Here is a 56,416-nt window from a genome sequence, read left to right as displayed (position 1 = left end):
GCGGTGGTTCGGGCCCAACGCCCGGATCAGGGCACGGGTCGCGGTTGCGGCTTCGTCCTGCGAAATATCGGGGGTGAAAACCGGGCCCCGCGACAGCAGCGCGAACTGTCCCACCAGAGGCCACCGGCGGCGCAATACCTGCGCGCTGGCGAAAAGTCGCCGGCCCATGCGCCACTCAAGCCACATCGCCTCCGAGCCGAGCTCGCCCGCCGCCGCGCCATAGCAGGAATGCTGTTGCATCGGCACGGGCGCGCCGTCGGGCGTGCGGGGATCGTCGGCCAGGGTCCAGCGGTCGGGCATGCCGCTTGTTAACCATGTGAAAAGCTAATTCCCGGTAAATGCGCCCATGATCAGACGCGACAACCGAAACGTTTCCAAGGTGCGTGGGGTGCATGCCCCGTCGCCCAAGCCGACCATTGCCGGTGGGTTGTGGTTGGCCCTGCTGGTCACCCTGCCGCTGGCCGGGATCTATGGCGCGGTCGCTCTTGCACTTTGGTTGCTGGGATGAACGGTGCGGCTCAGCTGTCCAGCCGCACCAATGCGTGTCGCTTCTTGCCGGCCGACAGTTTGATCGGCTCGGCCAGCATGCCGGCATCGATCATCAGCCCCGCGTCCGACAACGGCGCATCGTTCAGCCGTGCGCCGCCCTCGGCGATCAGCCGCTTGGCATCCTTGCCCGATTTCGCCAGGCCGGACCGTGTAATGAGTTGCACCACCGAGATGCCGTCGCCCAATTCCGCGGCCGTAACCGCAAGCGTTGGCAGGTCGTCGCCCATCCCGCCTTTCTCGAACACCTCGCGCGCGGTCGCTTCGGCCGCCGTGGCCGCCTCGGCGCCATGGCACAGCGTTGTGACCGCGTTCGCCAGAACGATCTTGGCCTCGTTGATCTCGGCCCCTTCCAGCGCGCCGAACCGCTCGCACTCCTCGATCTCGATCTCGGTGTAGAGCTTGAGGAACCGGCCCACGTCGGCATCCGCGGTGTTGCGCCAGAATTGCCAGAACTCGTAAGGGCTGCGCATGTCGGCATTCAGCCAGACCGCGCCACTTGCCGTCTTGCCCATCTTGGTACCATCCGCCGTCGTCAGCAGCGGCGAGGTCAACCCGAACACCTCGTGGTCCAGGATGCGCCGCGTCAGGTCGATCCCGTTGACGATGTTGCCCCACTGGTCCGACCCGCCCATCTGCAAACGGCAGCCATAGCGGCGGTTCAGTTCCAGGAAGTCGTAGGCCTGCAGGATCATGTAGTTGAATTCGAGGAAGGACAGCGACTGTTCGCGGTCGAGCCGCGACTTGACGCTTTCGAAGGACAGCATCCGGTTGACGCTGAAATGTCGGCCCACGTCGCGCAGGAAGTCCAGGTAGTTCAGCCTGTCCAGCCATTCGGCGTTGTTCAACATCAGCGCGTCCGAGGGGCCGTCGCCAAAGTCGAGATACTTCGCGAACACCGCCTTGATTCCGGCGATGTTGTCGTCGATCTGCGTGGGCGTCAGCAGCGGCCGTTCCTCGGCGCGAAAGCTGGGATCGCCCACCTTGGTGGTGCCCCCGCCCATCAGCACCAGCGGCTTGTGCCCGGTCTTTTGCAGCCAGCGCAGCATCATGATCTGGATCAGGCTGCCGACATGCAATGATTTCGCCGTCGCGTCAAAGCCGATATAGGCAGGCACCACGCCCCCGGCCAAAGCCTCGTCCAGGGCCTGATAATCGGTGCAGTCGGCCAGAAAGCCGCGTTCGATCATCACGCGCAGGAAGTCCGATCGGGGGTGGTAGGTCATCGCCTCTTGTCCCTGGGGTTGGATTTGGCCAGTGATATATCGGGCAGGGCGCAGGAGGGGAAGCCAATGTTGAAACCGGGGCCGGTCCGGGCGCTGGGGACGATGTCGGGCACCTCGCTCGACGGGGTCGATGCCGCCGTCATTCTGACGGACGGCGTGACGATCGCCGGGTTCGGCGAAACCGCCTATCGTGCCTATTCCCAAGAGGAACGCGCGGTACTCGCCGGGGCGCTGGGCCGCTGGCCGGGTGAACGGGATGTCGAAGAGGCCGCCGAGGTTGTCGAGGTGGCCCATGCGGCTGTCATGGCGCGGTTCCAGGGGATCGACATCGCAGGTTTTCACGGCCAGACGCTGGCCCATGACCCGCGTGGGCGTGGCACCCACCAAGCCGGGGCCGGCTGGGTGCTGGCCGAGGTTCTGGGCATGCCCGTCGTTTGGGATTTCCGGAGCAATGATATCAGGTTGGGCGGGCAGGGGGCGCCGCTTGCGCCGTTCTTCCACTTCGCCTGTGCGAAATGGATCGGCGCACGGGCACCGCTGGCCTTTGTGAATCTCGGCGGGGTCGGCAACCTGACATGGGTTGATCCCACTCGCGACCGCCCCGAGTCCCAAGGCGCGCTGGTCGCGTTCGATACCGGCCCGGCCAATGCCCCACTTGACGACCTGATGCGTGCGCGCAGGGGCCTTGCGTACGATCGCGACGGGGCGCTGGCCGCTTCGGGACGGGTGGATGTGGGCGTGATAACGGCGCTGATGGACCACGGCTATTTCATGCGGATGCCGCCCAAGTCGCTGGACCGAAACGATTTTGCCATGCTGGGGGAGAGTGTTGCGCACTTGTCCGATGCTGATGCCGCGGCGACCCTGACGGCGGCGGTGGCGGCGTCGGTCGCGCGCGGGCTCGATCATTGCCCGATGCCGCCCGAACGGTTGTTGGTAACCGGGGGCGGTCGGCTGAACCCTGTTATGATGCATATGCTGGTCGAACGGACGGGCCTGCCCGTCGCGCCAGTTGAGGCGGTGGGCCTGAACGGCGACATGCTCGAGGCGCAGGCTTTCGGCTATCTCGCGGTGCGCGTGGCGCGGGGACTCCCGACTTCGTGCCCTTCGACCACGGGGGTTGCCGCCGCGGTGGGCGGGGGCGAGGTCAGTTACCCGCAAACCTGATCTCCGGGCGGTCGCCCGGTGACCGGAGGGATGCGGTATCCTTTTTCGTGATGTATCCTGAGCGGGTTCGGGCAGGCCGGGAACACCTGGCCGAATGCTGGGCCTCGGCCTCAGGCCCCGGTTCCAGGAATGTCGAAGCCCGCGGGTGCCATTTCGAATCGCTCGAACAGGAATCCGGGGCTGACGGTGCAACTGACCAATGTCCAGTCGCCCAATGGCTGAGCGGCTTGCCAATGGTGGGCCGGAACCACGATCTGCGGTCGCTCTCCATTGGCAAGGTGAGGTCCCAGACGGTGCACGGCGGAGGGCCCGACCGAGGTCTCGGCGATACGCAACTCGAGCGGAACACCGGCGTGGAAATGCCAGATCTCGTCGGCATCGACCCTGTGCCAATGGCTGCGCTGCCCCGCGGTCAGCAGGTAATAGATCGCGGTGCCTGTGGGGCGCGTCCCGTCCGCGGCATCTGCACGCCACGTTTCGCGATACCAGCCGCCTTCGGGATGCGGGGTCAGGGCGAGCATTCTGATGATGTCATCGGGGGTCATGAGCGCAGTCTACCGATCCGGCTGCGCGTCGGACAAGGCGCAGATCTTGCCAGAAAAAACATCCAAGCCGACACGGTTCTGTCATCAAAAGAGACATTTTTGATACTACTAATGCTGCGACGCAGAGATTTCGCGCGCTAACATTGCTGCGTCGCAGCATATGGGGCAAAAATCCCCCATAACAGGTACCCGGCATCGGCATTGCGGGCTGTTGGGGGCGCAGAGGACTAGGAAATGAAAATGGAACGGTTTGCGCCGATTGAGCGGTCGGTCGGAACGATCGAACCTGTGGACGAGGCGCCCATGCTCAGCAATGAGGATATCGCCTCTCGCATCCTTGGGTTCACCCGGGTCTGCGTGGCGCTTGCGGGCGAACGGCTGGAACAGGCGGCGCTGAGCCGCGGCTGGCTGGACGCGGAGGGGCGCCCGACGGCGGATGGCCACGCCCTGATCCTGGCGCTGACTAGCCGCGACTCGGCCTACGGTGTTTACCGGATGCCGGTCTGACCGCACCTCGCGCAGCTGTGAAGGGTTGCGACAAATCCGCGCGGGCATTCGGCGCGTAATGCGGGCATCCAACAACAGAGGTGCCCCCATGTCTCATTGCGAAACATCCAGCCGCATCGTGGCTTTCGCCAGCCAGTGCGGCGCCGCCCAGAACCCCATCGCGGCCGCCCGCAGCCGCGGTTGGCTCGACGAAAAGGGCCGCCCCACGCGGGACGGCCGAGTACTTGTCGACGCGCTTGGCCGCAACGTCGCCTACGGCGTCTACCGCCTGGTGGGCTAGACTTTACTTCAGGATCGACCGGCCCGCGTATTCGGCGGTTTCGCCCAGCATTTCCTCGATCCGGATCAGCTGGTTGTATTTCGCCAGCCGGTCCGAGCGTGAGAGCGAGCCGGTCTTGATCTGCCCGCAATTGGTGGCAACGGCGAGGTCGGCGATGGTGGCGTCCTCTGTTTCGCCCGAGCGGTGCGACATGACGTTGGTATAGCGCGCGCGATGGGCCATATCGACCGCAGCCAGCGTTTCGGTCAGGCTGCCGATCTGGTTGACCTTCACCAGCATCGAGTTGGCCACGCCTTGCGAGATGCCATCCGCCAACCGCTTGGGGTTGGTCACGAAGAGGTCGTCGCCGACCAGCTGCACCTTGCTGCCCAGGGTTTCGGTCAGCAGTTTCCAGCCGTCCCAGTCATCCTCGGCGCAGCCATCCTCGATCGAGATGATCGGGTAATCGGCGCAGAGCTTGGCAAGGTAGTCGACGTTTTCGGCGGCACTCAGGCTGAGCCCTTCGCCCTTCATCTCGTATTTGCCGCCCTCGAAATACTCGGTCGAGGCGCAGTCGAGGGCGAGGTAGATGTCCTCGCCGGGTTTGTAGCCGGCCTTTTCGATGCTTTTCAGGATGAAATCGAGCGCATCGCGGGTGGAGGACAGGTTGGGGGCGAAGCCGCCCTCGTCGCCGATGGCGGTGTTGTGGCCGGCGGCGGACAGTTCGGATTTCAGGGTGTGGAACACCTCGGCGCCCATGCGCACCGCGTCGCGGATATTGCCCGCGCTGACCGGCATGATCATGAATTCCTGGATGTCGATCGGGTTGTCGGCATGTTCGCCGCCGTTGATGATGTTCATCATCGGCACCGGCAGCACGCGCGCCGAGGTGCCGCCGACATAGCGGTAGAGCGGCTGCATGGTGAAATCGGCGGCGGCCTTCGCGGCGGCGAGCGACACGCCGAGGATCGCGTTGGCGCCCAGCCGGCCCTTGTTCTCGGTGCCGTCCAGTTCGATCATCGTGCGGTCGAGGGCGACCTGCTCGGTCGCGTCCATGCCGGCGAGTTCCTCGGCGATCTCGCCGTTGACGGCGGCGACCGCGTCCAGCACACCCTTGCCCTTGTAGCGGGCCTTGTCGCCGTCGCGTTTTTCCACCGCTTCGTGGGCGCCCGTGGAGGCGCCCGAGGGCACCGCGGCCCGGCCCATCGTGCCGTCCTCGAGGATGACGTCCACCTCGACGGTGGGGTTGCCCCGGCTGTCGAGGATCTCGCGGCCGACGATGTCGATGATGGTGCTCATGGGGTCCGGTCCCTGCGTTGCTGCACTTGCAAATTCGCGGGTCTTCTAGCGCCCGGCGCGGGCCTTGGAAAGGGCGCGTTCCCGCCAGAGCGTGTAAAGCCCCGAGGCGATGATGATCGCCGCGCCCGTCAGCGTTGCCGCATCGGGGCGTTCGCCGAAGGCGAGCACGCCGATCACCAGGGCGAAGAGCAGCCGGGTGTAGCGGAACGGGGTGACGACGGCGACCTCGCCCATGCGCATCGCCTCGACGATGGCATAGTAGCCCGCGACCCCCATCACCAGCGCGGCCCCCAGCCGAAGCGCCACGGCGCCGTCCACGGGGGCCGGGCCGGTGCCGAAAATCAGCAGAAGCACACCCAGGGGCACCAGCATCCCGAAACCGTAGGCAGACAATTGCAGAGAACCGACCGTGCGCGGTGTCGCCCGCGTTGCCAGGTCCCGCAGCGCCAACCCGAAAACGCCCATGACCGCGAACAGCGAGGCGGGCTGGAACCCCGAAAGGCCCGGCCGGATGATCAGAAGCACCCCGCAAAGGCCGACGCCGATGGCCGTCCACCGGCGCCAGCCGACCTCGGCCCCCATGAAGAGCGCGGCGCCCAGTGTCACCACGAGGGGCGTGGCCTGAAGGATGGCGGAGGCCGACGAAAGCGGCGTCAGCGCGATGGCATAGACGAAGCCGAGGGTGCCCACGACTTCACCCAGGTTACGCAGCAGCACGGGCCGGGTCAGCAGCGCCCGTGACCACAGCCTTTGGCCACGGGCCAGCGCCATCAGCGCAAAGGCGGATGCGCCGCCCGCACCGAGCGTCAGGAGGATTTGACCCACGGGCAGGCTTTGCGCCACGGTCTTGACGAACATGTCTTCCAACGCGAAGGCGGCCATCGCGGCCACCATCAGCGCAATGCCGCGAAGGTTGTCCATCGTGTTTGTCCGGTTGGGGGTAGCTGCCCTGCCTTACCCCGACGGCGTGCGGGGTTAAAGGGGCGTCATCCCTTGAGGCGCGGCACGCCGTAAAGCTCCAGCCGGTGGCCCTTGAGGCGATAGCCCAGCTTTTCCGCGATCTTTTCCTGAAGCGCTTCGATTTCGGGGTCGCAGAACTCGATCACCTCGCCGGAATTCATATCGATGAGGTGGTCGTGATGGTCGCGCTCGGCATCTTCGTAGCGGGCGCGCCCGTCGCCGAACTCGTGCTTTTCAAGGATGCCGGCTTCTTCGAACAGCTTGACTGTGCGATAGACGGTGGCGATCGAAATGCGCGGGTCCACGGCGCTGGCCCGGCCATACAACGCCTCGACATCGGGGTGATCGCGGCTGTCCTCGAGAACCTGCGCGATCACCCGGCGCTGGTCGGTCATGCGCAGGCCCTTGGCCTCGCAGCGGGAGATGATGGTGTCCGCCATGGCGCCCTCTCGGTTCGAAACGACGGTGTAGCCCTTGGTCGACGCGGTTTCCAGCCCCGGTGCGCCCCGCCGATGAGGTGTGAATTTAATACCTTGAATGATAAAGTAAAAGTTCTTGTCAACGAAACTTCAGCGAGGACTTTTAGCGGTGCTCATAGCCACCTCAGCGCCCGGAACAATGCCAGAAGCCCCAGCCCGAGAAGGACATTCACCGCCACCAGCACAGCGAAGGCCCAGGGCCACTCCAGCCCGGGCACGCCCGCGACGTTCACTCCGAACAGCCCGGTCAGGAATCCAAGCGGCAGAAAGATCGCTGCGACGATGGACAGCACGTAGCCGTTCTGGGCCATCCGCATTCCCCGCTGTGCCTCGAGATGGTCGTGCAGTGCCGTCAGCCGTGCGGAAATCGCGTCCAGTTCCTCGACCGCGCGCGTTGTCCGGTTCGCGCTTTCGCCCAGAAGAACCCGCGCCCCGGGGCCGATCAGGGCGTGGTGGCCTTCCGAAAGCTTCACCAGCGCATCGCGCTGCGGTCCGGTGAAACGTCGCAGCCGGATCGCCCGGCGGCGCAAAGGTGCAAGGTCATCGGCCGCGCCCGGGTCCTCTCGCTCCAGGATCGCTTCTTCGATTTCGTCGGTCGCATCGTCGAGTGCCAGCGAGACCGACTCGATCCGGTCGGTCAGCGCCTCGGCCAGCGCAGCCAGGAAATCGCCCGTCGTGTATGCTGCGTGGCCCGCTTCGGCCGCCCTGCGCAATTCGTCGATGGCGATGATCGGGCGCATCCGCACGCTGACCACCAGCTGTTCCTCGGCCCAGAGCCGCAGCGAGACCATGTCTTCGGCCTCGGCGCCCGGGTTGAGGTTGATGCCGCGCAGGTTGACGATCAACCCGGTGTCCAGTGGCGTACAGCGCGGTCGCGTTTCCGATTGCAGAAGTGCGCTGGCGGCCACCGGCGGCAGATGCGTCTCGGCCCACTCGGCGAGTGCCGGATCGGACAGGTCCAGATGCAACCAGCGCCAAGCCGCCCCGGGTGCGGGACGTGGGGCGGGCCAGGGCTCGGCCAGCGGGCGTGCCCGGCCCTCGGCGCCGATGTCGAAGCCCGCGATCGGAGAGAGTGCCATCTGCGTCATCGTCGTATCACACCGGGTCCCGTTCGCGGCCTGTCCGGGGCGGCCGCCGGGCGATCTTCGGGCAGATCATCTGGCGGCCCTCGGGTTGTGATCCATGGAATAGCACGGCTTGACTGCCGGCACGAGGCGGCAAAGGGTGCCGCGTGCAGCCCGGGAGGAGGGATGGAGCGAAAGGATCGGATCGACACCTTCGGGGCGGTGGCATTGGTCGCCTTTTCGATGCTGCTCGCGTTCAACCAGGTGGTGATCAAGATCGTGAACGAGGGCTTGCAGCCGGTGTTCTGGGCCGGGTTGCGCTCGGCCGGTGCGGTCGTCGTCCTGGTGGCATGGATGACCTTCCGGGGGCGCCCGCCGCGAATCGTGCCCGGCACGCTTTGGGCAGGGCTGCTGATCGGCGTGGTGTTTTCGCTCCAGTTCGTGTGCCTGTTCCTTGCGCTTGACCTGACAACGGTGACTCGGACCTCAGTGATCTTCTACTCGATGCCGGTCTGGCTGGCGCTGGCGGGCCATTTCCTTTTGCCGGGCGAGCGGATCACGCCGCGAACGGCCTTGGGACTTGCTCTGGCCTTTGCCGGTGTGGCTTGGGCGATCCTGGATCGGAGTGGTCCGGGCGGGCAGGCAAGCCTTGCAGGCGATCTTTGCGCGCTGGGCGGCGCATTTGGCTGGGCCGGGATCGCGCTATGTGCCCGCGCCACGCCGCTCCGGCAGGTCGCGCCGGAAATGCAGTTATTCTGGCAGGTTACGGTCTCGGCACCCGTGCTTATCGCGGTCTCGCCGCTGTTCGGCCCATTGGTCCGCGATTTGGCGCCGATCCACCTGTGGGGGCTTGGCTTTCAGATATTGGTGATCGTCAGCTTTGGCTTCGTGTTCTGGCTTTGGCTGCTGACGCGCTATCCCGCGGCAAGCGTGGCCAGTTTCAGCTTTCTCACGCCGGTTTTCGGCGTGGGCCTCGGCTGGGCGCTACTGGGCGAACCGGTGGGTGTCTCGATCCTGGGGGCGCTGGGATTGGTGGCGGGCGGATTGGTGCTGATCAACCGCGCCCCCGGGCCTCAGGTGCCGCAAAAGGTCTGGCGGACCTCTTCTCCGGGCTCGGGCGGGCGACGGTAATCCGCGTTTTCCGGTTGATCGTCGAAGGGCCGCGATGTGATCTGCAAAAACCTTTCGAGCGGCGCGTAATCCCCTGTCACAGCTGCGCTGATGACCTGCTCCACCCGATGGTTGCGGGGAATATGGGCGGGGTTTGCGGCACGCATCCGGTCGATCCGGAGCGCCTCGGGGTCCGGTTCGCGCCCCAGCCGGACACGCCAATCCGCCGTCCAGGAATCGAATGCCGCGCGGTTGCGAAACGCCTCGCGCGCTGTCCCATCGGCAAGCCCTCGAAAGGTGTTGGTGAAATCCGCGCGCTCTGCGGCCATCAGGTCCAGCAATCGGTGGATCAACTCGGCATCGCCGTCCTCGGCGCTGGCCAATCCCAGCTTCGGTCGGAATACCGCCAGCCAGGCGTCGCGGAACAATACCGGAAAGGTGCCGATCGCCTCTGTCGCCCGCGTGATTGCGGTCTCTTCGTCGGTGTTGATCAGCGGCACCAGGGCCGAGGCGAACTGCGCCAGGTTCCACGCTGCCATATCGGCCTGGCGGGCATAGGCATAGCGGCCGTAGACATCTATGGAACTGAACACGGCGTCCGGGTGATAGCCGTCCATGAAGGCACAGGGGCCATAGTCGATGGTCTCGCCCGAGATCGTCGTATTGTCGGTGTTCATCACGCCATGGATGAAGCCCACGCCCATCCATTGCGCAACCAACTGCGCCTGGGCTGCGATCACCCGGTGTAACAGGGCGAGGGGGCCGTCAGCATCGGGATAATGCCGTGCGATGGCGTGATCGGCGAGGGTGCGCAGCGCCTCGGTGTCGCGGCGGGCGGCGAAGAACTGGAAGGTGCCGACGCGGACATGGCTGGCGGCCACCCGCGTCAGCACTGCTCCCGGCAGGATCGCTTCGCGGAACACCTCTTCGCCGGTTGTCACGACGGCCAGCGCACGGGTCGTTGGGATACCCAGCGCATGCATCGCCTCTGAGACGATGTACTCGCGCAGCACCGGACCCAGCCAGGCCCGCCCATCGCCCATCCGCGAGAAGGGCGTGCGCCCCGCACCTTTCAACTGGATGTCGCGGCGTTGGCCGTCGGGGCGAACGATCTCGCCCAACAGAATCGCCCGCCCGTCGCCCAGTTGTGGCACGAAACCGCCGAACTGGTGCCCGGCATAGGCCTGCGCCAGCGGTTCGGCACCCTCGGGCACCCGGTTGCCCGCCAGCATCGCGACGCCCGCCTCTGATGTCAGAGCAATGGGGTCGAGGCCAAGATCGTGTGCAAGCTTTTCGTTCAGAATTACCAGCCGCGGCTGACGGACGGGAACCGGGGACTGGCGGCTGTAGAACCGGTCGGGCAGGCGGGCGTAAGAATTGTCGAAAGGGATATCCAGCGTCATGCTCAACAGATAGGGCTGGCGCCGAAGGTTTTCATGAAATTCTTTGTTAGGGTCATGCAGCCGCTCACAGCCGCGCAAGCCGTTCCGTCAGCAATGCAAAGAACCCGTCCGCATCCACGTCGCCGATGAACGTGGCATTTGCCGGTTTGCCGGTCACCCCCCACCAGTCCGCTACCGTCATTCCGGCGGTGTATCGCCCCTTGGTCTCGATCTCTACGTTGATGTGCCGCCCGGAGAACAACTCCGGGCGCAGCAGATAGGCCGTCACGCAAGGATCGTGAAGCGGCGCGCCCTCGCTGCCATACTTGGCCTTGTCAAAGCGTTCGAAGAAGTCGGTCATCTCGGCCACCGCCACGCCCACGGGCGTGCCCAGCCCCCGGAACGCCTCGTTGCGTGCGCGTGTCACAAGCGCCTTGTGCGTCACATCCAGCGGCATGACCACCAGCGGGACGTCCGATCCAAACACGATTTCAGCGGCTTCCGGGTCGACATGGATGTTGAACTCAGCCGCGGGCGTAATGTTACCCACCTCGAAATAGGCACCCCCCCATCAGCACGATTTCCCCGATCCGCGGCACGATCTCGGGCGCCGCTGTCATTGCCGTTGCAATGTTCGTCAACGGCCCCAGAGGACACAAGGTGACGCTGCCGGCCGGCTCGCGCCGCAGCGTCTCGACGATGAACTCCACCGCGTGGGTGTCCTGCAGGGGCATCGTGGGGGCGGGCAGGGCGGGGCCGTCGAGCCCGGTCTTGCCGTGGACATGTTCGGCCGTGATCAGGGGGCGCTTCAGCGGTCTGTCGCAGCCCGCGAAGACCCGGATATCGGCCTTGCCCGCCAGTTCACAGACGATACGCGCGTTTTTCTGGGTCAACGTCAGCGGCACGTTGCCCGCCACCGCGGTGATCCCAAGCACGTCCAGATCGTCGGGACTCGCCAGCGCCAGAAGGATCGCGACCGCATCGTCCTGGCCGGGATCGGTATCAATTATGATCTTGCGGGGCATGGGGGTCTCCGGCTCAGTGTCGGCGCGGAGACTGGCGCGGGCGCCGAGGGATGTAAAGCGCCCGCGCCTGTGCCGTGGCCCCGACCCGGAAAGGGGCCACGGCGGACGGCCGCGGAGTGTCAGCCGTCGAAATCGACCTCTTCCACCAACCTGAGGGCGGCGCCGCGCAGCGAGGCCAGTTCCATCAGGTTGACGTCATCTGCGGTAAAGCTGCCCCAGCTTGCCACCAGTTCGGACGGCTCTGTCCCCGGCGCGACGGGGTATTCGTAGACCACCGAGGCGTAGACTTCCTGGGCCTGTTCCGAGGCGAGGAATTCCATGAACTTCAACGCGTCGTCCTGGTTCGGCGCGGATTTGGTCATCGCCACGCCCGAGATGTTCACATGGGTGCCGGCGCCCTCGAAGACCGGGAACAGGACGTTGACGCTTTCGGCCCAGGCTTTCTGCTCCTCGTCCTCCAGCATCTGGCCCATGTAATAGGTGTTGCCGAGGCTGATGTCGCATTCGCCCGACCAGATCGCCTTGACCTGCGCCCGGTCGTTGCCCTGCGGTTTGCGGGCGAGGTTGGCCTTCAGGCCCTTGAGCCAGTCGCGCGTTGCTTCCTCGCCGTGATGGTGGATCATCGCGGCCACCAGCGCCAGCGTATAGCTGTGGGTCCCAGAGCGGGTGCAGATGCGGCCCTGCCATTTGGGATCGGCGAGATCCTCGTAAGTGGTGACCTCGCCCGGGTCGACGCGGTCCTTCGAGGCATAGACGATCCGCGCCCGGGTGGTGACGCCGAACCAGTGATTCCCGGAATCGCGCAGGTAATCCGGGATCGCGGTGGCCAGCACGTCACTTTCCACGGGCTGGGTGACGCCCGCGGCCACGGCTTCGGCCAGGCGCGAGATGTCGGTGGTCAGGATGATGTCGGCCGGGCTGCGCGCGCCCTCGGCCTTCAGCCGCTCGACCATGCCCTTGTCCAGGAAGGCGACGTTGGTCTGGATGTCGGTTGCCTCGGTGAAGGCGTCGAGGACCGGCTGGATCAGCTCGGGCTGGCGGTAGGAATAGATATTCACGTCGGCCTGGGCGGCAGGGGCCAGCGTCAGGGTGGCGGCGGTCGCCACAAGGGCGGTGCGGATGGTCATGGAATCTCCTGTCCGTTCCTGTTCGTCTATGGTTACCAGATAAATCCGACAAAAATAGTCAGGTCAAGAAGGGAATGTCGGTCCCGCTCATCTCCATGTGATGCCCCGTGCCTGGATCACGAGGTTGCGGTTCCTGCGTGCGCCCCGTACCCGGCGTGGGGTGGGTGCCAACCCACCACGCGGCGCGCACACGAGGGGTGTTTTTTTGGAAACATACACCCTCCGGCTCATACGGCCTTCTCGGCCGCCTTTACCTTGTCCCATAGCGCGTCCATCTCGGCCAGGTCCGAGTCTTCGGGTCGCTTGCCTTTCGCGCGAAGTTCAGCCTCCACTGCTATGAAACGACGTGTAAATTTGGCGTTGGCGGACCGCAGGGCATCTTCGGGCTCTATGCCGAGGTGCCGTGCGAGGTTGGCCATCACGAACAACATGTCACCGAACTCCTCGAACACCTCGGTCTCGGTCATCTTTTCGCGCGCCTCGGCCAGCTCGTGCGCTTCTTCGACGATCTTCTCGACGACCTGCCCGATCTCGGGCCAGTCGAACCCCACGCGGGCCGCGCGTTTCTGAAGCTTAACGGCGCGGGTCAACGCGGGCAGGGCCAGCGCAACGTCGTCCAGCACGCCATGTGCGGCCTTCCGTGCCCGCTCGGTGGCCTTGATCGCTTCCCAGTCGCGGGTCTGCTGTTCGGCCGACTTGTCACGGCTTTCATCGCCGAAGACATGCGGGTGGCGCGCGACCATCTTGTCGGCGATGGCATTGGCAACCGAATGAAAATCGAACAGTCCCGCCTCGGAACCCATTTGCGAGTGATAGACGGTTTGCAATAGCAGGTCGCCGAGTTCGCCCTCCAGTTCCCCCCAGGCTTCGCGTTCGATCGCGTCGGCGACCTCGTAGGCCTCTTCGATCGTATACGGCGCGATGGATGCGAAATCCTGTTCGATATCCCAGGGGCAACCGGTATCCGGGTCGCGCAGCCGGCGCATGATCTCGATCAGGCGGGGCATTCCGCCTTGCGGATCGTGGACAAGGGCATCGGATTCTTCTGGGGTCATTGGAGGGTCTCCGTCTTGGGGGCGGGGCGAGTTGGGCAAATGCGTACCCGGATGTAAAGCCGGGGCTGGCGCATGGCGCGCGCGGCGCTATCGTGGCCGCGATTGATGGAGGGGCGCATGGCGCTTGAAGATGCGAAGAAACAGGTCGACACGGCGATCACCCGCCGAAGCCACAGGGGCTTGTCCTATGAAAATGCCTTTGGCGGCGTTACCTCGTTCCTGCGACGGACACTGACCAAGGATCTCGCCGGGGTTGATCTTGCGGTCACCGGTATTCCGTTCGATCAGGCGGTGACGAACCGGCCCGGAACGCGGCTTGGCCCCCGGGCGATCCGTGAGGCCAGCACGCTGCAGGCCTGCGACACGCCCTATGGCTGGGGCTACAACCCGCTGGAGGAGTTCGCCATAGTCGATTACGGCGATCTTGCCTTCGATTACGCGCGAGTGGCCGAATTCCCGGCCGCGCTTGAGGCCCATGTCGCGGGGATACTGTCGGCGGGCGCGGGATGCATCGCTCTGGGGGGCGATCATTCGATCTCTCTGCCGATCCTGCGGGCGCATGCCGCCGTGCACGGGCCGCTGGCGCTGGTGCAGTTCGATGCCCATACCGACACCTGGATGGATGACGACCCGACCCGCATCGACCACGGTACGATGTTCCGCAAGGCGGTGGACGAGGGGCTGATCGACCCGGCGCGTTCGGTCCAGGTGGGGATTCGCACCGACAATCCGGATACGATGGGCATCACGGTGCTGGACGCGCCTTTCGTCCACGAAAATGGTCCGGCAGCTGCCGTTGCTCGCATCCACGAGATCGTGGGCGACGTGCCCGCCTATCTCAGCTTCGACATCGACGCCCTGGACCCGGCCTTTGCGCCGGGCACCGGTACGCCGGTCTGGGGCGGGCTGACCAGTGCACAGGCGGTCGCCATGTTGCGCGGGCTCAAGGGGCTGCGCGTGGTCGGCGGCGACGTGGTCGAAGTCTCGCCGCCCTTCGACGCGTCGGGGATCACGGCTGTAGCAGGGGCACATGTCGCGACCGAACTGATTTGCCTCTGGGGGTGGGCCAAACGCGAAGCTCAAGGAGCAGGCCAATGAAATTATTTTCCTATCTCGTCGTAATCCTGCTGATGGCCTCCGCGGCGGGCGCGGTCTATTTCCGCAAGGTCGCGGACGATCCCGAGATCTGGCATGTCGACCCGCTGACCGCCGTAAAGCCCGACACGCCGAATGCGATCCTCGTCCGCCCCGACGGCGGCGACCGCACCATGCCCGGCTATGACGTGTCCCCCGAAGAACTGGCCAAGGCGATCGACGCGGTGGCGCTGGCCGAACCACGCACCGAGCGGATTGGCGGCCGCCCCGAGGCGCTGTGGATGACCTACGTTCAACGCTCGGCGTTGTGGGGATTTCCCGATTACATCTCGGTCAAGGTCTTGCCCAAGGAAGGCGGGTCGACCTGGGCGGCGTTTTCACGCGCGCGCTTTGGTCATTCCGACCTGGGCGTGAACGCTGCGCGGCTGGAACGTTGGCAGGGCGCGTTGCGCGACCGGCTGGGGGGCTGAGCCGGGCGGTTCGGGCGGGGGCCTTGACCGCCGCCTGCCCTTGAGCCACAGAAAGCCATGGTTCCCCTGCAGAAACTCGACCAGATCACCCGCCGCTTCGAATTCCTCGAAGCGAAGCTTGCCGAAGGCGCAGGCGCAGGCGCAGATTTCGCGCAGCTCGGTCGCGAATACGCGGAACTCAAGCCCGTGGTCGATGAGATTGCCGCCTATCGCCAGCTTCTGGCCGATATCGACGAAGCCGAGGCGATGCTGGACGATCCAGAGATGCGCGCGCTGGCCGAAGAGGAACTGCCCGACCTGCGCCATCGGCTGCCGGAAATGGAACAGGCGCTTCGTGTGGCCCTTTTGCCCAAGGACGCGGCCGATGCGCGTCCCGCGATCCTGGAAATCCGGCCCGGTACCGGCGGCGAGGAGGCCGCGCTTTTCGCGGGCGATCTCTTGCGCATGTACCAGCGCTACGCCGAGGAAAAGGGATGGAGATTCTCGATCCTCGAGGAGAGCCAGACCGAGCTTGGCGGTATCAAGGAGGTCGTCGCCAGCGTGCAGGGCGAGGGCGTGTTCGCCCGGCTGAAATACGAATCGGGTGTGCATCGCGTTCAGCGGGTGCCCGCGACGGAATCGGGTGGGCGAATCCACACTTCGGCCGCCACGGTCGCCGTGCTGCCCGAGGCCGAAGAGGTGGATATCGACATTCCCGCCGGCGATATCCGTATCGACACGATGCGCGCCAGCGGGGCAGGTGGCCAGCATGTGAACACCACAGATTCAGCGGTCAGGATCACCCACATTCCCACTGGCATCGTGGTGACAAGCTCGGAAAAATCCCAGCATCAGAACCGTGCCATCGCCATGGCCGTGCTGCGTGCGCGGCTTTACGACATGGAACGCCAGAAGGCCGCTGACGAACGCGCCGCCACACGGAAATCGCAGGTCGGTTCGGGCGACCGGTCCGAGCGCATCCGCACCTACAATTTTCCCCAGGGCCGGATGACAGACCACCGGATCAACCTAACGCTCTACAAGCTCGACCAGGTGATGGCGGGCGACCTGGACGAGGTGATCGACGCGCTGATCGCAGATGACCAGGCCAGCCAGCTGGCCGAGATGGAGGCATGACGGTCAACCGGGCGCTGGCCGAGGCCACTCGCCGTCTGACCGCTGCCGCCATTCCCGACGCCCCGCGCGATGCACGCCGGCTTCTGGCCCATGTGCTGGGGATCGAACCCGGTCGGCTGACACTGGTTCTGCCCGATCCGCTGCCCGCCGACGCCGCCCTGCGTTTCGAGGCGGTGTTGGCGCGCCGTCTGGCCCGCGAACCGGTCTCGCACATTATCGGAATACGCGCGTTCTATGGCCGCGAATTCAGTGTCACGCCGGCCGTGCTCGATCCGCGCCCCGAGACCGAAACACTGGTCGAGGTCGCACTTGCCACGCCGTTCCGCCGCGTTCTCGATCTCGGGACGGGTTCGGGCTGTATACTTTTGACGCTGCTGGCCGAACGGCCCGAAGCGACCGGCGTCGGTACGGATATCTCCGAGGCTGCGCTGGCCGTCGCACGCGAGAATGCCCGCCGTCTGGGGATCGCCACCGCCAAGTTCCACAGAGCGGACTGGTTCGGCGATGTGACAGGACGCTTTGACCTGATCGTGTCGAACCCGCCTTACATCGCGGCAGAGGAAATGCCCGGCCTCGCCCCGGAACTGTCCCATGAACCGCGGGGGGCGCTGACCGATGAGGGGGATGGGCTGTCCGCCTATCGCGCGATCGCGCGGGCCGCCCCCGGATATCTGGAGCCCGGCGGACGGCTGCTCGTCGAGATCGGCCCGACGCAGGGTCCGGCGGTCAGGGAAATCCTGTGCGCCGCGGGTCTTGAAATCGTCGCCCTGCATACCGATCTCGATCAACGTCACCGAGCGGTCGAGGCTCGCGCCGCGGCACCGGGGGCGTAGCGCAAAATGCGTTGCGCGCCGCGCGCACCCCTCGCCAAAACGCCGCAATTGGTGTATTTTCCTCTTGTCAGCGCGTGGTGGCCGTGTTTACTCGGAACCGCGCAGGCCCGGGGACGGGCCGCGGGCACACCGGAACGGCGTTCCCGCGCAGGACAAGCCAGACAAAGGTCGGCAGAGAGGACTCGGTGAAGGCCGGATCGCTTGAGCGGTGCAAGGCCCTGCCGAACACGCCAATATAAAGCTGGATACCAGTAAAAGCATGAGACCATCCAAGTCACGCTCGCGGTCCAAGTCGAACCGTTCACGCTCGGTGGGCAACATTGTCAACCGGGTCTTCGACAGTTCCGGGCCGGAGGGCAAGGTCCGCGGCACGCCGCAGCAGATCATCGAGAAATATAACCAGCTCGCCCGCGATGCCCAGCTTGGAAACGACCGCGTCGCGGCCGAGAATTTCCAGCAGCATGCCGAGCATTACGCCCGCCTTCTGGGCGAGGCCCAACGCGAGCAGGAGGCCCGCCGCGAACAGCAGGAGGCCCAGCAGAACCGCGAACGTGATCGTGGCGGCCGTGACCGGCAGGATGAACGCCAGGATAGCGGCGATCAGCAACCCCGGCGCGAGGCACAGCCCGACGAGTCCGAGGCGCAAGTCGGCGGTAGTGGCAGCAACGGTGGTGCCGATGTGATCGACCTTGCCGAGGACGACAGCGGTAGCACTTTGGTCGAGACACCGGAGGAAAAGCCTGCCGAAAAGCCGGAAAAGCCGCGCCGCGCGCGCAAGCCGCGTGCCGCGAAATCGGCATCTGCCGAGCCGGGTGAGGATCCGGACCAGGCGCAGGCACCTGCTGCCGAGTGAAGGGTGCATATTGACGGCGGCCGATGGCACCGAGGCCCGCCCGCCGTCTTCTCTCGCGGCTTAGTCTGCAAGGGTGCGGGCCAGGGCGCAGAAACCTTCTATCGAAATTTGTTCGGCGCGGTCGGTCGGAGAAAGCCCAGCCATCCGCAGCCGATCCTCGATATCGGGGGCAAGCCCCTTCAGACTTGCCCGCAGCATTTTGCGTCGCTGGTTGAAGGCCGCCGCGACCACGCGCTCCAGCAACTTCGGATCGGCTTCGAAACGGGGTCCGGGCAGGGCCTTCAGGTGAACCACGGCCGAGTCCACCTTGGGCGCCGGCGTGAACGCCTCGGGGGGCAGCCGCATTGCGATCCGCGCATCGCATCGCCACTGCGCAAGGATCGCGAGCCGGCCATAGGCCTTGGATCCGGGCGTGGCGATGATCCGCTCTGCCACTTCGCGCTGGAACATCAATGTCAGGCTGTCCCAGAAGGGGGGCCAGACCTCTGGCGTCAACCAGCGCACCAGAAGTTCGGTACCCACATTATAGGGCAAGTTCGCGACAACCTTGATCGGCGGGGTCAGCCGCGCGGCGGCATCGACGTCCAGCGCATCGGCATTCACCACCTCCAGCCGTCCAGGATAGACGGCGGCGATCTCGGCCAACGGCGCCATACAGCGCGCGTCCTTCTCGACCGCCAGCACATGCCGCGCCCCCTCGGCCAAAAGGCCGCGCGTCAACCCGCCGGGGCCTGGCCCGATCTCCAGCACATCCGCCCCCGCCAGATCGCCCGCCATACGCGCGATCTTGGCCGTCAGGTTAAGGTCCAAAAGAAAATTCTGTCCCAGCGCCTTCTTGGCGCTCAGCCCATGCGTCGCGATGACCTGGCGGAGTGGCGGCAGCCCATCTATGGCGCTCATGCCACGCGTCCCGCAGGCAGCCTCAGGTCAGCAGCCATGCCGACGCGCGCAGCGCCGCGCCCGAAGCCAGCGGCGTCAGCGCCGTGCCGATCAACGTTGCCACAGCCGCCCCGCGCAGGGACAGGCGTTGTTCTTCGACAAGGCCCGCCAGCATCCAGATCGCCACCGGCCCCATCAGCACCACGCCCGAGATCACACCGGGCATCAGACTGAGATTTGCGATCGACATCAGCACATGGGTCACGGCGTTTATCAAGAGTGCCCCCGACAGGCAGGCCAGCGCCCAGGCCCAAAGCCCGGCGAACCGGCGTTGCCCCGACAGGATCACGATGCCCGCCGCGGTCAGTGTCAACAGCATGGCCGCCACACCGTACTGCGCCGGTCCCGGCCAGTCGAACTCCGGTCGCTGCGCCTCCAGCCAACCGGGCAGGAAAAGCGTCTCTTCGGCGTTCTGGAGTGCGAAGGCCACGAACAACAGTGTCGCCCGGGCCGACAGCCCTACGCGTTTCAGCGAAAATGCTTTGCGCCAAATTGGTTTCATCGGGGCAGTACCTCCCCATAATCGTTACGTCCCTCACCCTCCGCTAGCCCCTCGCGTCCGGGCCATCCGCCAGGCCAATTCCAGAGCGGCGACCAGGCTGGAGGGATCCGCCCGGCCCTGGCCCGCGATGTCGAACGCCGTACCATGGTCGGGAGAGGTCCTGATGAACGGCATTCCCAAAGTTACGTTCACCCCACCCGCAAAATCCAGCGTCTTGATCGGGATGAGCGCTTGGTCATGATACATGCAAATGGCCGCATCGTAACCCTGGCGGGCGCGGTCATGAAACATCGTGTCCGCGGGCAGGGGGCCGGTCAGGACAATGCCCTCGGCACGCAGCCGATCCAGCGCCGGTTCGATCATTTCCATTTCTTCGCGCCCCATCGTGCCGCCTTCGCCGGCATGGGGGTTCAGCCCCGCCACGGCAAGACGTGGCGTCTCGATCCCGAAATCACGGATCAGCGCTGCATGTGTGATCCGGATCGTGTCCTCCAGCAGGCGCGCATCCAGTGCTGCGGTCACCTCGGACAGGGGAATATGAATCGTCACCGGTACCACCCGCAACGCCGGGCAGGCCAGCATCATCACCACGCGGTCGACGCCAGCCAGGTGCGCAAGGTACTCGGTATGGCCGGGATAGGCGAAGCCCGCCCCGTCCTTCAGGGCCTTCTTGCTGATCGGCGCGGTGCACAGCGCGGCGGCACGGCCCTCCTGAACCAGTTCCACGCCGCGGGCGATCGCTTCGATCACGGCGGCGGCGTTCTCGGGCGCGGGGCGCCCGGGCACGGCGGGCGAAGGAAAGGGAAGGCGCAGTACGGGTAGCGCAGTGGCCGACACGTGCAGCGCGTCCTCGGGTATGTGGATCTCGGCATGCGGCGTGCCCTCGGGCAGGTGCGCCGGGTCGCCGATCCAGAAGAACGGCAACCGTGCGCCCAGTACCTTCCATGCCTTGGCCGCAATCTCGGGGCCGATCCCTGCCGGCTCGCCGCAGCTCAGTGCGATCGGCCGGTCGCTCATGGTTCGCGGATGATGGCGTCGGCCTTCAGTTCGGCCAGATAGCTGGCGGCATAACCAGCCAGCCGCTGATTCAGCAGTTGGCGGCGCACCGCCTCGCGGTCGACCATGCCACCGCCAAGGTCGGGCGTGCGCCCGCACAGCATCAGCACCACCGCCACCTGCGGGGTCGAAAGGCCATAGGAAATCTCGCCTTCGTCAAGCTTGGCAAGTTCCAGCGCCACGTCGCGCGGCACCTCGGCCACCGGCTTGACCTCGCGGCTCAGGCGATCTTCGGGAAGGCCTTGGGCCACGCCGTAAAGATCGTCGCAGTTGTCCACCTGCGCGCGCACACGCATCGCGTCTGCCAGCGACCCGCCGGGGATCAGGAAACGCGCGTATTCGACCGATACTGCCTCGGGCGAGACTGGCCCGCTTTCGCGCAGTGCACGCAACTGGAACAGCGAGATGGCGTTCTCGAGTTCGACCGGTTCCGAAACCTGGCCGGGACGCAAGGCTAATACCTGGCCTGCGACGTCAGGCGGAAGGTTCGACAGTGGCATCCAGCCCATCCGGCCGCCTTCGCCGCGGCTGCGCGATGCGGAATACTGCCGCGCCGCGGCCGCGAAATCGCTTTCGCTGCGGATTGACCGGCGCAGGTCGCGCGCGATCCGCAGCGCTTCTGCGCGCCGCTCGGGCGTGTCGGCACGCAGCACGATCTCGGACAAAAGCACCTGCGCCACCGCCCCGGCGGTCTGCGGCGAGGTGATCGCAAGGGCGCGGTCGATCTCGGCCTCGGTGATCTGCGCACGTGGCCCGAAACGGCCGCGCACCACGTCGCGCCAGATCAGCCCGGCCTCGACGAAGTCGCGAAAGGTCTCTGCGGCGACCCCGGCTTGTCCGATCGCGGAAAGGAACTGTTCGGCGGTCATGTTGCCGCGCGCCGCGAACTCCTCCATGCCTTCGCGGACCTGCTCGGGCGTGAGCGTGAGGCCAAGCCTGTCGGCCTCGGCCATCCGCAGGCGGTCGTCGATCAGCCCCTCGAGCGCGACCTTCTCGATTTCGGGCGGATTGCCCAGAAGACGCAGAAAACGGACGCGCTGGTCGAGTTCGTAATTCGTGATCGCCTTGTCGTTGACAATCACCCGCGGTGCGAAGGGGCCGCCCTGTTGCGCGGCGGCCATTCCGGCGCCCATAAGCGCCAGCGCGGCCGCGACCGCCAGGCCCATCCGTCGGATCATTCCCTTCCTCCGTTTCTTCCTGCTCTCAGAACCGGGCGCAGCGCCGCGCCCGCCGCGCCCCGTCGCCCTTTGCGCCAAAGCCTGCAAGCGACACCGTGAGGCCGAAATCCGTGCTCGGCTCTACACTAGTCGACGAGGTGAACCGACGCGAGAGGGAAAGATCGACCGTCACGCATTCATTACGATATTCCAGCCCGATACCGGCGCGCGTGGCCTCGTCGGCGACGAAGTCATAACGCCAGTCGGCCTTGCCGATCCAGTTGGGGCGGAATTCATATGCGGCGTCCATCACCCAGTCCGCCTGATCCTCGTTGCGGTCCTCGTCGACATTTGCATCGGCCCACAGCAGGCTGGAACTCAGCTCGACCCGGTCGGTGTCCCAGTCGATCCTCAGATCGTTCCGAGTGACATCGAACCCGTCATCGAACAATGCCCGGTTCGACAGGCTGAAATTGCCCGGCAGGTCCAGTTGCACCGCGGCAAGCCAATCGGAACTCGATCCGTCAAGCCCCGATCCTTCGCTGAACTGGCCAAGGTCTTCTTCCCGCCAGATGCGCCCGACCGTCAGCGCAAGCGACCAGCCCGCCGGATCGTATCGGGTCCAGCCCACGCCCAGGTTGGCGCGCAGCCCTGCCTCGCGCGCGTCCTCGCCGGCGAAACGGGTCAGCGAAAACAGGTTCGCTTCGTCGAACTCGACAAGCACGCTGTCCTCGTTGGGGGTGTCGCTGTCTTCCTCGCGGCTCCAGGCCAGTTGCACGACCGGCTCCAGCACATGTGTGACGCCATCGGCGCCGGACTTGACCAGCGGCCAGCGCAGTTCGACCAGGGCCGCTGGCATCGTGCGGGTAGAGCTGCCCTCGTAAACCGCGTCGTCGGTGACGCGGAAATGGTCGATATCCAGCGCGGCCTCGGTGGCCAGCACCATCCCGTTGTTCAGCACCCAGTCGCGACGCCAATCGAATTCGGCCGAAACGCGGGCCATGTCGAGTCCGTCACCCGATGAATCGTTCAGGCGGCGCTGAAATCCATCCGCGGAAAAAGTCAGATTGGCGATCCCGCCGATCGCGGCGGGTTCGACCCGCCGTGTGTAGCTGACCTCGCCGATCAGGAACGGGATCGTCTGGTTGCTCTCGGAGTCGCGCAGCGTGTGGTAATAGATCAGGTCGCCGGCGAACAGTTGATCCCGTCGCACGCGGGTCAGCGAAAGCTCGCTTTCCAGCCGGTCGGTGTCGTCATAGCCGTAATCCAACAGGTAGGACGTGTCCGAGACACCCTGGATCCCGAAATCCAGGCGAAAATCTTTCGGCAGGTCGAAACCACCCTCGGCGAACAGGTAATAACGGGTTTCTCCCGGTTCCAGATCATCGCGCGAGACGGCCGCGTTCACCTCCATATCGCCGTTCCGGAACGCCCGCCGATAGCGCAGCTCCAACGTTCGGGTCTGCCCGGTCGAAACATAGGGGGTTAGCAGAAGGTCCTGGTGGTCGCCAAGCGTGAAAAAATAAGGGATCTTGACGCCCGTGCCCAACTGGTCGGTTACCCTGATGCTCGGCGTCAGAAAGCCGGTGGCGCGTTTCAGGGCCGGGTCGGGCACCCGCAGCCGCGGCAGGTAGAAGACCGGGACGCCCATGACTTCCAGTCGGGCATGGTCGAAATACAGCTGAAGTTCCTGCTGGTCCTGAATGATCCGGCGCGCCCGGATCTGCCACAGGGGCACTTCACTCTCGGAACAAACCCGACACGCCGATGCCACCGTCCTGTCCAGCCGGTTATAGCGCCCCGCGATGCGTTGGATGTCTGCCGCGGCGATCTGCAGCTGGCGGTTCAGCACCATGCGCGCCGAACGAAGGATGCCCTCGGTCAAGTCGGGCGACAGCTCGGCGCTGTCGGCCACAAGGACGGTCTCGGGGCCGGTTGTAAGGGTGATCGGCCCCTCAATGCTCAGCCGCTCGCCCTGCCGATCATAGACCACCCTCGATGCCGACAACCGGGCCTCGCCATACAAAACCTCGACATTGCCCTCGGCGATGAGCTGGTTCAACTCGCCCACGCTGACCCGGTCCGCGATAAGTGTGGCTGCCGGTGGCTGTTCGGCGGGCGCCTCGGCGCGCAGGCCTTGGCCATACGCGGCCCCCGGCAGGTCTGGCCCCGCTGCCGCGAGTGCCGCGGCCATAATGGCAAAGGGGGCGGACAGACGCCGCATCAACCATCCTCCAGGTGCAACAGAAGCCCCAGCGACAACAGGATTCCCGCAGCCGGCGGACTCCAGGCGGCGAGTGCCACCGGGATCTGCCCGTTCTCTCCCAAGACTTGCGCGAAATTGCGAAGGAAGAAAAGCCCGAGCCCGAGGCCCAGCGCCAGCATTACCATCAGCCCGGTTCGCCCGAACCGGGTGTGGCGCATGGTGAAGCCAGCCCCCATAAGCACCATCGCCGCCAGGATCAACGGCAGGGCCAGCTCCATCTGGAACCACACGCGATGCGCGCGCGCCGAGAAACCGGCGCGTTCCAGCGCCGAGATGAAATCGGGCAGATCCCAGATCGCGATGGCCGAGGGTTGCGCAAAGCTGTCGCGGATTCGCTCGCGCGTCATTTCCGAGGCCAGCATCAGGCGGTCTTGCTCGACGGCGTCAAGCTCGGGGTTCGGGCTCTCCCCGCCGAAATGCCAGCGCTTGGCGTTTTCCACCTCCCAGCCCGTATCGGTCAGTGTCGCTTCCGCCGCCTCGATCCGCCAGTCCGGGCTGCCATCGCGGTCGAATGCGAGAAAAGTGACGTCGAAATACCGCGTCGCCTCGGCATTGGCGCGGGCGGCGCGGATCACGATCTGCCCCTCGGCGCTGCCCTCGCGCAGCCACAATCCTTCGGAACTGACCGACAGCACGCTGACCTCGCCGGTCTTGTAGCGGTCGGTGACGATCCGGTATTGTTTGGACGTGGCCGCCACGATCGGGTTCATAAGGCCGACCGCGATGCCCCCCAGGACCAGTGCCGTTACGACGGGCGCGATCAGCGCGCGCAGCGCCGAGCGGCCCGAAGCCCGCGTCACCACCAGTTCGGATGTGCGCGCAAGCCCCAGGAACAGGGCGACCGTGGCCAGCACCACGACCAGCGGCAGGATCGTGTATAGCTCTCCGGGCACCTTCAGCGCCGAGAGGTGAAGCGCCTCGGTCAGGCCGATCCGGCCGATCTCGAAGCGACGCAGCTGATCGACCATGTCGATCACCACCATGATCGCGGCGAAGAACCCGAAAATTCCCAGCACCAGCAGCGTGAACTTGCGCGCAAAATAGAGGTGGAGCGTCATGGCCGCACCTCGCCCCGGCCTGTTGTGGCGGCGCCCGAGGGCACACTTCGCCGGCGCGCCGAGGCCCAGATCATCGCGGCACCGATGCCCGTGCCGATGAGAGGGGCCAGATAGGTCACTGGCCACAGAGCCGCGTTGCTTTGCGCGATGTCGGCCGCGGCGTTGTTAAGGAGGTTCACTCCGATCAGCAGGATGATCGCCATCAGCACCTGGCGCCCCACGCCGAAGCGGCTGAACCCGCCGACCAGAAGGGCGCCATAGCCGATCAGTGCCCCGGCGACCGCCAGAAGCGGCTGCGCATTGCGCGCGTGCCCCTCGTAGAGGAACACCGCGCGCGGCTCGCCGGTGGCCTCGATCATCTCGTCGGTGGGGTTCAAGAGCGCCGCGGTCGGCATCACCTCCAGCCGCGGCGGTCGAATCCGCGCGGTGTCGATCAGCGCGCCGATGTCATAGGCGAAATCAGCGAAACTGGTGGTCGCAAGACGCCGGTCGGCCCTTTTCAGCGATTGCGCCATGCCGTCGAACATCACCAGCTTCGGCCCGGTTTCGCCATCGACCAGAAGCGCCCGCTTGGCGGTATAGGTCACCCGCGTTTCGGGACTGCGCGCATCCGATAGATAGATGTCGCGTAACTCGCCCCGTTCGGTGATTTCGCGGATATAGAGCGTCACGCCACGGGCAGGGTGAAGGAACTGGCCCTCGCTGAGGAACTGCGCGGCGATATCGCGCGAAATCTCGTCCCGCCGTTCGTCCAGCTGGGCGCGGCTGGCCGGGACCAGAACATGGGTCAGAACCGCGATGGGCGCAGCCACCAGTAGGCCGAAGACCAGCACCGGCCGTGCCAGCCGCCATGGGCTGCAGCCCAGCGCCTGCATTACCACCAACTCGCTCTCCGAGATCATCCGGTTGACGACATAAACAGTCGCCGCGAAGGCCGCGATTGGCAGCACCAGGCGGATCACGTTGGGAAGTGTCAGTGCGGCGAATTCCAGGAAGACCAACGCCGATTGCCCGTCGCCGATCAGTTGCTCGAACAGGGAAACGCCCCGATTCACCCAGTAGATCGACACCAGCACGAGCGCGAAGAAGCCGAACAGGATTGTCAGCTGCGCAAGCAGGTATCGGTCGAATCTCGGCACATGTCCCCCCAAGGACATCACGGGTCGCGGAGGACGTTAGACCAATCGACGGGGGGCGGAAACTGCTATCTGGTCAAGGGCCGGATGGGAGACTAGGTAGGGTCGAAACCGTTCAGGAACTGGGAGCCGGACCATGACCATGCCCGTCGCGATCACCTTCGCCGAAACCGATCTCGAAGTCATTTCGCAAGCATCGGGGCGGATTGCGGTCTTCGTCGGCGGTGATGGCAAGCTGGATCCTGCGGCCCGCAGGGTGAACCGGCTTATGAAGGGAGCCCTCGCGCGCTTCGTCGAAAGCGACGCCTTCGGCAAGCTGAAAACTGGCGAGGCGGCAACGCTGGCCTGGCCCGCCCACCTGAACGCCGAGGCGGTCGACGTGGTCCGCCTGGACAAGCGCGCCAGCCAAGAGGACGCGCGCCGGGCAGGGGCCGCATTGGCCAGGCGGCAGGGGGCCGCCGATGTTCTGGTGCTGGCCGGGTCGAATGCGCGGGCGGCCGACATCGCGTTCGGCTTTGCGCTGCGCGCCTACGAGTTCACCGATCACAAGACGTCCGAGGCGACGCGGCCCGGCGAGGTGCGCGTGATGGTTTCGAAACCCGAGGCTGTTGCCGCCGAGGCGGGCCCCATGGCCGCCCGCGCCGAGGGCGTCTTTTTCACCCGTGACTTGGTGAACGAGCCCGCCAACGTGCTGACCACCGACGATTTCGCCGCGCGGCTTGCGGCGATGCACGAGCTGGGCCTCGATGTCGAGATCCTCGAAGAAGAGGACCTGGCCAAGCTGGGGATGCGCGCGCTGCTGGCCGTCGGGCAGGGATCGGAAAGCCCGTCAAAGGTGGTTGTGATGCAATGGAGTGGCGGCAAGAAGGGCGAGGCGCCTTTGGCCCTGGTCGGCAAGGGTGTCGTGTTCGACACCGGCGGCATTTCCATCAAACCGGCCCAGGGCATGGAAGAGATGACGATGGATATGGGCGGCGCGGGCGTCGTGGCGGGCGTCATGCGCACGCTTGCGCTGCGCAAGGCCAAGGCCAATGTCGTGGGCCTGGTGGGGCTGGTCGAGAACATGCCCGACGGAAAGGCGCAGCGTCCGGGCGATATCGTCAAGACCATGAAGGGCGACACGGTCGAGGTGATCAACACCGACGCCGAGGGGCGGCTCGTGCTGGCCGACGTGCTTTGGTATGCGCAGGACCGGTTCAAGCCCGCGGGCATGGTCGACCTCGCCACCCTGACCGGGGCGATCATCATCGGCCTTGGCCACCACAACGCAGGCGTCTTCGCCAATGACGACGCCTTTTGCGCCGATTTCCTGAAGGCCGCCGCGGCCGAGGGAGAAGGCGCCTGGCGGATGCCGCTGGGCGAGGCCTATGACCGCCAGATCAAGTCGCAGATCGCCGACATCAAGAATACCGGCGGCCGGCAGGCGGGGGCGGTGACCGCGGCACAGTTCCTTCAGCGCTTCGTCAAGGACGACTGCCCCTGGATCCACCTCGACATCGCGGGCGTCGCCCGTACCCCCGAGGAAACCATGCTCGCACCGAAGGGGCCGACCGGCTGGGGCGTTCTGGCACTCGACCGGCTGGTTGCGGACCGCTTCGAGGGCTGACGGCGCGCGGCATGGGCGAGGAGCCGGCACTTGCGTTGCCGCGCTCCCCGCGCTCAACTGTCGCTGACGACCCGCAAGCGAGCCACGCCATGGGCACAGCGCTTTTCTATCACCTGACCCGCCGCCCGCTCGAGGTGACGTTGCCGTCGCTTCTTGAAAAGGCGTTGGCCAAGGGCTGGCGGGTTGCGATACGTGGCACCGACCCAAGAAAGCTCGACTGGCTCGACGAAAAGCTGTGGATGGGCGAGGGTTTCCTGCCACATGGCCGCGTGGGCGGGACGTTCGATGCCGATCAACCGGTCCTGCTGACCACGGAGCGAGCGGCGCCAAACGGCGCCGCCTGCCTGATGGCCGTGGATGGTGCGCCGGTCACCCCGGACGAGGCCGGCGCGATGCAACGGGTCTGCATCCTGTTCGACGGTAACGATCCGGCCGCGCTCGACACTGCACGCGAGCAGTGGCGGCAACTGACGGCGGCCGGCATCGCGGCGCAATACTGGTCCGAAAACTCCGGGCGTTGGGAAATGAAACGGCAAACCGGCGACTGAGCGCGCGCCGCCATGCCGCCCGCGGCCGCCACTCCCCTAAGCGCACGGGGATTCCGTTCCACGCGGCCCCGGTGTAGGCAGGGGCAGGCACAACAACGGACGGGCAGCCTATGAACAGGCGTCACGCAGGGCAGGTGGGCATCGAGGCGCTGGTCGTGGCCCCTGGCTGGGCGATCCTGGCGGCGCTGCTCTTGCGTAACCGCGATTTCCTGCATGACGACGCCTTTATCTCGCTGCGCTATGCACGCCATCTGGCCGAGTACGGTGTCCTGGAATGGAACCTGGGCGAAAGGGTCGAGGGGTATACGAACTTCCTGCATGTTCTGCTGACGGCCGGTCTGATCCGGTTGGACATCCCGCCGATCTGGGCGGCGCAGGGGTTGAACATTGCGGCCCTGGCGGGATTGATCGTTTTGCAGGCAAGGGCGCTGCGGATGGCGTTGCCCGGGCCCGAGCATGCCATGTTGCGGTCGCTGACGGTGCTTGTCACGGCAGCCGTGCCCGGGCTGGCGGTCTGGGCGCTGGGTGGCCTGGAGGCGCCGTTCCTGGCAGCGCTTCTGTTGGGCGGTGTCAGTTCCGTGTTGGCCGCCGAACGGGGTGACGGGCGATGGGGCCCGGCACTGGCTGCGGCGCTGTGGCTTTCGGCGGCGGTGCTGACGCGGATGGATGCCGCGGTGTTCATAGTGGGTCTGGCGTTCGGCGTTGCACTGTTCGGTTCGGGGCGGCCACTGGTGCGGTTCGGCCGTGCGACGCTGGTGGCGGCGCTGCCTGCCGCGGTGGCCTTGGCGCATATGGGGTGGCGGTTCTCCTATTACGGCGAGGCGCTGCCGCTGACCTTTCACGCCAAGATCGGCACCGCGCTCGGTTTGCGCCTGGCCTACCTGCCAGAGTTCTTGGCGCAGTCGCTCCCCTGGCTTGCGGGGCCCGTGCTTTCCGCTACCCTGGCGGTGCTGGTTGCCGCCACGGGGCGTGCGCCGCGGCTGGTCGGGTTGATCGCGCTGCCCGTCGGGTTTCAACTGGGCTATATCGGCTATTCCGGGGGCGACCACATGATCGCGGGGCGGGTGCTGGTGCCTCTGGTCGCGCCGCTTCTTTTGCTGGGTGCGGTTGCATTTTCGGGGCTGGGCAAGTCATTGGCCATCGGCGGGGCGGGGGCGGTCGCCGCCGTTTCGGCTGCGGCCATTGTGCTGGTCCCGCCGCTGCGGATGGACCCGGCCGCCTTCGTGGGGCAGATCGTCGGCCGGCACATCGCTGCGACCTGGCCCGGCGACAGCCTAGTCGCGCTGCACACCGCAGGTTCGACGCCTTTTCACGCCGACACCATGACCTTCATAGACGGCCTTGGCCTGAACGACCCCGTTATCGCGCGGCGCGAAAGCTTTCCGCTGGTCGCGCCGATGCAGCGCCTCCCCGGCCATTCCAAGGGGGACGGCGCCTATGTGCTATCGCGCGCACCCGATTTCGTGATCCTGGGCCCAGCCGAAGGCACGACCCTAGACCGGCCCTGGTTCCTGGGCGATGCCGAGCTTGCCGCCATGCCCGCGTTCGCCCGGTGCTATGTGATCACTCGCGAGGAAATTCCCTATTCCGATGCATTCGCCCGTCGCGGCCCATCACGCCCGCGCCCGCTGATCTTTACCTATTACCGGCGAATCTGCCCCTGATGTATGCGCCTCAGCGGGACAGGATCATCCGGTCGCGGACGACCTCGATCCGCTCGAACCGGTTCAGATACCCCATGCCCAGCAACGATTCCCGCATCTCGCCCGCATTGACAAAGGCGCGCACGCCGCGGTCCTCGATGGGGCCCAGCGCCATCCGCTCCAGCCGCACGGGGGCGGTGCGCACCACCCCGTTCGCGGTGCGTGCCTCGCCGAAATAGTCAAGTGTCTGGGGGTCGAGCCCGGCCCGTTCCGCATCGGCGCGGGTCAGAACCACGTCGGTTGCGCCGGTATCCACGACAAAGCGGACCGGTGCGCCGTTCACGTCGATGGTCAGGTAGTAATGCCCATCGGGCGCGCGCGGTACTTCGATGCGCGACTCCTCGGCAAAGACGGTTTGCCGCGGAATCACGTCCTGTCGAATGTCCGACCATAGGCCGACACCGGCGATCGCGCCGATGAAGATCAATCCCCAGATCGCCGCCTGCTGTGCGACCTGGCCCAGGCGGTGCCTGTTCGCCAAAAGGAAATACCCGGCGATCGCCGCGCCGAGCAGTGCCAGATAGATAAGCCGTGCAATGTCGTCGCCGGGCATGGATGTCCTTTCACCGTTATTGCACTTGGATATAAGGAGGCGGGGGTGGCACGCGAGATGCGTCAGACCGGCGCAAGCCCGAAATCCCGCAAACCGTCGAGGACGAACTGCACCGACAGCGCGGCCAGAAGCATACCCAGAAGCCGCGTGACCACGTTTATTCCCGTCCGTCCCAGGGCGCGCTCGATCAGTCCGGCGGCCAGGAACATCAGCAGCACCAGCGCGATCACCGCGATCATCACGAGGTGGATGAACAGCATCGCCAGCGGTTCGCGCTCGACCGCACCGTTCAGCAGGATCATCGTCGCCATCGCGCCCGGCCCCGCGATCAGGGGCGTGGCCAAGGGAAAAACGGATGGATCGGGCCGGTCGTCATTGGCCTGATCCTCGCGACGCTTCGCACGGCGTTCGAACAGCATGTCGAGTGCCGTCAGGAACAGAAGGATCCCGCCCGCGATCCGAAAGGCTGGCATGGAAATCCCAACGAAACCCAGCACCTGTTCGCCGAAGATTCCGAAAAGCGTGAGCAAACCCACCGAGATGGCGGCGGCGCGGAGCGCGATGGCGCGCCGCTCGCGTGTTCCCTCCCCTTGGGTAAGCGCAACGAACATCGGCGCCAGCCCGATCGGATCGATCACCACGAAAAGCGTCACGAAGGCGCTGATGTAGAAAGTCAGCTCCATCCCTCAGCCACCTGTTTCCTCAAGGGTTTCCAGCGCAGCCATCCACAGCGCCTCGGCCCGTTCCAGCGCCTCCTCGACCTCGGCGAACTTGCGTTGCCAAAGCAGGCGCTCGTCCTGGCGGCTCGCTTCGTAAAGGTCAGGGTCGGCCAGCTTGACCGACAGTTTCTCGCGCATCTCGGTCAGTTTCTCGACCCTTTGTTCGCATTTGCGCACCTCGGCGCGGGCGGCCATCATCGACTCGCGCGACGGCTTCTTTGGTGCGACCTTCGGCGGTTTGGCCCCGGCAGGCGCGTCCGATGCCAGAAGCATCTGCCGATAGGCGTCGAGATCATCCTCATAGGGCCGGACGCGGCCATCCTTCACCAGCCAAAGGCGGTCGGCGACCAACGACAGCAGGTGCATGTCGTGGCTGACCAGAATCACCGCGCCGGAATAGGTGTTCAGCGCCTCGACCAGCGCCTCGCGGCTTTCGATATCCAGATGGTTTGTCGGCTCGTCTAGAATCAGCAGGTGCGGTGCGTCCAGCGTGGCCAACAGCAGCGACAGCCGCGCCTTCTGCCCGCCCGAAAGCCGCGCGACCACGGTTTCGGCCTGGTCGGCCCCAAGGCCAAATCCCGCCAATCGTGTGCGCAACCTTGCAGGCGCTTCTTCGGGGCGTTCGCGCCGGATATGGTCCAGCGGCGTCTCGTCCAGATGCAACTCGTCCACTTGGTGCTGGGCGAAATAGCCTACTTTCAGCTTTGCAGCCCGTGTGATCCGGCCCGACAGCGGGGTCAGCTTGCCCGCCAAAAGCTTGGAAAAGGTCGACTTCCCTTCGCCGTTCCGTCCCAGCAACGCGATCCGGTCGTCCTGGTCGATCCGCAGCGTCAGCCGCGACAGGACCGGTTTGCCGTCGTATCCCACGCTCGCGCTTTCCATCGCGACGATGGGGGGCGACAGGTCTTCGGGCTGGGGAAAGGTGAAGACGGTGCGCGCCGCATCCTCGGGGGCGGTGATCGGCTCCATCTTCTCCAGCATCTTGATCCGCGCCTGGGCCTGCTTGGCCTTCGAGGCCTTGTAGCGGAACCGGTCGACGAAGCTTTGCAGGTGATCGCGCCGCGCCGCCTGTTTGCGGGCTTCGGCAGCCTGCACCGCACGGGTTTCCGCTCGGGCGCGCGCAAAGGCGTCGTAACCGCCCGCGTAAAGCGTAAGCCGACGATTCTCCAGGTGCAGGATGTGGCCAACGGCGCGGTTCAGAAGTCCACGGTCATGCGAGATCAGGATTACCGTGTGTGGATAGCGCGCAAGGTAGGACTCGAGCCAAAGTGCCCCTTCGAGGTCAAGATAGTTGGTGGGTTCGTCCAGCAGCAACAGATCGGGCCGCGCGAACAGCACGCCGGCCAGCGCCACCCGCATCCGCCAGCCGCCCGAAAACGCCGAGCAGGGCATCGCCTGTTCCGCTTCGGTAAAGCCGAGCCCCTTGAGAATCGCAGCCGCACGGCCCTCGGCCGACCAGGCGTCGATATCGGCAAGCCGGGTCTGAATCTCGGCGATGCGGTTCGGGTCGGTCGCGGTCTCGGCCTCGGCCAGCAGGGCGGCGCGCTCGGTATCGGCCGCCAGTACTGTGTCCAGCAGAGACACCTCCGAGCCCGGTACCTCTTGCGCGACCGATCCGATGCGGGCACGCGCGGGCAGGGCGATCTCGCCCGATTCCAGCGCCAGCTCGCCCCGGATCAGACGAAACAGCGTGGTCTTGCCCGCGCCGTTGCGGCCCACAAGGCCGACCTTGTGGCCATCGGGAATCACCGCCGAGGCACGCTCGAACAGCGGGCGGCCTTCGATGGCGAAGGAAATGTCGTCGATCCGCAGCATAGGGGGCATGTGCCCGAGCCCGGGCGTCCCGTCAATCGCGGCTTTTCAAGGCGGGGACCCCATGCTAGCAGGGCCGCGATTTTTCCCGCGCCGGCCCGAAGGGGGTGGCGCCGCAGCAAACGAGGACAGTCCGACATGGCCATCCAGCGCACCTTTTCGATCATCAAACCCGACGCGACCAAGCGCAACCTGACCGGCGCGATCAATGCCAAGCTCGAAGCCGCGGGTCTGCGCATCGTCGCGCAGAAGCGGATTCACCTGACCAAGGCGCAGGCCGGCGTGTTCTACGCCGTGCACAAGGAACGCCCGTTCTACGACGAACTGTGCGAGTTCATGGCCTCGGAACCGATCGTTGTGCAGGTTCTGGAAGGCGAGGACGCGATCGCAAAGAATCGCGAGGTGATGGGCGCGACCAACCCCGCCGAGGCGGCCGAGGGCACCATCCGCAAGGAATTCGCCCTGTCGATCGGCGAAAACTCGGTCCACGGGTCGGACGGTGAGGACACCGCGAAAGAGGAAATCGCCTACTTCTTCTCCGGGCTCGAACTGGTGGGCTGAGCGCCCCGGAGTTTTCCGAAAGAACTTGGCAAGTTTCTTGCCTGGAACCGTGCTCCGCGCGGGTTCGGATCGGATTTTCCGAACCGGCCCGTTGCGGGGCATGGCCTAAATGCTGGCCCAGTTGCTGAAAACCGGGCTGTGACCGGGTTTCGGCGTGGATTGGGCCACTGTGCCTGATGGTGGCTTGGCCGCTGCCACGTTTTGATCGCTACTACTCGGGCCGGGCATTTCGCATTCCTTTCGGCTTGATCCCTCCTGACGCGCCCCCGGCTGAGGACGCTCACCCGACGAGTGGGCGCGGCAATTGTGGCGCGACTCGGGCCAAAGCGTTCCCGAAACAGAGCGTTTCGTTCGGATTTAAGGGAATTCGCGCAACAATGATTGTGCGTGCGTGGATATTGTTCTGCCTGTCCGCCTGCTCACGGCGCCTGGCACGATATCCCGGGCCGAAACGCAAAGCGCCCGCGCGGGCCTGTTGGCCGGCGCGGGCGCCCTGGGGTGTCGTGCGTTATTGCTGATGCGCCGCGACGCCGTAGTATTTGCGGTCGGACAGCAGCTTCCAGCCCATCCGCGAGGACAGCGGATAGGGGTCAACGTCCGTGAGGTCGACATTGCCCTCGCCCGTGCCGCCCAGCAGCGGCCAGCCCATCTGGTTGGACAGCGGCGTCGGGTTGTCGGTCTTCAGCTCGGTGGCGGACTTGCGGTCCGAGAGCGTCGCGAAGCCGAGCATGTCGGAGAAGGGCGTCGTGCTTTTTTCGCGGTCGATGTTCACGTCTGTCATGTGCTGCTTGCTGGCCAGCTTGGGCATGAAGTCGTCCCAGAAATATTTCATCGTGATTCCTCCTGGTTCCTTTGGATCGTTTCGCGGCGTGGCGCCTGGGGCCCGGCACGAAGGACGAATTGCGTTAGGGCGCGCGCCATTACCCCACTGGCGGGCAGCAAGATCAATAGTCCGCGCGGTCGCAGGGCGACTCGCGGGCCGGACCTGCGACAGGCTGTCCGAAGGGCTGCGACAGGCTGTCAGCGCTGTCCAATATGCCGCACGATATTGGGGGGGTGTAAGCCTACGTTGACATTGCCAACGTCAATTCCTTGTGACATCGTTTCTAAGTGACGAGGCCGGACCGGTGGCGTCGCGGACTGAAAAGAAAGCAGCTGACCGGTCAGGCGTTGTCGACGAGAGTGCAGGTTCTGCACGCAACGCAGTCGAAACCATATTGGGGAGACGACAATATGACTGACGATCCTGACAAAGTCTGGCCGACCGGCCTGACCCTCGCCGAAGCCGAAGAAGTGCACAAGCAAGTCATCGACGGCACTCGCGTTTTCGGCGCCATCGCGCTCGTGGCGCACTTCCTGGCGGCCGTCGGCACGCCGTGGCTCGGCTAATCGGAGGTACCAAGGTATGAATAACGCGAAAATGTGGCTCGTCGTTAAGCCGACCGTCGGTATCCCGCTGTTCCTCAGCGCCGTGGCGATCAGCTCGTTCCTCGTGCACCTGATGCTCGTGCTGAACACCGGCTGGATGGCTGACTACTACAAAGGCGCTTTCGAAGAAGCTGCCGTGATCACCGCGTCGGAAACCGACATCGCCTGAGGCCGATCGGCCGATGTGAAGAACATGGCGAAGGCCGGGGATCTGTCCTCGGCCTTCGCATCTCCGGCCCGGGTTGTCGGGTCCTGAGGTGGAAACGCGCCCCCGCGGGCAAACATTCTACGGATGCGCCTGCGCGCGCCGTGTGGAGTGCGACCGCATGAATCGACTGAGCCGGATGGCGGTCAACGGCATCGCAAGCGCGGGAATGCGCTTCATGCCTTTCGCCGAGGCCGCAAGCGACGACCTGCCCCTGAGCCGCCTGTTACGCTTGGCGCTGTTCCAGGTGTCGGTAGGTATGGCAATGGTGCTCCTGGTCGGGACTCTGAACCGGGTGATGATTGTCGAACTTGAGGTGTCCGCCTCTCTGGTCGGCGTAATGATTTCCCTGCCGCTTCTTTTCGCGCCTTTCCGTGCGCTGATCGGCTACAAGTCCGATACGCACAAATCCGCCCTCGGCTGGCGCCGTGTGCCCTATATCTGGAAGGGGACGTTGCTGCAGTGGGGCGGCTTCGCGATCATGCCGCTGGCGCTGATCGTGCTGTCGGGCCAGGAATACGCAGCTGGCGCGCCCGAATGGGTCGGGCTCGTCAGCGCGGCGCTGGCCTTCCTGCTGGTCGGGGCGGGCGTGCATACCGTCCAGACCGTGGGCCTTGCGCTGGCTACCGACCTCGCTCCGCGCGAGGACCAGCCCAATGTCGTCGGGCTGATGTACGTGATGATGCTGGTCGGCATGATCATAAGTGCATTGCTGTTTGGAAAACTTCTCGAGAATTTCTTCCACGCCAAGTTGATCCAGGTGATCCAGGGCGCTGCCGTGATGACACTTGTGTTCAACGTGCTGGCAATCTGGAAGATGGAGGCGCGCGACAGAGATCGCGCCTATCGGCAGCGTGTGAACCCCGAACCCGATCCCAGCTTTTCCGAGGCGTGGGCGCTGTTCATGCGTGGGGCGAACCCGCGGCGGCTGCTCTGGATCATCGGATTGGGCACCATGGGCTTCGGTCTGGCCGAGGTGCTGCTGGAACCCTATGGCGGGCAGGTCTTGGGCATGAGCGTGGCCTCGACCACGCGGCTGACTGCCACGCTGGCCGCGGGCAGCCTGATCGGTTTCGCGCTCGCCTCGCGTGTGCTCAGCCGCGGTGCCGATCCGATGGTGATGGCCGGCGGGGGCGCGCTTGTTGGGCTGCCGGCCTTTGCGCTGATCACTTTTTCGGCCACTTTGCAATCGCCCGGTATCTTCATCGCGGGCACGGCGCTGGCGGGTTTCGGTGCGGGATTGTTCGGCCACGGGACGCTGACCGCCACGATGCGCGCCGCCCCGAAAGAGCAGGTTGGCCTTGCGCTGGGGGCCTGGGGCGCGGTGCAGGCCACTGCGGCGGGCGTGGCGATCGCATTGGGCGGCGTCGCGCGAGACGTGATCCTCGCCTCGCCGCTCTCGTCTCTGTTCGGTGTCGCGACCCCCTATTTCTTTGTTTACGGGGCCGAGTTCCTTCTGCTCGCGATCACCCTTTTCGTGGTCTATCCGCTGGTTGCGCATAAGGTGTTCGGGGTCGAAAGTCGTCCGACCTGAAAGGCGAAAGCCCCAAGTTTCCGCCCGGTCGCTCTTCTATCGTGGCGCCCTATGTCCCACTATGATCGCATAGCTGGGGGTAAGCCTTGACCGAATCGCACCGTTCCGCCTGTTTTGCGGCGCTCACCGTCTTTGCGCTTTCCGCGGGGCCGGGGCTGGGTGCCGAGGCGGAACTGATCGCGCCCGGCGCGCCCGATGGTCTGCGGGCGGCGCTGACGGCCTCTGCCCTCAGCCTTGGGACCGCCCGCGATCCCGAAAGTACCGCACAGGATATTCTCGCGGCGGCGCGTGCAGATTATGCGCGGCTGATCGGTGCGCTTTATGCGCAGGGGTATTACGCGCCCGAGATCGCGATTCGTGTCGACGGGCGCGAGGTGGCAGATATCTCGACACTGTCAACGCCGGACCGGATCGGCCGGGTGCGGATCGAGGTTCGTTCCGGGCCGGTGTTTGCCTTTTCGCAGGCGCGGGTTGCGCCGCTTGCGGCCGACACCACGTTGCCGGCCGGTTTCGCGCCCGGCTCACCGGCGTACAGTACCTTGATCCGAGACGCCGCTCAGGCCGGCGTTTCGGGGTGGCGGGCGGCAGGGCACGCCAAGGCGCGCGTCGCCGGTCAGCACATCACCGCCGATCACCGCACCGCAACGCTGGCGGCCCGGCTCGACTTGGCGCCGGGGCCGCCGGTGACCTTCGGCGATCTGGTCATCCAGGGGCCTTCCGCGGTGCGCCCCGACCGGCTTCGGGCGATAGCGGGGTTGCCGACGGGGGAGCCCTTCGATCCCGAGGCACTGGAGCGCAGCGCAGAGCGGCTGCGTCGCACCGGCGCTTTCCGTTCCGTCAGCCTGTCCGAGGCCGAGGCGCTTGGGCTGGGGAACACGCTGGATGTCGGGCTGGCGGTCGCCGATGAAAAGAAGCGCCGATTCGGGCTTGGGGCCGAACTCTATTCACTGGCAGGCGTGACGCTCTCGGGGTACTGGCTGCACCGCAACCTGTTTGGCGGTGCCGAAAGGCTGCGCTTCGACGCCGAGATCGCCGGGATCGGCGGCACTGAAAGTGGCGGCGTCGATTACACGATCTCAACGCGGATCGACCGGCCGGCGGTCATCGGCCCCGATACGGGCGCTTTCGCGCTGGCCGCGGTCGAACGGTTGGACGAACCCGATTCCCGCGAGGAAACCGGCCGGTTCGGAATTGGCCTGTCGCATTTCTTTTCCGACCGGTTGTCCGGCGAGGTGGCGTTGCTGTTCAGCTATTCCGACGTGTCCGACGATCTTGGCGATCGCGCGATGAGCCATGCCAAGCTGCCTGTGACGCTGACCTGGGATAACCGCGATGACCCCCTGAACCCGCGCGGTGGCACTTATCTCGATCTTGGGCTGACGCCGTTGCTGGCGCTGGGGGGGGATGCCGAAACCGGTGCACAGGCCAAGGCGGACGCCCGCATCTACCATGCCCTGGGCGAACGGTTGGTGCTGGCAGGTCGGTTTCAGATGGGGTCGGTGCTGGGGGCCAGTGCCGATGGCGTGCCGCCGGCGATGCTGTTTTACTCGGGCGGTGGCGGCACGGTGCGCGGCCAGCCCTATGAATCGCTCGCGGTCGACCTGTCGGGCGGCGACCGGATTGGCGGACGATCGTTCCTGGGGCTGTCGGCCGAGGCGCGGTTCGATGTGACGGGCGCGATCGGCCTGGTGGCGTTTGCGGATGCAGGTTTCATCGGCCCCGACTCCTGGGTTGGCGACGGAGAGTGGCATTCCGGTGCCGGGTTGGGGCTGCGCTATGACACTGGGATCGGCCCGATCCGCGTGGATGTCGCCGCACCGGTCAGCGGCGAGACGGGCGACGGGTTGCAGATTTATATCGGCATCGGGCAGGCCTTCTGATGCGTATTCTAATCGCCCTTGTGTTGGTTCTTTGCTCCGCCCTGCCGCTCGCCGCGCAAGACGACGACCGCGGGTTTCTCGAAGGTTTTCTCGAGGACAACCTTTCGCAAGCGGGGCGCGAGGTGTCGATCACCGGTTTCCAGGGGGCGTTATCCTCGCGGGCCTCGCTGGACGAGCTGACCATCGCCGACGCGGACGGGATCTGGTTGACCGTCCGCGGGGCCGAGCTTGACTGGTCGCGCGCTGCCCTGTTGCGTGGTCGGGTCGAGGTCAAGACGCTGCGCGCGAGCGAGATCGTGCTGGTGCGCCTGCCTGCCGGCGGCGGTGCGCCCGAAGTAAGCGATTCCGAGGCGCAGCCCTTCCGACTTCCCGAATTGCCCGTTGCGATCGAGATCGGCGAGGTTGCGACCGACCGGTTGGTACTTGGCGCGGCGGTTCTGGGCCAGGCGGCCGAATTGCAGATCGAGGCCGCGCTTCGACTGGCTGACGGCGCAGGGGCGGCCGAGATCGCGGCCACGCGCCGCGATGCCGAGGGCCTTTTCACGATCAACGCGGCCTATGCCAACGAAACGCGCGAATTGACGCTGGACGTCGCCCTGTCCGAGGGGCCGGGGGGGCTGGTGTCGACCCGTTTGGGCCTGCCGGGTGCGCCGCCCGTTGGCCTTTCTCTGACGGGCGAGGGGCCGTTGTCGGACTTTTCCGCCGAACTTGCGCTGGCCACCGACGGGGTGCAGCGTCTGACCGGACTGTTCAGCCTCGAAGAACCGCAGGACAGTCCCGGTGCGGCGCGGTTTGCGCTGGATGTGTCGGGTGATGTGGCGCCCCTCGTGGCCGAACGCATCCGCCCCTTCTTTGGCGATGCGGCACGCATCCGGGCACAGGGGATGCGCCGGGCGGATGGCGGCACCGAGTTGTCGCAACTCGATCTGTCCACCGGCGCAGTGACGCTGGCGGGCATTATGGCGCTTGCGCCCACGGGCCTGCCCGAGCGGCTGGACCTGGACGGCACGCTGACCGGTCCCGTCGTGCTGCCGCTTTCGGGCCCAGAAACGCGGGTACAGGGCGCGCGCCTGACGGCACGGTTCGACGCAGCCGAGGGCGAGCGCTGGGAGGCGAACGCGACGTTGGACGGGTTCGACCGGGCGGGCCTTTCTTTGGGGCGCGCGCGCATTGCGGGCACCGGCACGATCCGCCCGACCAGCCCGGGCGCGCTGTCGGGCGATCTGACCTTCGCGGCCACCGGGCTTTCGCATGGCGATCCCGATCTGGCGCGGGCCCTGGGCGATGCGATCGACGGAAGCGCCCGGGTGTCCTACCGCGAGGGCGAACCGCTTGCGCTTGAAGATGTCCAGATCGCCGCCGGCGATGTACGCATCGCGCTGCGAGGCACGTTGGGCGACTTGGCCGATGGCCTGCCGATTGACGGAACTGCCCAGCTTGCACTCGACGATCTGGGCCGCTTAGCGTCGCTGGCGGGGCGCCCCCTGAGCGGTGCGGCCGAGGCGCGGGTCGCGGGCCGGTATGGCGTGCTCGACGGCATATTCGACGCGACCCTTTCGGCCGAGACGCGCGACCTCGCGACGGGCACGCCGCGCCTCGATCCGCTTCTGGTCGGGCCGGGCACGTTGGCGCTGGCAGCCGCACGCGGCCCCGAGGGCACGACGCTGCGCCGCCTTTCGATCGAAACCCCGGAACTGACCGTCGACGCCGCGGGCGATCTGTCCAGCGCCGCGGCCGGGTTCCAGCTGACCGGGCAGGTGCGCGACCTGTCGCGGGTCGAGGCGGGCCTTTCGGGGCCTGGCACGGTCGAAGCTCGGCTTGGCTGGGAAGACGGCGGGCAGGTCCGGGTCGATCGTCTCGAGGCCGCCGGCGCTGGTGCCCGGTTGACCGCTTCGGGTGCGTTGACGCCGGATGATCCCGCGCTTCCTGCCGAGGGCAGCGTCACGCTGACGGCGCGGGACCTCGTGGCTTTCTCAGGTCTGGCGGGAAGGCCGCTGCGCGGCGCGCTCGAGGCGACGCTGACGGGCGAGGGGGCCGTGTTCGGCGACGTGACCGCTGCGCTCCAGGCAAAGGGGCAGGGGCTGGCGTTTGGCCTGGGCACTGCTGACCGGCTGATCGGGGGCGCGACGTCGCTGAATATGCGCGGCGCGCGCCGAGGAGGTCTGATCGAACTCGGGGCGCTGGACGTGGCAACCCCGGTGCTGAGGTTGACCGCAAACGAGGCCGGGAACGGGGCGCTCGATCTTTCGGGCCGGTTGGCCGACCTCGCCCTGCTGGCGCCGGGGTTTCCGGGGCCGCTGACGGTATCGGGCCGGGCACAGCCGACGAATGGCGATATCCGTCTGGATCTTGACGTAACGGGGCCTGGGGGCACGACCGCACGCCTTGGAGGTGCGATCGCGCGCGACGGAAGCGGCGCGGATCTTTCGATCGCCGGGGCGGCCCCTCTGGCGCTGGCCAATGGCTTTATTTCGCCGCGCAGCCTTGACGGGCAGGCGCGCTACGATCTTGCGCTGCGCGGGCCGCTGGCGTTGTCCTCGTTGTCGGGCCGGGCGATCACGGCCGGCGCCCGTCTGGCGCTGCCGACACTCGGTCTTGCCGTGACCGACCTCGGAGGGCAGGTGGACATCCTGTCGGGGCGGGCCGGGATCGATCTGGCCGGGCGGTTGGATGGCGGGCGCATCACCGTTGCCGGCCCGGTATCCCTTTACGCTCCCTATGAGGCTGACCTCGAGATCGGACTCGACCGCGCGCGTATCCGCGATGCGGCGCTGTACGAGACACGCGTCGACGGGCGGCTGACGGTGCAGGGGCCACTGACGGGCGGCGCAACCATCGCGGGCCGGATCGACCTTGGCCGGACCGAGATCGCGGTGCCCTCCACCGGCGCAACCGCGGGCGGCCCCATTCCCGAGATTACCCATCTGGGCGAAACGCAGGCCCAGCGGGCCACGCGGGCGCGTGCGGGGCTGCTGGGTGCGTCGGGCGATGGGGATGGCGGCGGCGGGCGGCCCTACCCGCTGAACCTGACGATCTCGGCCCCGGGCCAGGTGTTCATCCGCGGTCGCGGTCTCGACGCCGAGGTCGGCGGACTGTTGCGCGTGCGCGGGACCACGCGGGATGTCGTGCCCGACGGCCGGTTCGAACTGATCCGAGGGCGGCTCGACATCCTGTCGCAGCGCTTCGACCTGACCGAGGGGCGGGTATCGTTGCAAGGATCGCTCGATCCTTACCTGCGGTTCGTGGCCGAAACCCAGTCCGGTGACATAACCGCGCGGATCGTCATCGACGGGCGTGCCACCGCCCCGGACATCACATTCGAATCCGATCCTGACCTGCCGCAGGACGAGGTGGTCGCCCGGCTGCTTTTCGGCCGTGGCATTCAGGATCTCTCACCCTTCCAGGCGGTGCAACTGGCCAGCGGCGTGGCGGAACTTGCCGGTGGCAACGGGGGGGGGCTCTTGGCCCGGGTGCGCGCAGGCACCGGCCTCGACGAAATCGACGTGCGCCAGACCGACGAAGGGGCCACCGCGCTGAGCGTGGGAAAGTATCTGTCTGACAACCTCTATTCCGAGGTGACGGTGGACGGCGCGGGGAATACCAGGGTCGACCTCAATCTGGATCTGACACCCAGTGTCACGGTCAAGGGCGGTGTCGATTCCGAAGGCGATACAGGCATCGGCATCTTCTACGAGCGGGACTACTAGGCGTCGCATAGTGCTGTGCACTCAGATATTGCAGACCCTGGGTAAATCGGCCCGGCCAACTTGCTTCGGATTGTCCCGCGGGTTCTTGATGCCGGAAAAGCAGGGAAGGCCCTCTTTTTCTTGGTATAAATACTCCGGGGGCGCGGGGGCAGAGCCCCCGCATGGGTCGCCCCGGCTTAAGCCGGGGTGAAACGCTCAGGCCCCTGGACGTTTCGGGCCGGGCCTGCAGCCCGGCTCGTGCTGTGCCGCTGGGGGCCAGGGCTCAGCTATTGCCCTTGCGCACGAAGCGGGCGGCCTCGGCTGCCGCAGTTCGCAGCGCGCGTGCCTTGTTGACGGTTTCCTGCCACTCGGCTTCGGGATCGCTGTCATAGACCACGCCACCGCCCGCCTGGATGTAAAGCTTGGCGTCCTTCACCACGGCGGTCCGCAGTGCGATGCACATGTCCATGTCGCCGCCAGCCGAGAAATACCCGACACCACCGCCATAGACGCCGCGCTTTTCGGGTTCCAGTTCGTCGATGATCTCCATCGCACGAACCTTGGGCGCACCGGACACGGTACCCGCGGGCAGGCCCGCAAGCAGTGCCGACAGCGCATCGTGGTCCTCGGAGATTTCGCCGACCACGTTGGACACGATATGCATCACGTGGGAATAGCGTTCGATGATGAATTCTTCGGTGGGCCGAACCGTACCGACTTTGGCCACGCGCCCGACATCGTTCCGGCCCAGGTCGAGCAGCATCAGGTGTTCGGCCCGTTCCTTCTGATCGGCCAGAAGGTCGGCCTCAAGCGCGCGATCCTCTTCCGGCGTGGCGCCGCGGGGCCGCGTGCCGGCGATGGGCCGGATCGTCACCTCGCCGTCCCGAAGACGCACGAGGATCTCGGGACTCGCGCCGATCACCTGGAAACCGCCGAAATTGAAAAAGAACATGAAGGGCGAGGGATTGGTGCGCCGCAGGCTGCGATAGAGCGCGAAGGGCGGAAGCGGGAAATCTTGCGTCCAGCGCTGTGCGGGCACCACCTGAAAGATGTCGCCCGCGCGGATGTACTCCTTGGCCTTCTCCACGGCGGCCATGTAGCCGTCCTTGGTAAAGTTCGAGACCGGCTCGCCCACCTCGCGCGCCTCGCCGAAATCGCGGGTCTCGGCAGGCACTGCCCGGTCGAGGTCGCGCAGCGCATCCATCACCCGCTCGGCGGCCTGTGCATAGGCTGCCCGCGCCGAAAGCCCCGGTTCGGGCCGCGCGGGCGAGACCACCGTCACCTCGCCCTTGACCCCGTCCAGCACGGCGACGACCGACGGGCGCAACATCACCGCGTCGGGCAAACCCAGCGGGTCGGGGTTGACGTTCGGCAGCCGTTCCACCAGCCGGATCATGTCATAGCCAAGATAGCCGAACAGGCCCGCGGCGATGGGCGGCAGCGTGTCGGGCATGTCGATCGCGCTTTCGGCCAGCACCGCGCGCAGCGCGCCGAGCGGACTGCCCGGCATATCCTCCCACGCGTCAGCATCGAACCGGGCCTGGCGATTCACGCGCGAGCGGTCCCCCCGGCATTCCCAGACAAGGTCGGGCTTGAACCCCACGACCGAATAGCGCCCGCGAATTTCGCCGCCAGTGACCGATTCGAGCATGAAACTGTCCGTCCGGGCTCCGGCGAGCTTCAGCATCAGCGAGACCGGCGTGTCCAGGTCGGCTGCCAGGCGGGCGTGAACGACCTGGGCCTTGCCGGCGTCATAGGCGGCCTCGAAGGTCGCGAAGTCGGGAACGATTGTCGCCATGGTCCTACCGGAATTGCGCGTGAACGGCGTTGATTGCCGTCTGGTCAAGCGAGAGTCCGGCGGAATTCACCAGTTCTTGCGCGAAATAGGTGTAGAGATCTTGGGCCATGCTCTGGCCGGCCTGTGCGCCGATCGTGTCCCGCAAGAAGCCCGCGGCCGGGTCGTTGGGGTCCGGCGGCAGGATCGCGTCGAGCCGCAGCAGCCAGGCGGTTTCTCCCGTGGCTACCACCCGGGTCTCGCCGGGCGTGGCAATCGCGAACAGCGCCTCGGAAAGTGCAGGCGGCGTCAGGCCGCCGCGTGACAGGCCCTCCTGCAACTCGACCTGCGGGCCAAGCTGGTCCATCGTCTCGCCGGCCTCAACGCGGGCGGCCAGGGCCTCGGCCTGCGCGCTCAGGCGCGCCCGCACCTGCGTCTCGCGCCAGTCCTCGGCCACTTGGTCGCGCACCGCGCCAAGCGGGCGCAGGGTGGGAGGCACTTCGGCATCAAGGCGCAGCGCGAAGATGCCACCATCCTCAAGTTCCAAGATCTCGGGGAAATCCCCTTCCAAGACCGCCTCGGCGGCTTCGCGGAACGATTGATAATCCGCGACGCCCCCCTCGCTTTCGCCGCTATAGTCGACTTGCCCCAGCACCATCTCGGTTTCGGCGGCCATGTCTTCAAGCGTTGCTCCGGCCGCAAGCAGGTCCTCGAACTCGGTGATCCGGTCCAGGATCATCCGCACGGCGCGGTCTCGGGCAGCTTCTTCGACCAGGCTATCGCGGGCCTCGTTAAAGCTGACCTCTTGGGCGGCGAGGATGCCGTTCACCCGGAACAGCGCGGGGCCCAGATCCGACAGGTGCGGCCCGGTCACGCCGGGGCCGTCCAACGCGAAGACCGCCGCGCCGGCCGCGCCGCCGATGTCGATTTCGGCCACGTCGCCCATGTCGATATCGGCCAGCGCCAGACCGCGTGCGGCCACGGCATCATCAAAGCTCGTCTCGCCCGCGGCGATGGCGTCCGCCACGGCCTGTGCTTCTTCCTGGGAGGGATAGACGAGGCGCTCGACCAACCGCCGCTCGGGCTGGACGAATTCATCGATGCGTTCGTCGTAAAGCTCCCGCAGCATCTGCTCGTCGGGTTCGATCTGGTCCAGGATCATGTCGGGGGTCAGCCAGGCATAGGTGATCTTGCGCGTGCGCGGCGCAGTATAGGCCTCGGGGGTGGCCTCGTACTGCTCGGCGATCTGCGCCTCGGTGGGCGCGGGGATCGGCGTTTCCAGGTCCGCGGCCGTCAGCCGGATCAAGCTGGCACTGCGCCGTTCCGCGATGAAGGCATAAAGCGTGTCGGCATAGGTCTCGGGCTCGCCCAGTCCTGCGACCACGCCCGCCTGCAGCAGCGACCGGGTCGCATCGCGGCGGATCTGCGCTTCGAATTCGGCCTCGGTCAGCCCGTTCTGTTCCAGTACGAAGCGATAGGTTTCACGGTCGAACTGGCCGTCGGGCCCGCGAAAGGCGGTCACGCCCAGAACCTCCTGCGCCACACGCTCGTCGCCGACCGAGACGCCCAGCCGGCGCATCTCGTTGTCGAGGGCGGCGTCGGCGATCACGCGGGCGCGCACCTGTTCCACCAGACCGCCCGCCTGTGCCTCGGCAAAGGTCACGACCTGGCCGGTTGCAGCCTGCTGGGCGTTCAGTTCCTGCCGCAGGGCGCGAGCATAGGCGTCGACGGAAATATCCTGTTCCCCGACCTTGCCGATAGCCTCGACCGAGCCGCCGAAATTCGAGATGCCAAAGCCCCCGAGGCCCAGGATCAACAGCGCCATCAGAACCCAAACGGCGGCTTTCGACGCCTGCTTGCCGACGGATTTGGACATGGGCTGCGCCTCCCCGGGATTACGCGGTGTCCGTTGGTGTTTAGGGGCTCGCGGCCCCGCCCGCAAGCGTCAGGGGCGGAACCCGGCAAGCCGGTCGAACAGCCGCCCGATCCCCTGCCGGTCGATATTGGCGAACGCGATCCTAAGCTGCTGGCGCGCGCTGGTATCGGCCTCGGGCAGGAACATCGTGCCGGGCAACAGCAGCACCCCCGCCTCGGCCACCAGTCGGCGGGCAAGCTCGTCCGAGGGAATCGGCCAGGGGTGGGCGGCATAGGCGAAATAGGCGCCCGCGCCCAAAAGCCGCCAGCCCTCCAGCGCGGGGAATCCCGCTTCGATCGCCGCGCGCCGGTCCAGGATTTCCGCGCGTTCCCCCGCCAGCCATTGCCCGAGGTTGCGCATTCCCCAAAGCGCCGCGCGCTGGCCCAACTGGTTCGCACAGATCGCGACCGTGTCGAGGAACTTCTCGACCTCGGCCAGCCGGTCTTCGTGTGCGACCATCGCGCCGACCCGGTGCCCCGTCAGCCGGTAGGCCTTGGAAAAGGAATAAAGGTGGATCAGCGTATCGTCCCAGTCGGGATCGGCGAACAGGTCGTGGGGGGCGCCGGTCCCCGAGTGGAAATCGCGATAGGTCTCGTCCAGAATCAGCGCGATCCCCCGTTCGCGGCAAAGCGCCATGAACCCTGATATGGTCTCGGGCGGGTATTCGACGCCGGCGGGGTTGTTCGGTGTGACCAGCACGATGGCGCGGGTCCGTTCCGTGATCAGCAGGGAGGTGCGCTGTACCTCGGGGACCAGGCTGTCGCCGGTGGCCAGCGGCACGGTACGGATGCCCTGCATGTCCAGCCACATTTTATGGTTGAAATACCATGGCGTTGGAAGGATTACCTCATCCCCATCCCCGGCAATGGTTGCCATCACAGCGCAGAACGCCTGATTGCAGCCCTGGGTAATCGCAACGTTTCGCGCCGCGATCTGGCCGCCATAGGCCACCGACCATTGGGCGGCCAGTTCCTCGCGCAGATCGGGCAGGCCGAGGACGGGGCCGTAAAGATGCGCGGCGGTCTCCCTCAGCGCGGCATCCGCTATGGCCTGGCGCAGCGCCTCGGGCGGGGGCTCCATCGGTGCGGCCTGGCTGACATTGATCAGCGGCCGATCCTTGGGGAACTCCACCCCTTCAAGCCAGCGCCGCGCCTCCATCACCGGTGGCGGAAAGGTCGCCGCCATGCGGGGGTTCAGCGGGCTGACCATCGGTCAGGTTCCCCGGTAGGGTTCAACATATTGCAAAGCCATGTCCCAGGGGAAGAATATCCAGGTATCCTGGCTGACCTCGGTGATATAGGTGTCGACCATCGGCCTGCCCTTGGGTTTGGCATAGACGGTGGCGACATGGGCCTTGGGCATCAGCTTGCGGACCACCTCGAGCGTGCGGCCGGTATCCACCAGGTCGTCGACGATCAGCACGCCGGTCCCGTCGCCCACGATGTCCATGTCCGGGGTCTTGATGACGCGCGGTGCGGACTGGTTCTGGTGATTGTAGGATTTTACGGAAATCGTGTCGACGGTGCGAATATCCAGTTCGCGCGCCACGATCATCGCGGGCGCCATGCCGCCCCGCGTGATCGCCACGACCGCCCGCCAGGCGCCGTCGTCGGGCCCGTGTCCGTCCAGCCGCCACGCCAGCGCGCGCGCGTCGCGGTGCAACTGGTCCCAGCTGACGTGAAATCCTTTCTCGTGGGGCAGGCGGTCGGCGGGCGACATGGGGCTTCCTTTCTGGCTGAACGTCCAGGCGTCACTTGCGTCCGGTGACCGCGTCGATATCGGGCGCATCCACGGCCTTCATGCCGATGGCGTGATAGCCGGCATCCACGTGGTGCACCTCGCCGGTCACGCCGCTGCCCAGGTCTGACAGCAGGTAAAGCGCCGATTTGCCGACCTCCACCTGCGTCACGTTCCGGCGCAGGGGTGAATTCAGCTCGTTCCACTTCATGATGTAGCGGAAGTCGCCGATGCCGCTTGCGGCCAGCGTCTTGATGGGCCCGGCCGAGATCGCATTCACCCGGATGCCGTCCTTCCCCAGGTCCTCGGCCATGTACTTCACCGAGGTTTCCAGCGCGGCCTTGGCGATGCCCATCACGTTGTAATGTGGCATGACCTTTTCGGCGCCGTAATACGTCAGCGTCAACGCCGAGCCACCCTCGGTCATCATCGCGGCCGCGCGCTGCACGACGGCGGTGAAGGAATAGACCGAGATGTCCATGGTCATCAGGAAGTTGTCGCGCGTGGTGTCGACATAGCGGCCACGCAGCTGTTCCTTGTCCGAGAACCCGATGGCGTGGACGATGAAATCCAGCCGGTCCCAACGCTGCGCGAGTTCGGTGAAAAGGTTGTCCAGCGACGCCTCCTCGGCGACATCACATTCCAGCACGATATCGCTGCCCAGACTTTCGGCCAGCGGGCCTACCCGCTTTTTCAGCGCATCGCCCTGGTAGGAAAAGGCCAGTTCAGCCCCGTGCGCCGCGCATTGCTGCGCGATGCCCCAGGCGATGGACTTGTCATTGGCAAGCCCCATGATAAGGCCGCGCTTGCCTTCCAACAGTTTCGTTGACATCCGGTGCCCCTCGACCACCTGTTCAGGAAATTGTCGCCGGTGTAGGCGAAATGCACCGACCCATCAAGACCGCCCAGAGCGCGGGCAGGAGAGCAAGCACATGACGGACCGAGAGGGCATTTTCGCAGGAAAGGATCCGTTCGAGATCGCCCGGACCTGGCTGGCCGAGGCCGAGCGGACCGAGCCGAACGATCCCAACGCGATCGCGCTGGCCACCGTGGACGCGGCCGGGCTGCCGAATGTGCGCATGGTGCTGCTGAAAGAGATCGAGCCCGACGCCTTCATTTTCTACACCAATTACGAGAGCGCCAAGGGGGACGAGATTTCCGCAACCGGCAAGGCCGCTTTCGTGCTACATTGGAAATCGCTGCGGCGCCAGGTGCGGGTGCGGGGGATGACCGAACGGGAAGAAGGAGAAAAGGCCGACGCCTATTTTGCCTCGCGCGCCTTGAAAAGCCGTCTCGGGGCATGGGCATCGCGCCAGTCGCGTCCGCTTGGATCACGCGGAGAGTTGATGGCCGAGGTGGCCCGGCTGACCGCGCAGAAGGGCATGGCGACGAAACGGCCGCCGCATTGGGGTGGGGTGCGGATCAGGCCGCTGGAAATCGAGTTCTGGGCCGACGGACCGTTCCGTTTGCACGACCGCTTTCGCTGGCGCCGGGACACGGTTGACGCGGACTGGCAAATAACGCGACTGTTCCCCTGACATTCACGCTTCGTGAATGGCACAGTGACGAGGAACGCCCGGGAAATCGCTTGCATCGCGGTCCGGGACTGTGAATAGGGACTACCGGGGAGGTAATCGGTTCATTCCGGTTCGGGGATCATGACCAGGGACAGTGAAACGCCGCCCCACCGCGTGGAGGGGCACGTGAAGTGGTTCGACCCAGGCAAGGGGTTCGGCTTTGTCGTGGCCGACTCGGGCGGGCCGGACATTCTTCTTCATGCCAACGTTCTCAGGAATTTCGGCCAAAGTTCGGTGACCGACGGCGCCGGCGTGGAACTCATGGTGCAGAAGACCGCCCGCGGACTGCAGGCCACCGAGGTCTTGCGCATCGATCCCCCCGCCCTGGGCGGCGAAACCCCCGCCTTCGAGGATGCGATGCGGCTGGACGCGGATCAGCTTGCGCAGCTGGAACTGGAGCCCGCGCGCGTCAAGTGGTTCGACAAGTCCAAGGGCTTCGGCTTTGCCAATGTGTTCGGCCGACACGAGGATGTCTTCGTTCATATCGAGGTGCTGCGCCGGTCGGGGCTGGCGGATCTGCAACCGGGCGAGGCTATCGCCATACGGGTGACAGAAGGCCAGCGCGGGCGGCTGGCGGTTATGGTGGGACCATGGGAAAGCGCGGTATCGGGGTCTTCGCAGGACTGATCCTGTGGGCGGGGCTTGCGCTGGCCGGACCCGCGTTTGGGCAATGTGCCGAGGGCAGGGTCGACCTGCGGGGGGCGTGGGGTAGCGCACGCTTTGCCGTCGAGATCGCCGATGACGAAGCCGAGCGGGCGCGGGGCCTGATGTACCGGGAGTCGATGCCGGTCTCTTCAGGCATGCTTTTCGTTTACCCGCATCCGCAGCGCGTGGCCTTCTGGATGGAAAATACCCTGATCCCGCTGGACATGATCTTTGTCGGTCCCCGAGGCCGGGTGCTGAGGGTGCATTCGAACGCCCGGCCGCTGGACCGCACCCCGATCGACGGGGGCGAGGGCGTGCTCGCGGTACTCGAGATCAATGGCGGCCTCGCGGCGCGGCTCGGTATTGTTCCGGGCAGCGAACTGCGTCACCCCGCTTTTGGCCCCGATGCGGCCTGGCCCTGTCGGTAAGTCCCTTCCCTTGGGCGCCGCACGGCGTTATTGAGGCGGCCACGGGGCGTAGCGCAGCCTGGTAGCGCGTCGGTTTTGGGTACCGAAGGTCGTGGGTTCGAATCCCGCCGCCCCGACCAGCAAGCGGCCAAAGCTGTCCGATCAGCGCGATCGATTCTCTTTCGCAGCCGCCCTTAACCCCCGGAACATCCATTAATTTTCGTTACCGTGCCGCGCAGTCCAAAAGGCCCGTTTGGCAGCTGTGGCCCACAACTCAGGGCTGTAAGCCCCTTGAACCCGGCGATTTTCTGCCAATGCGCCCGCGCGGTGGCCCACGCAAGTGTTTACCCATGAATCACCCGTCCGTTACCCGGCAGCACGGTCAACCCCAAAAACTTGAGGATAAACTTAAAAATACCGTTGACCGATTGTGGTCATATACGTCAGCTTGTGTTGGCCGGGCGCGATAACACTACATCTAGTGGCAGCGCGGAGCGGAACAGACCGGAAAATGCAGCGCAGGCGCAGGACGCGGGCGCAAGCTGGCCGCAGGTGGCGGCCGGGTAGGGTGTGTTTGGTTCGGCGGCAAGGGTTTCGGGGCAGACCGCCAGGGTGGCGGAGGCGATCCCGACAGGACTGGATGGGGCAGAAACATGAAGATCGAACGCAGATTCACCACCGAAGAAACCGGCGCCTATGGCGCGATCGAGTTCACCACGACCACGTCGGAGATTCGCAATCCCGACGGCACCATCGTGTTCCGGCTGGACGAGGTCGAGGTGCCCGCGGGCTGGAGCCAGGTCGCAAGCGATGTCATCGCGCAGAAATACTTTCGCAAGGCCGGCGTGCCCGCGCGTTTGAAGAAGGTGCGCGAAAAGGACGTGCCGGAATTCCTGTGGCGCTCGGTCGCCGACGAAGCCGCGTTGGCCGATCTTCCCGAGGATAAGCGTTATGGCGGCGAAACGAAGGCTACGCAGGTGTTCGACCGGCTGGCCGGTGCGTGGGCCTACTGGGGCTGGAAGGGCGGCTACTTTACCTCGGAGTCCGATGCGCGCGCCTATTTCGACGAAATGCGCTACATGCTGGCCACGCAGATGGCCGCGCCGAACAGCCCGCAATGGTTCAACACGGGTCTGCACTGGGCCTATGGCATCGACGGTCCGGGGCAGGGGCATTTCTACGTCGATTACAAGACCGGTAAGCTGACCAAGTCGAAATCCTCTTACGAACACCCCCAGCCGCATGCCTGTTTCATCCAGTCCGTCGCCGATGACCTGGTGAACGAGGGCGGCATCATGGACCTGTGGGTGCGTGAGGCACGGCTGTTCAAATATGGCTCGGGCACCGGCACCAATTTCTCGGGGCTGCGCGCCGAGGGCGAAAAGCTGTCGGGTGGCGGCAAGTCGTCGGGCCTGATGGGCTTTCTGCGTATCGGCGACCGGGCGGCCGGCGCGATCAAGTCGGGCGGCACGACCCGGCGCGCGGCCAAGATGGTGATCTGCGACATGGATCACCCCGACATCGAGGAATTCATCAACTGGAAGGTGATCGAGGAACAGAAAGTCGCCAGCCTCGTCGCCGGGTCGAAGCAGCACGAACTGCATCTGAACGCGATTTTCGCCGCGATCCGCGCCTGGGATGGCAAGGAAACGGACGCCTATGATCCCAAGGTGAACGATGGGCTCAAATCCGCGATCCGCGCGGCGAAAAAGGCCCTGATCCCCGAGGCCTATGTCAAGCGCGTGCTGGACTACGCGCGGCAGGGCTATGGCTCGATCGAGTTCCCGACCTACGACACCGACTGGGACAGCGAAGCCTATGCCACGGTGTCCGGGCAGAACTCGAACAACTCGGTGCGCGTAACAGATGCCTTCCTGCGGGCGGTCAAGGAAGATGCCGATTGGGAACTGATCCGCCGCACCGATGGCAAGGTGGCCCGGACCGTCAAGGCGCGCGAACTGTGGGACCAGGTCGGCCACGCCGCGTGGTCCTGCGCCGATCCCGGCATCCAGTTCCACGACACGATCAATGCCTGGCACACGTGCCCGGCCGACGGCCAGATCCGCGCCTCGAACCCGTGTTCGGAATACATGTTCCTCGACGATACGGCCTGCAACCTGGCGTCGATGAACCTGTTGACGTTCCATCGTGACGGTGTCTTCCAGGCCGAGGATTACGTCCATGCCACGCGGCTCTGGACCCTGACGCTGGAAATCAGCGTGATGATGGCGCAATTTCCGTCCAAGGAAATCGCTCAACTTTCCTACGATTTCCGGACGCTGGGCCTTGGCTACGCAAATATCGGCGGACTCTTGATGAACATGGGCCTCGGCTATGACAGTGCCGAGGGCCGGGCGCTGTGCGGTGCGCTGACCGCCATTCTGACCGGCATCGCCTATGCCACCTCGGCGGAAATCGCGGGCGAACTCGGCGCCTTCCCGGGACACGCGCGCAACGCCGACAACATGTTGCGGGTGATCCGCAACCATCGCCGCGCAGCGCGGGCCGAACAGGACGGTTACGAGGGACTGGCGGTCAAGCCGGTCGCGCTTGACCACGCCCATTGTCCCGACCCGCGGTTGGTGGAACTGGCCATGGGCGCATGGGACGAGGCGCTGGCGCTGGGCGAAAAGCATGGCTACCGCAACGCGCAGGTGTCCGTGATCGCGCCCACAGGCACGATCGGGCTGGTGATGGATTGCGATACCACCGGCATCGAACCCGACTTCGCCCTGGTCAAGTTCAAGAAGCTGGCAGGCGGCGGTTACTTCAAGATCATCAACCGCTCGGTGCCGGCGGCGCTGGAAACGCTGGGCTATGGCCCCGCGCAGATCGAGGAAATCGTCGCCTATGCGGTCGGCCATGGCTCGTTGGGCAACTGCCCCGGCATCAACCACACCGCGCTGATCGGCCATGGCTTCGGGCAGGCGGAACTGGACAAGATCGAGGCGGCGCTGCCGTCGGCCTTCGACATCCGCTTCGTGTTCAACCAGTGGACCCTGGGCGAGGCGTTCTGCAAGGACGTGCTGGGCATTCCGGCGGCCAAGCTGAACGATCCCAGCTTTGACATGTTGCGGCACCTGGGCTTTTCCCGCGCAGAAATTGAGGCCGCGAACGACCATGTCTGCGGGACGATGACGCTGGAAGGGGCGCCGCATCTGGACCCGGCCCATTACCACGTCTTCGACTGCGCCAACCCCTGCGGCAAGAAAGGCAAACGCTTCCTCTCGGTCCAAAGCCACATCCACATGATGGCCGCGGCGCAAAGCTTCATCTCGGGCGCGATCTCGAAAACGATCAACATGCCCAATGACGCCACCATCGAGGACTGCCTGTCGGCCTATGAACTCTCGTGGTCGCTGGGGGTGAAGGCCAACGCGCTCTATCGCGACGGTTCGAAACTTTCGCAGCCGCTGGCCGCGTCCCTCGTCGAGGACGACGAGGAGGCCGAGGAAATCCTCGCCTCCGGCAGCCCGGCCGAAAAGGCGCAGGTGCTGGCCGAGAAGATCGTCGAAAAGGTCGTGGTCAAGGAAATCGTCCGCAGCCATCGCGAAAAGCTGCCCGAACGGCGCAAGGGGTACACGCAAAAGGCCATCGTCGGCGGTCACAAGGTCTATCTGCGCACCGGCGAGTACCAGGATGGCTCGCTGGGCGAGATCTTCATCGACATGCACAAGGAGGGCGCGGGCTTCCGGGCGATGATGAACAACTTCGCCATCGCCGTCTCTGTCGGCCTGCAATACGGCGTGCCGCTGGAAGAGTTCGTCGAGGCCTTCACCTTCACCCGGTTCGAACCGGCGGGGATGGTACAGGGCAATGACAGCATCAAGAACGCCACTTCGATCCTCGACTACATCTTCCGGGAATTGGCGGTCAGCTATCTGGACCGGACGGACCTGGCCCATGTGAAACCCACCGGTGCGGCTTTCGACGATCTTGGAAATGGCGATCAGGAGGGCAAGATCACCAACGTCTCGCCCGTATCGGAAAGTGCGGCCTCCAAGTCGCTCGAGGTGCTGAAACAGATCAGTTCGACCGGCTACCTTCGCAAGCGCCTGCCGCAGGAACTGGTGGTGCTGCAGGGCGGGATCGGTGCGACCGCGCTGGACACCGCCGCCGACCCGATGGCCGCGCTGCAGACCATGGTGCCCGAGGCCGGCATCGCGACCGCAACGGCGATGGATGCCCGCACCAAGGCCAAGATGCAGGGCTACGAGGGCGACCCCTGCGGTGAATGCGGCAACTACACGCTGGTCCGCAACGGCACCTGCATGAAATGCAATACCTGCGGCGCGACGAGCGGGTGTAGCTGAACAAGGGCAGGGGCCTTGCCCTTTGGAAAATACACTCCCAGGCCTGCCGAAAGCTTTCCGGCCTGGGGGATACCCCCAGCCGAGGCGAGGCGTATGTATCGCTTCGTCCGCCGACTTCCGCAGGCCAGTCCGCACCGTAAGGGCGCGTGGAAACCTGCGCGCACGACTATCATCTGCGGTGAAGGCGAAGTTCCAGATCGGCCGCCGGATGCCTCAAACCAGATCCAAGGCGGGTGCGCTCGCCTTTGACGTCGAGATGGCCCAGGCAAAGCCAAAGTGCATCGAGCGGTAAGCACAGAGCCTGATCGACGACCCTGGCCCCCTCTGCATCGGAGGGGGCCTTTCTTTTGCACAGGGGCGTCAACCGCGGCTGCGAAAGATGACCGCCGCATTTCGGTCTTTGGCCGTGTGCGGCTCCTGCGCCGGGTCGCCCTGTCCCGGTGGTGATGCCATCGCCCAATTTCCATTGGGAGCCGTTATGAAAAACCGGCATTCCTGCCGCGTTATTGGGGGGCGCCGCAGTCAGGGGGCGAACGCATCCAGTGGGAAGTTTCCATGCCCGCGGTGATGGACAAAGCCTTCCAGGTTATGGACGATCCCTTAACGCGAAGGTTCCGCCTCCGAAGGGATCTCCATGACGCCGGTCCTTCTGATGAACCCGAACACCAACATGGCCACGACGGCGGCCATGGTCCGTATCGCGGCGGATATCCTTCCGGGGATAACGGGTTGGACCGCGCCCCGAGGGCCGGAAATCATCGTGACCGAGGCGGCGCTTGACGCAGCGGCCCTTGTCGTTGCCGGCGCCGACCTTCCCGCCGTCCGGGGTGTCATCGTGTCGGCCTTCGGCGATCCGGGGCGGGACGCTCTTGCGCGCCGGCTGGCCTGCCCGGTGATCGGCATCGGTGAGGCCGCCGCGTGCGAGGCCCGACAGGCGGGACGTTTCGCCGTGGTTACGATCACAGCCGGGCTGCAGGGGCGGATCGACGCGCTGATGCAAGGCTGTGCCGAAAACGCCACCTACCTCGGCTGTTATCTGACCGAGGGCGATCCGATCGACCTGATGGCGGACCCTGACGCGCTGGACACGGCGCTTCTTGCGGCGTCGGAGCAAGCGGCAGCGGCAGGCGCCCGGACGGTGATCATCGGCGGTGGACCGTTGGGGGAAGCGGCTGACCGCCTGGAATCCTGCGCGCCCGTGCCCCTCGTTGCACCGATCCGCGCAGCAGCCCGCCAGATGCGAGACATCCTGGCGCAGGCATCGCCCTGAAGCCGTAACGGCGCACCTCTTGCGCGCCTCATTTTTCGGCGCTGTGGCATAGTGCCGCAATTTTTTTGCACGGAAGCGACGATTCCCGGGCCTTGCGCCCGGGGCTGACACGATTCCGGGCTTTCGTGGCTCGACCTTGGCTGGCCAACCTTTGCGACATGGGCGCGCCAATCGAGGCCGTACCGACAACAGGACCGCGCCTCGATGCGCGGCGCATTGCAGAGAGGTACACATGTCAAAACTCGGAAAGGGCTTCAGCGCCCTTGCCACCGCCGCTGCCGTTTTCTGCGGGACGCTGGCCCAGGCCCAGG

At 65.8% G+C, this 56,416-nt stretch carries 51 protein-coding genes, 1 tRNA gene and 1 pseudogene (2 of these 53 cut by a window edge); 26 read left to right on the top strand and 27 right to left on the bottom strand.

Translation table 11 applies throughout. The features are described from left to right. Positions 1-300, bottom strand: the beginning of a protein-coding gene (locus EV662_RS07025) for a GNAT family N-acetyltransferase (RefSeq protein ID WP_132461443.1). It extends 720 nt beyond the left edge of the window; only the first 300 of its 1,020 coding nucleotides appear in the window; its start codon is at positions 298-300; its stop codon lies beyond the left edge, outside the window. Between the two features lie 46 nt (positions 301-346). Here EV662_RS07025 and EV662_RS19485 point away from each other — a divergent pair, with 46 nt between their 5' ends. Next, positions 347-508, top strand: coding sequence for a hypothetical protein (locus EV662_RS19485; RefSeq protein WP_165915545.1), 162 nt, complete (start codon positions 347-349; stop codon positions 506-508). Between the two features lie 10 nt (positions 509-518). Here EV662_RS19485 and tyrS read toward each other — a convergent pair whose 3' ends face one another. Next, positions 519-1,772 carry a tyrosine--tRNA ligase gene (gene tyrS / locus EV662_RS07020; protein WP_132461442.1) on the bottom strand — a complete coding sequence of 418 codons (1,254 nt, stop codon included), beginning with the start codon at positions 1,770-1,772 and terminating at the stop codon, positions 519-521. Between the two features lie 66 nt (positions 1,773-1,838). On the opposite strand from tyrS, the gene EV662_RS07015 reads away from it, so the two are divergent. Further along, the gene (locus EV662_RS07015; protein ID WP_132461441.1) at positions 1,839-2,939 is read left to right on the top strand and encodes an anhydro-N-acetylmuramic acid kinase; all 1,101 of its coding nucleotides are present in this window, start codon (positions 1,839-1,841) and stop codon (positions 2,937-2,939) included. A gap of 110 nt (positions 2,940-3,049) precedes the next feature. On the opposite strand, the gene EV662_RS07010 is transcribed toward EV662_RS07015, so the two are convergent. Beyond that, on the bottom strand, positions 3,050-3,484 hold the full coding sequence (locus EV662_RS07010; protein WP_132461440.1) for a cupin domain-containing protein: 435 nt from the start codon (positions 3,482-3,484) through the stop codon (positions 3,050-3,052). 240 nt (positions 3,485-3,724) lie between these two features. Here EV662_RS07010 and EV662_RS07005 point away from each other — a divergent pair, with 240 nt between their 5' ends. Continuing rightward, a complete protein-coding gene (locus EV662_RS07005) occupies positions 3,725-3,991 on the top strand; it encodes a hypothetical protein (protein ID WP_132461439.1) in 267 nt (88 codons plus the stop codon). A gap of 88 nt (positions 3,992-4,079) precedes the next feature. Continuing rightward, a complete protein-coding gene (locus EV662_RS07000; RefSeq protein ID WP_132461438.1) occupies positions 4,080-4,271 on the top strand; it encodes a hypothetical protein in 192 nt (63 codons plus the stop codon). 3 nt (positions 4,272-4,274) lie between these two features. Here the strand turns inward: EV662_RS07000 and eno are convergent, their stop codons facing one another. From eno to EV662_RS06980, 4 genes are all read right to left on the bottom strand, one after another. After that, positions 4,275-5,549, bottom strand: a complete 1,275-nt coding sequence (gene eno, locus EV662_RS06995; protein WP_132461437.1) for a phosphopyruvate hydratase — start codon at positions 5,547-5,549, stop codon at positions 4,275-4,277. A gap of 45 nt (positions 5,550-5,594) precedes the next feature. Continuing rightward, complete coding sequence (locus tag EV662_RS06990) at positions 5,595-6,470, bottom strand: DMT family transporter (protein WP_132461436.1); 876 nt, start codon at positions 6,468-6,470, stop codon at positions 5,595-5,597. A 65-nt stretch (positions 6,471-6,535) separates the two neighbouring features. Continuing rightward, positions 6,536-6,949, bottom strand: coding sequence for a Fur family transcriptional regulator (locus EV662_RS06985; RefSeq protein WP_132461435.1), 414 nt, complete (start codon positions 6,947-6,949; stop codon positions 6,536-6,538). 152 nt (positions 6,950-7,101) lie between these two features. Next, on the bottom strand, positions 7,102-8,067 hold the full coding sequence (locus tag EV662_RS06980) for a zinc transporter ZntB (protein WP_243695795.1): 966 nt from the start codon (positions 8,065-8,067) through the stop codon (positions 7,102-7,104). A 171-nt stretch (positions 8,068-8,238) separates the two neighbouring features. Between EV662_RS06980 and EV662_RS06975 the strand changes: the two genes are divergently transcribed. Next, a complete protein-coding gene (locus tag EV662_RS06975; protein WP_132461433.1) occupies positions 8,239-9,183 on the top strand; it encodes a DMT family transporter in 945 nt (314 codons plus the stop codon). On the opposite strand, the gene EV662_RS06970 is transcribed toward EV662_RS06975, so the two are convergent. The 4 genes and pseudogenes from EV662_RS06970 to mazG form a co-directional block, all read right to left on the bottom strand. Continuing rightward, the gene (locus tag EV662_RS06970) at positions 9,126-10,565 is read right to left on the bottom strand and encodes a protein adenylyltransferase SelO (protein WP_132461594.1); all 1,440 of its coding nucleotides are present in this window, start codon (positions 10,563-10,565) and stop codon (positions 9,126-9,128) included. The genes EV662_RS06975 and EV662_RS06970 overlap by 58 nt on opposite strands. 64 nt (positions 10,566-10,629) lie before the next feature. Then, positions 10,630-11,569, bottom strand: a pseudogene (locus tag EV662_RS06965) (nucleoside hydrolase). Between the two features lie 119 nt (positions 11,570-11,688). Continuing rightward, entirely contained in the window at positions 11,689-12,696 is a 1,008-nt protein-coding gene (locus tag EV662_RS06960) for a Fe(3+) ABC transporter substrate-binding protein (RefSeq protein ID WP_132461432.1), read from the bottom strand. Between the two features lie 227 nt (positions 12,697-12,923). After that, on the bottom strand, positions 12,924-13,751 hold the full coding sequence (mazG, locus tag EV662_RS06955; protein WP_132461431.1) for a nucleoside triphosphate pyrophosphohydrolase: 828 nt from the start codon (positions 13,749-13,751) through the stop codon (positions 12,924-12,926). 117 nt (positions 13,752-13,868) lie between these two features. On the opposite strand from mazG, the gene speB reads away from it, so the two are divergent. The 5 genes from speB (at position 13,869) to EV662_RS06930 (ending at position 18,118) form a co-directional block, all read left to right on the top strand. Next, positions 13,869-14,849, top strand: coding sequence for an agmatinase (speB, locus tag EV662_RS06950; protein WP_132461430.1), 981 nt, complete (start codon positions 13,869-13,871; stop codon positions 14,847-14,849). Next, the gene (locus tag EV662_RS06945) at positions 14,846-15,316 is read left to right on the top strand and encodes a DUF1499 domain-containing protein (protein ID WP_132461429.1); all 471 of its coding nucleotides are present in this window, start codon (positions 14,846-14,848) and stop codon (positions 15,314-15,316) included. The genes speB and EV662_RS06945 overlap by 4 nt, the downstream gene beginning before the upstream one ends. 57 nt (positions 15,317-15,373) lie before the next feature. Beyond that, on the top strand, positions 15,374-16,432 hold the full coding sequence (prfA, locus tag EV662_RS06940; protein WP_132461428.1) for a peptide chain release factor 1: 1,059 nt from the start codon (positions 15,374-15,376) through the stop codon (positions 16,430-16,432). Then, complete coding sequence (gene prmC, locus EV662_RS06935; protein ID WP_132461427.1) at positions 16,429-17,265, top strand: peptide chain release factor N(5)-glutamine methyltransferase; 837 nt, start codon at positions 16,429-16,431, stop codon at positions 17,263-17,265. The genes prfA and prmC overlap by 4 nt, the downstream gene beginning before the upstream one ends. Positions 17,266-17,524: 259 nt before the next feature. Next, on the top strand, positions 17,525-18,118 hold the full coding sequence (locus EV662_RS06930; RefSeq protein ID WP_132461593.1) for a DUF4167 domain-containing protein: 594 nt from the start codon (positions 17,525-17,527) through the stop codon (positions 18,116-18,118). Between the two features lie 60 nt (positions 18,119-18,178). Here the strand turns inward: EV662_RS06930 and rsmA are convergent, their stop codons facing one another. The 7 genes from rsmA to lptF are packed head-to-tail and all read right to left on the bottom strand — an operon-like array spanning position 18,179 to position 26,235. Continuing rightward, positions 18,179-19,018: a 16S rRNA (adenine(1518)-N(6)/adenine(1519)-N(6))-dimethyltransferase RsmA gene (rsmA, locus tag EV662_RS06925; protein WP_132461426.1), complete on the bottom strand. Its 840-nt coding sequence runs from the start codon at positions 19,016-19,018 to the stop codon at positions 18,179-18,181. 22 nt (positions 19,019-19,040) lie between these two features. Next, entirely contained in the window at positions 19,041-19,559 is a 519-nt protein-coding gene (locus EV662_RS06920) for an HXXEE domain-containing protein (RefSeq protein WP_132461425.1), read from the bottom strand. A gap of 33 nt (positions 19,560-19,592) precedes the next feature. Then, positions 19,593-20,576 carry a 4-hydroxythreonine-4-phosphate dehydrogenase PdxA gene (pdxA, locus tag EV662_RS06915; protein WP_132461424.1) on the bottom strand — a complete coding sequence of 328 codons (984 nt, stop codon included), beginning with the start codon at positions 20,574-20,576 and terminating at the stop codon, positions 19,593-19,595. Then, complete coding sequence (locus tag EV662_RS06910) at positions 20,573-21,871, bottom strand: peptidylprolyl isomerase (RefSeq protein ID WP_341799058.1); 1,299 nt, start codon at positions 21,869-21,871, stop codon at positions 20,573-20,575. The genes pdxA and EV662_RS06910 overlap by 4 nt, the downstream gene beginning before the upstream one ends. Then, the gene (locus EV662_RS06905; RefSeq protein WP_132461422.1) at positions 21,819-23,996 is read right to left on the bottom strand and encodes an LPS-assembly protein LptD; all 2,178 of its coding nucleotides are present in this window, start codon (positions 23,994-23,996) and stop codon (positions 21,819-21,821) included. Before EV662_RS06905 ends, EV662_RS06910 begins: the two co-directional genes overlap by 53 nt. Next, positions 23,996-25,096, bottom strand: a complete 1,101-nt coding sequence (gene lptG / locus EV662_RS06900; RefSeq protein WP_132461421.1) for an LPS export ABC transporter permease LptG — start codon at positions 25,094-25,096, stop codon at positions 23,996-23,998. The genes EV662_RS06905 and lptG overlap by 1 nt, the downstream gene beginning before the upstream one ends. After that, positions 25,093-26,235 (bottom strand): LPS export ABC transporter permease LptF, encoded by a 1,143-nt coding sequence (gene lptF, locus EV662_RS06895; RefSeq protein WP_132461420.1) that lies wholly within the window; start codon positions 26,233-26,235, stop codon positions 25,093-25,095. The genes lptG and lptF overlap by 4 nt, the downstream gene beginning before the upstream one ends. A gap of 133 nt (positions 26,236-26,368) precedes the next feature. On the opposite strand from lptF, the gene EV662_RS06890 reads away from it, so the two are divergent. The 3 genes from EV662_RS06890 to EV662_RS06880 all read left to right on the top strand — a co-directional run bounded on the left by EV662_RS06890 (position 26,369) and on the right by EV662_RS06880 (position 30,050). Further along, entirely contained in the window at positions 26,369-27,838 is a 1,470-nt protein-coding gene (locus EV662_RS06890) for a leucyl aminopeptidase (protein WP_132461419.1), read from the top strand. 89 nt (positions 27,839-27,927) lie between these two features. Further along, the gene (locus EV662_RS06885; RefSeq protein WP_132461592.1) at positions 27,928-28,386 is read left to right on the top strand and encodes a DNA polymerase III subunit chi; all 459 of its coding nucleotides are present in this window, start codon (positions 27,928-27,930) and stop codon (positions 28,384-28,386) included. Positions 28,387-28,496: 110 nt separating this feature from the next. After that, entirely contained in the window at positions 28,497-30,050 is a 1,554-nt protein-coding gene (locus tag EV662_RS06880) for a hypothetical protein (protein WP_132461418.1), read from the top strand. A 10-nt stretch (positions 30,051-30,060) separates the two neighbouring features. Here EV662_RS06880 and EV662_RS06875 read toward each other — a convergent pair whose 3' ends face one another. From EV662_RS06875 to EV662_RS06865, 3 genes are all read right to left on the bottom strand, one after another. Continuing rightward, the gene (locus EV662_RS06875) at positions 30,061-30,642 is read right to left on the bottom strand and encodes a retropepsin-like aspartic protease family protein (RefSeq protein ID WP_132461417.1); all 582 of its coding nucleotides are present in this window, start codon (positions 30,640-30,642) and stop codon (positions 30,061-30,063) included. 62 nt (positions 30,643-30,704) lie between these two features. Further along, entirely contained in the window at positions 30,705-31,325 is a 621-nt protein-coding gene (locus EV662_RS06870; RefSeq protein WP_132461416.1) for a MarC family protein, read from the bottom strand. A 3-nt stretch (positions 31,326-31,328) separates the two neighbouring features. Beyond that, positions 31,329-33,176 (bottom strand): ABC-F family ATP-binding cassette domain-containing protein, encoded by a 1,848-nt coding sequence (locus tag EV662_RS06865; protein ID WP_132461591.1) that lies wholly within the window; start codon positions 33,174-33,176, stop codon positions 31,329-31,331. Between the two features lie 135 nt (positions 33,177-33,311). On the opposite strand from EV662_RS06865, the gene ndk reads away from it, so the two are divergent. Next, a complete protein-coding gene (ndk, locus tag EV662_RS06860; protein WP_132461415.1) occupies positions 33,312-33,734 on the top strand; it encodes a nucleoside-diphosphate kinase in 423 nt (140 codons plus the stop codon). Positions 33,735-34,242: 508 nt separating this feature from the next. Here ndk and EV662_RS06855 read toward each other — a convergent pair. Beyond that, a complete protein-coding gene (locus EV662_RS06855; protein ID WP_132461414.1) occupies positions 34,243-34,566 on the bottom strand; it encodes a hypothetical protein in 324 nt (107 codons plus the stop codon). A 401-nt stretch (positions 34,567-34,967) separates the two neighbouring features. On the opposite strand from EV662_RS06855, the gene pufB reads away from it, so the two are divergent. From pufB to EV662_RS06830, 5 genes are all read left to right on the top strand, one after another. Then, positions 34,968-35,123, top strand: coding sequence for a light-harvesting antenna LH1, beta subunit (gene pufB / locus EV662_RS06850; protein ID WP_132461413.1), 156 nt, complete (start codon positions 34,968-34,970; stop codon positions 35,121-35,123). A 16-nt stretch (positions 35,124-35,139) separates the two neighbouring features. After that, a complete protein-coding gene (locus tag EV662_RS06845; protein ID WP_132461412.1) occupies positions 35,140-35,331 on the top strand; it encodes a light-harvesting protein in 192 nt (63 codons plus the stop codon). A gap of 157 nt (positions 35,332-35,488) precedes the next feature. After that, positions 35,489-36,901: a PucC family protein gene (locus tag EV662_RS06840; protein ID WP_132461411.1), complete on the top strand. Its 1,413-nt coding sequence runs from the start codon at positions 35,489-35,491 to the stop codon at positions 36,899-36,901. Between the two features lie 86 nt (positions 36,902-36,987). Beyond that, entirely contained in the window at positions 36,988-38,781 is a 1,794-nt protein-coding gene (locus EV662_RS06835) for an autotransporter assembly complex protein TamA (protein WP_243695794.1), read from the top strand. Further along, complete coding sequence (locus tag EV662_RS06830) at positions 38,781-42,488, top strand: translocation/assembly module TamB domain-containing protein (protein WP_132461410.1); 3,708 nt, start codon at positions 38,781-38,783, stop codon at positions 42,486-42,488. The genes EV662_RS06835 and EV662_RS06830 overlap by 1 nt, the downstream gene beginning before the upstream one ends. Positions 42,489-42,750: 262 nt before the next feature. Here the strand turns inward: EV662_RS06830 and trpE are convergent, their stop codons facing one another. The 5 genes from trpE to fabI form a co-directional block, all read right to left on the bottom strand. Continuing rightward, positions 42,751-44,265 (bottom strand): anthranilate synthase component I, encoded by a 1,515-nt coding sequence (gene trpE, locus EV662_RS06825; protein ID WP_132461409.1) that lies wholly within the window; start codon positions 44,263-44,265, stop codon positions 42,751-42,753. A 4-nt stretch (positions 44,266-44,269) separates the two neighbouring features. After that, positions 44,270-46,117, bottom strand: coding sequence for a peptidylprolyl isomerase (locus EV662_RS06820; RefSeq protein WP_132461408.1), 1,848 nt, complete (start codon positions 46,115-46,117; stop codon positions 44,270-44,272). Positions 46,118-46,186: 69 nt separating this feature from the next. Continuing rightward, complete coding sequence (locus EV662_RS06815; protein WP_132461407.1) at positions 46,187-47,365, bottom strand: aminotransferase; 1,179 nt, start codon at positions 47,363-47,365, stop codon at positions 46,187-46,189. A gap of 3 nt (positions 47,366-47,368) precedes the next feature. After that, entirely contained in the window at positions 47,369-47,875 is a 507-nt protein-coding gene (gene gpt, locus EV662_RS06810; protein ID WP_132461406.1) for a xanthine phosphoribosyltransferase, read from the bottom strand. Positions 47,876-47,906: 31 nt separating this feature from the next. Next, on the bottom strand, positions 47,907-48,725 hold the full coding sequence (gene fabI / locus EV662_RS06805) for an enoyl-ACP reductase FabI (protein ID WP_132461405.1): 819 nt from the start codon (positions 48,723-48,725) through the stop codon (positions 47,907-47,909). A gap of 100 nt (positions 48,726-48,825) precedes the next feature. Between fabI and pdxH the strand changes: the two genes are divergently transcribed. The 7 genes from pdxH to EV662_RS06770 form a co-directional block, all read left to right on the top strand. Further along, the gene (pdxH, locus tag EV662_RS06800; RefSeq protein WP_132461404.1) at positions 48,826-49,431 is read left to right on the top strand and encodes a pyridoxamine 5'-phosphate oxidase; all 606 of its coding nucleotides are present in this window, start codon (positions 48,826-48,828) and stop codon (positions 49,429-49,431) included. Between the two features lie 120 nt (positions 49,432-49,551). Continuing rightward, positions 49,552-50,097 (top strand): cold-shock protein, encoded by a 546-nt coding sequence (locus tag EV662_RS06795; protein WP_132461403.1) that lies wholly within the window; start codon positions 49,552-49,554, stop codon positions 50,095-50,097. Next, a complete protein-coding gene (locus EV662_RS06790; protein ID WP_132461402.1) occupies positions 50,061-50,543 on the top strand; it encodes a DUF192 domain-containing protein in 483 nt (160 codons plus the stop codon). The genes EV662_RS06795 and EV662_RS06790 overlap by 37 nt, the downstream gene beginning before the upstream one ends. A gap of 42 nt (positions 50,544-50,585) precedes the next feature. Beyond that, positions 50,586-50,662: transfer RNA gene (locus EV662_RS06785), tRNA-Pro, on the top strand. A 513-nt stretch (positions 50,663-51,175) separates the two neighbouring features. Beyond that, positions 51,176-54,835, top strand: coding sequence for a vitamin B12-dependent ribonucleotide reductase (locus tag EV662_RS06780; RefSeq protein WP_132461401.1), 3,660 nt, complete (start codon positions 51,176-51,178; stop codon positions 54,833-54,835). Between the two features lie 634 nt (positions 54,836-55,469). Next, positions 55,470-56,105, top strand: a complete 636-nt coding sequence (locus tag EV662_RS06775; RefSeq protein WP_132461400.1) for an aspartate/glutamate racemase family protein — start codon at positions 55,470-55,472, stop codon at positions 56,103-56,105. Positions 56,106-56,337: 232 nt separating this feature from the next. Continuing rightward, a protein-coding gene (locus tag EV662_RS06770; protein WP_132461399.1) for an ABC transporter substrate-binding protein crosses the window boundary here: on the top strand, positions 56,338-56,416 show its beginning. 1,523 nt of this gene lie beyond the right edge of the window; 79 of the gene's 1,602 nt are visible here — the first part of the coding sequence; its start codon is at positions 56,338-56,340; its stop codon lies off the right edge, out of view.

Source organism: Rhodovulum marinum (assembly GCF_004343075.1).
Taxonomy (GTDB): domain Bacteria; phylum Pseudomonadota; class Alphaproteobacteria; order Rhodobacterales; family Rhodobacteraceae; genus Rhodovulum; species Rhodovulum marinum.
Note: the sequence above shows the minus strand (reverse complement) of the source record. Positions and strands in the feature narration are given on the sequence as shown.

Bases quoted from the DNA above. Each gene is read 5' to 3' on its own strand.
- EV662_RS19485 (WP_165915545.1), top strand. From the start codon at position 347: ATGATCAGACGCGACAACCGAAACGTTTCCAAGGTGCGTGGGGTGCAT.
- tyrS (WP_132461442.1), bottom strand. From the start codon at position 1,772: ATGACCTACCACCCCCGATCGGACTTCCTGCGCGTGATGATCGAACGC.
- EV662_RS07015 (WP_132461441.1), top strand. From the start codon at position 1,839: ATGTTGAAACCGGGGCCGGTCCGGGCGCTGGGGACGATGTCGGGCACC.
- EV662_RS07010 (WP_132461440.1), bottom strand. From the start codon at position 3,484: ATGACCCCCGATGACATCATCAGAATGCTCGCCCTGACCCCGCATCCC.
- EV662_RS07005 (WP_132461439.1), top strand. From the start codon at position 3,725: ATGGAACGGTTTGCGCCGATTGAGCGGTCGGTCGGAACGATCGAACCT.
- EV662_RS07000 (WP_132461438.1), top strand. From the start codon at position 4,080: ATGTCTCATTGCGAAACATCCAGCCGCATCGTGGCTTTCGCCAGCCAG.
- eno (WP_132461437.1), bottom strand. From the start codon at position 5,549: ATGAGCACCATCATCGACATCGTCGGCCGCGAGATCCTCGACAGCCGG.
- EV662_RS06990 (WP_132461436.1), bottom strand. From the start codon at position 6,470: ATGGACAACCTTCGCGGCATTGCGCTGATGGTGGCCGCGATGGCCGCC.
- EV662_RS06985 (WP_132461435.1), bottom strand. From the start codon at position 6,949: ATGGCGGACACCATCATCTCCCGCTGCGAGGCCAAGGGCCTGCGCATG.
- EV662_RS06980 (WP_243695795.1), bottom strand. From the start codon at position 8,067: ATGGCACTCTCTCCGATCGCGGGCTTCGACATCGGCGCCGAGGGCCGG.
- EV662_RS06975 (WP_132461433.1), top strand. From the start codon at position 8,239: ATGGAGCGAAAGGATCGGATCGACACCTTCGGGGCGGTGGCATTGGTC.
- EV662_RS06970 (WP_132461594.1), bottom strand. From the start codon at position 10,565: ATGACGCTGGATATCCCTTTCGACAATTCTTACGCCCGCCTGCCCGAC.
- EV662_RS06960 (WP_132461432.1), bottom strand. From the start codon at position 12,696: ATGACCATCCGCACCGCCCTTGTGGCGACCGCCGCCACCCTGACGCTG.
- mazG (WP_132461431.1), bottom strand. From the start codon at position 13,751: ATGACCCCAGAAGAATCCGATGCCCTTGTCCACGATCCGCAAGGCGGA.
- speB (WP_132461430.1), top strand. From the start codon at position 13,869: ATGGCGCTTGAAGATGCGAAGAAACAGGTCGACACGGCGATCACCCGC.
- EV662_RS06945 (WP_132461429.1), top strand. From the start codon at position 14,846: ATGAAATTATTTTCCTATCTCGTCGTAATCCTGCTGATGGCCTCCGCG.
- prfA (WP_132461428.1), top strand. From the start codon at position 15,374: ATGGTTCCCCTGCAGAAACTCGACCAGATCACCCGCCGCTTCGAATTC.
- prmC (WP_132461427.1), top strand. From the start codon at position 16,429: ATGACGGTCAACCGGGCGCTGGCCGAGGCCACTCGCCGTCTGACCGCT.
- EV662_RS06930 (WP_132461593.1), top strand. From the start codon at position 17,525: ATGAGACCATCCAAGTCACGCTCGCGGTCCAAGTCGAACCGTTCACGC.
- rsmA (WP_132461426.1), bottom strand. From the start codon at position 19,018: ATGAGCGCCATAGATGGGCTGCCGCCACTCCGCCAGGTCATCGCGACG.
- EV662_RS06920 (WP_132461425.1), bottom strand. From the start codon at position 19,559: ATGAAACCAATTTGGCGCAAAGCATTTTCGCTGAAACGCGTAGGGCTG.
- pdxA (WP_132461424.1), bottom strand. From the start codon at position 20,576: ATGAGCGACCGGCCGATCGCACTGAGCTGCGGCGAGCCGGCAGGGATC.
- EV662_RS06905 (WP_132461422.1), bottom strand. From the start codon at position 23,996: ATGCGGCGTCTGTCCGCCCCCTTTGCCATTATGGCCGCGGCACTCGCG.
- lptG (WP_132461421.1), bottom strand. From the start codon at position 25,096: ATGACGCTCCACCTCTATTTTGCGCGCAAGTTCACGCTGCTGGTGCTG.
- EV662_RS06890 (WP_132461419.1), top strand. From the start codon at position 26,369: ATGACCATGCCCGTCGCGATCACCTTCGCCGAAACCGATCTCGAAGTC.
- EV662_RS06885 (WP_132461592.1), top strand. From the start codon at position 27,928: ATGGGCACAGCGCTTTTCTATCACCTGACCCGCCGCCCGCTCGAGGTG.
- EV662_RS06880 (WP_132461418.1), top strand. From the start codon at position 28,497: ATGAACAGGCGTCACGCAGGGCAGGTGGGCATCGAGGCGCTGGTCGTG.
- EV662_RS06875 (WP_132461417.1), bottom strand. From the start codon at position 30,642: ATGCCCGGCGACGACATTGCACGGCTTATCTATCTGGCACTGCTCGGC.
- EV662_RS06870 (WP_132461416.1), bottom strand. From the start codon at position 31,325: ATGGAGCTGACTTTCTACATCAGCGCCTTCGTGACGCTTTTCGTGGTG.
- EV662_RS06865 (WP_132461591.1), bottom strand. From the start codon at position 33,176: ATGCTGCGGATCGACGACATTTCCTTCGCCATCGAAGGCCGCCCGCTG.
- ndk (WP_132461415.1), top strand. From the start codon at position 33,312: ATGGCCATCCAGCGCACCTTTTCGATCATCAAACCCGACGCGACCAAG.
- EV662_RS06855 (WP_132461414.1), bottom strand. From the start codon at position 34,566: ATGAAATATTTCTGGGACGACTTCATGCCCAAGCTGGCCAGCAAGCAG.
- pufB (WP_132461413.1), top strand. From the start codon at position 34,968: ATGACTGACGATCCTGACAAAGTCTGGCCGACCGGCCTGACCCTCGCC.
- EV662_RS06845 (WP_132461412.1), top strand. From the start codon at position 35,140: ATGAATAACGCGAAAATGTGGCTCGTCGTTAAGCCGACCGTCGGTATC.
- EV662_RS06840 (WP_132461411.1), top strand. From the start codon at position 35,489: ATGAATCGACTGAGCCGGATGGCGGTCAACGGCATCGCAAGCGCGGGA.
- EV662_RS06830 (WP_132461410.1), top strand. From the start codon at position 38,781: ATGCGTATTCTAATCGCCCTTGTGTTGGTTCTTTGCTCCGCCCTGCCG.
- trpE (WP_132461409.1), bottom strand. From the start codon at position 44,265: ATGGCGACAATCGTTCCCGACTTCGCGACCTTCGAGGCCGCCTATGAC.
- EV662_RS06820 (WP_132461408.1), bottom strand. From the start codon at position 46,117: ATGTCCAAATCCGTCGGCAAGCAGGCGTCGAAAGCCGCCGTTTGGGTT.
- EV662_RS06815 (WP_132461407.1), bottom strand. From the start codon at position 47,365: ATGGTCAGCCCGCTGAACCCCCGCATGGCGGCGACCTTTCCGCCACCG.
- gpt (WP_132461406.1), bottom strand. From the start codon at position 47,875: ATGTCGCCCGCCGACCGCCTGCCCCACGAGAAAGGATTTCACGTCAGC.
- fabI (WP_132461405.1), bottom strand. From the start codon at position 48,725: ATGTCAACGAAACTGTTGGAAGGCAAGCGCGGCCTTATCATGGGGCTT.
- pdxH (WP_132461404.1), top strand. From the start codon at position 48,826: ATGACGGACCGAGAGGGCATTTTCGCAGGAAAGGATCCGTTCGAGATC.
- EV662_RS06795 (WP_132461403.1), top strand. From the start codon at position 49,552: ATGACCAGGGACAGTGAAACGCCGCCCCACCGCGTGGAGGGGCACGTG.
- EV662_RS06790 (WP_132461402.1), top strand. From the start codon at position 50,061: ATGGGAAAGCGCGGTATCGGGGTCTTCGCAGGACTGATCCTGTGGGCG.
- EV662_RS06780 (WP_132461401.1), top strand. From the start codon at position 51,176: ATGAAGATCGAACGCAGATTCACCACCGAAGAAACCGGCGCCTATGGC.
- EV662_RS06775 (WP_132461400.1), top strand. From the start codon at position 55,470: ATGACGCCGGTCCTTCTGATGAACCCGAACACCAACATGGCCACGACG.